Below are 55,416 nucleotides of genomic sequence, written 5' to 3' on the forward strand. Positions count from 1 at the left end.
GGCAGTCAGGCGTGGGGGGCCGTTGAGGCGCGGGCGACGAGTTCGGGGGTGAAGCGGATGTGCTCGGGGGTCGAGGTCGGGTCCCGGGCCGCGGCGACGAGCAGGTCCATGGCCTTCGAGCCGATGAGGTGCGCCGGCTGGTGGATGGAGCTGAGCGAGGTCGACGCGAAGGCCGCGAAGTCGATGTCGTCGTAGCCGATGAGCGCGATGCTCTCCGGCACTGTCGCGTGGCTCGTGCCCTGGAGGCTCTGCAGGAGCCCGAGCGCGAGCATGTCGTTCGCCGCGAAGACCGCGTCAGGGAGATCGGCGCCGTCGCGCTCGGCGAGGAGCAGCCCCGCCCGCCTGCCCTCTGACATGGAGAGCGCATCCGTCGCCAGCACCTCGAGCGTCGCGTCCGGGACCTCGCGCACCGCGTCGCGGGCGCCCTCGAAGCGGTCGGTGACCTGCTGGATCTCCATCGGCCCGCCGAGGAACGCGACGCGGCGGTGCCCTGTCTCGAGGAGATGCTCGACGGCGATGCGGCCGCCGGTGCGGTCGTCCACGGCGACGGACGGGTAGCGTTCGTCGGCGCTCTCGCGGTCGACGAGCACGACGGGGGTTCCGCGCTTGTGGAGCCGCTCGAGCTGGGGCATGTTGGCGGCCATGGGGGTGACGAGCACGCCGAAGACCCGCTGCTCCTCGAAGAGGCCGAGGTGGGTGCGCTCGCGTTCCTCCTGCTCGTCGCTGTTGGCGACGAGGACGGAGAAGCCGAGCTCGGCGGCGCGCTCTTCGGCGCCTCGCGCGACCTCCGTGAAGAACGGGTTGCGGAGGTCGAGGACGATGAGGCCGACGGTGCGGCTCTCGCCGGCGCGCAGCTGCCTGGCGGCGTCGTTGCGCACGAAGCCGAGCTCCTCGATGGCCGACTGCACCTTGTCGACGGTGGCCTTCGAGACCTTCTCTGGGTGGTTCAGCACGTTCGAGACCGTGCCAACGGAGACGCCTGCGAGTGTCGCGACGTCGCGCACGCTGACTGCCATGGGCCTCCTTCGGTGTACAGCGATGCTAGGGCACGCGGGGTCTGCGGGGCGGGTGCCTCGCTCGTGGGCGGCAACTCCGAAGGCCACGGAGGCTCGCCGCTCAGGCCTCGTCGAGCAGACGGGTGATGTGTTCGGCGCGGAGCGGCGAGTCGGAGAGGAGGATGCGCCAGCGCCACGTCGCGCCCTCGCCGGGCCCCAGCCTCCACTCCTCGTGGAAGAACGGGGCCGCGCAGAGCATGGGGGTGGCGTCGTTCCGCACGAACCACGGGGTGGGGGAGACCGGGTTCGCTGGATGCGCGCCCATGACGACGGTCGCGGGTCCGCTCTCGAGACCCAGCCAGGCGGCTTCCGCGCCGTGCAGGGTGGCGTCCGGGTCGGCGGGCAGCAGCGGCGACAGCGGGCGCGCGCCCGAGAAGCTGGGGTGCAGTCGCAGGAACAGTCCGCCGTAGCCGGCGTCCGGGCGGCCGGCGGTCGTAGGCGAGCCGAACGCGAGCTCGGCGTCGCGGAGGTTCGTCCAGCGGCTGCTGACATCGAGGACGCCGACGCTGCGCCCGTCGTCGTCGCGGATGCTCGCGTCGAGCATCCGCTCTTCCCGCAGGAACGCGGAGCCGTCGGCCTCGCGCCACGTGAGCCGCGTGCCGTCGACCGGCTGCGTCTCGTCGACCGTCTGCGAGCCGTTGTTGTCGAGCTGCACGTAGCCTCGACCAGCCACCCAGGTCACGCCGCCCCACAGGTTGACGTCGTGATCGGCGTCGCCGATGCGGATGTTCGCGACGGTCACGGAGAGGCCCCAGTGCCAGGTGTGGTCGGCGGGCCGGAAGTCGCTCACGACGGCGCCCGCGGGGGTGCGCAGCGGATGCACGTAGGGGCGGGGCGACTCGATCGGCAGCGCGCTCGGGTCGCGGTGCACGACCGTGCCGAGGCCGAAGGGCAGCTCTTCGCGGGAGGGGGAGCTCATGACCGGCGCTCGTCGCGCACCTGCGCGGACATCTGTCCGCGCAGCTCGCCTGACTCCCTGACCTCACGGAGGGTGACGGCGGCCGAGCGCTCGCTCGACGCGTAGAGGGCGGCCACGATCTCCATGGACCTGGCGGGCGCGGAGGCGACGTCCGGCAGCGCGGCACCTGCCGCGAGGGAGGGGTAGACGGCGTCGATGTACGCGTCGTGCCCGCTCGGCCGTTCGGCCGCGGGGAACGCCCAGCTGCTCGGCGCATCCGCCCCCGGGCGTGGGGTGATGCGCCAGTTGGCGTGCCCGTGCCCGTAGAGGTGCTCGAGCTCGACCGTCGCGAGTTCGGTGTCGATGCGGATGGAGCTCACCTGCCTGGGCGAGACGGCGCTGGTCATCGCCGTCGCGACGACGCCGGACTCGAAGCGCAGCACCGCCGTCGAGACGTCCTCCGTCTCGATGTCGCGCGCAAGGCGCCAGGTCTGGCCCTGCACCTCATCCACCTCGCCGAGGAGGTAGGCGAGCAGATCGAGCTGGTGGATGCCGTGGCCGAGGGTCGTCCCGCCGCCTTCGTTCGCCCACGTGCCTCGCCACGGCGCGGCGAAGTACGTGTCGTCCCTGAACCAGAAGGTGTCGCAGCGGGCGAGGAGCGGGCGCCCGAGGTGGCCGTCGTCGAGGAGGCGCTTGACGTGCGCCGTCGCGGTGCCGGTGCGCTGCTGGAAGACCACGGCGAGGTTCCTGCCCGCGGCCTCGCCGGCTGCGACCATCCGGTCGACGTCGTGGAGGGTGAGCGCCGGCGGCTTCTCGACGACGACGTGAGCCCCGCGCGCGAAGGCGTCTTCTGCCTGGGCCGCGTGCCCTGCCGGCGGAGTGCAGAGGTGCACGACGTCGAGGTGCCCGTCTGGCAGCGAGGTCGCGGAGCGCGGGATGCCGTACTTCTGGGCGAAGGCGGCTGCCCGGTCCGCGTCGACGTCCACGGCGACCACCACCTCCGCGTCGTCCCTGGCGGCGATCGCCTCGGCGTGCAGTCGAGCGACGTCGCCGGTGCCCACGATGGCTGCGTGCATTCTCGTCATGGTGTCCTCGTCCCGTCGTGATGCAGTCTCGCCGATGTCGGCGCGTGCGGTGTCCTCGATGCCGGTCGAGGCCGCCCCCGCGCGGGGACGGCCTCGGTCAGCGCTCCTTCGGGTCGCTTCAGTCGTGGTTCTCGATGTCCTTGCCGCGCGTCTCCGGGGTGAGGAGGGTCGCGAGGGCTGAGACGGTGGCGATTGCGAGAGTGAGCCCGCCGACGACGAGCGGCACGTTGTCCGAGCCCGGAGGGGCCACGAACGTGAAGATCGAGGGCAGGAAGGCGACGATCATGAGGCCGACGTTCTGCGAGATCGCGAAGCCGGTCACTCGGGTCTGCGTCGGGAACAGCTCCTGGAAGAACGTCGCGAAGGTGGCGTTCCACATCTGGAAGAGCACGCCCATCATGAGGATCGCGAGCACGATCGTGAGCACGAGGTTGCCGGACTGGATGGCGGTGAGGTAGCCGATCGCGACGAGCCCGGAGCCGAAGGAGCCGACGATCATGAGCGTGCGGCGTCCGATCTTGTCGGAGAGCATGCCGAAGACGGGGATGACGATGACGGCCGCCACGTTGGCGATGAGCGGCACCCACAGGAACGTGGAGGCAGGCATCGCGACGCCGTAGGCCTCCTGCGTCGCGAAGCTCGTTCCGAAGACCAGCGTCGTGACGCCGGCGACGTTGGCGAGGGTCATGAGGATGGCGCGGAAGACCGTCCAGCCGTTGTTCTTGAAGAGCTCGACGACGGGCGCCTGGCGGTTCTGGGCCTGCTGGACCGCGAGCGAGCGGGTGTAGGCAGGCGGCTCTTCGACGTGCTTGCGGATGAGGAAGCCGGCGAGGACGACGACGGCGCTCAGCATGAACGGGATGCGCCAGCCCCACTCGATGAAGGCTTCGTCCGTGAGGACCGCGGTGAGGGGGATGAACACGGCGGTCGCGATGATCGAGCCGGCCTGGGTGCCCTGCAGGCCGAAGCTCGCGAAGAACCCTCGTCTGCCGGCTGGGGCGTGCTCGACGATCATGGCGCTCGCACCGCCGAGCTCGCCGGCGACGGCGAAGCCCTGGATGAGGCGCAGGAACACGAGGATCAGGGGCGCCCAGAGGCCGATCTGGTCGTAGGTGGGGAGGAACCCGACGGCGAGCGTCGAGAGGCCCATGAGGAGCATCGCGATGACGAGCACGTTCTTGCGGCCGTGCTTGTCTCCCCAGTTGCCGAGCACGATGGCTCCGATGGGGCGCGCGACGTAGCCGACGGCGTAGGTCGCGAGCGAGGAGATGAGGGCGACGGTGGGGTCGCCGGTCGGGAAGAAGACGACGGGGAAGACCAGGGCCGCCGCCTGCGAGTAGAGCGTGAAGTCGTAGTACTCGAGGACGCTGCCGATCCATCCGCTGAGCGCGGCCTTGCGGGGCGTCTTGCCCTCGTTCTCCTGTGACACCGCACCAGTGTCACTCTGTGTTCTCGTCATTGAAAATCCTCGTCATCTTTGACCATGTTCGATATCCCACTCGGAGTGGGTAAGCGCTTTCCACTTTGCCACTCGCTCTGAAACGTGTCAAGTGCGATCGCGACGAAGGTCTCAACCCGCCGCCTGCGCCCGTGAGCGCTCCGCCCAGCGCCAGGCCAGGGCGGTCACGATCACGACTGCGACGCCGATGGCCGTCTCCAGGACCCTGGCCAAGAGCAGGGTGAGATCGGGCTGCGGGTGCGCGAAGTCGAGCATGACCAGCGCCAGCGGGGTGACGAAGACGAGGGCGAGTCCGTAGTTGCGCACGACGAACAGCTCCGCGCACATCTGCAGCACGCAGATGACCGCGATCGTCACGAGCGGAGGCAGGTCGACGGCCATGATCAGCCATGCGACCCCGACGCCCGCGATGGTCCCCGTGAGGCGGTGGCCGGCCCGCACCAGCTGCTCGTCGGGGCCGGAGGTCGCGAGCGCGGCGGCGGCCGCGACCATGGCCCAGTAGGGGTAGTCGAGCCCGAGAGACGTGGGGATGAGTCCCGCGACGCCGACGACGAGGCCAGCGCCCACTGCCGCGCTGGCGTCCAGCCTCTCGGGTCGAGTCGGGGTGGCGGATGCTCGTGCCCGGCGCTCGAAGTCGCGGGCGGCTGGCCGGGTCAGGCCCGCGATGCCGACGATCAGGGCGAACGCGGCCGACGCGGCGGCCGTGCCGGCCGCGAGGAGCGCATCCGCCTCGCCTCCCGGGATGGACGCCGTCGCGGAGAGCGCGAAGACGGGGAAGAGCGCGCCAGTCGGCTTCCATCCGAACCTCTGGGCGGCACCCGTGATGACCGCCGCGTAGACGGCGGTCGCCGGGAGGACGAGCCACTCGCGCTGCTCGGAGAGGCTCACCGCGGCGCCGACGCTGACGGCGCCGACCATGCCGATGGCGACGCCGCTCTGCAGGCGAGCGCGGATCACGTGCGAGTGGCTGCGCCCGTAGAACGAGACGAAGGCGCCGAAGGTCGAGTAGAGCGCGAGCTCGACGTGCCCGATGCTCCACAGGATCAGAAGTGGGACACCCACGGAGATGCCGGCGCGGATCGCGACGCGGTGGGCGCCGTTGTGGGGGCCGAGGTCGAAGAGGCGGCGGGGGTGTGGCAGCTCGGCCATCGGGTGGGTTCGTGTCATGTGCGTGCGATGGTCCCTGCTCGTGCTCTGTCCTGGAATGCGCTTTCCGAGGGTAGTGGATGCGGGTTTCGCCCGTGTTCACGCGGATCTTCCGCCGGGCTCGCCACGGCGAGCCTGCGTGAACCGCCGCGCGTGCTTGACACGATTCACTCCGGCTCGTAATCTGAGATCACTGAAACGATTCAATACGGTTCGGCGCGAACAGGCATCCGCCCTCGCCCGCACACCGTGAATCGAGTTCCCGAAGCCGTGGACGACGTCGTTCGGCCCGGGAGCGCATCCGCAACCGACCAACGAAGGCGACGAACCGTGAGCATCCTCTCCGCAGACCAGCTTGCAGCGCTCGAAGGACAGGGCATCGAGCTCCCGTCCTGGGCGTTCGGCAACTCAGGCACCCGATTCAAGGTGTTCCAGACGGCAGGCACGCCGCGCGACCCGTTCGAGAAGATCTCCGACGCAGCCCAGGTCAACACGTACACCGCGCTCGCCCCGAGCGTGGCCCTCCACATCCCGTGGGACGTCGTCGACGACTTCGGCGCGCTCCGCAAGCACGCCGAAGACCTCGGCGTCGAGCTGGGCACGATCAACTCCAACACGTTCCAGGACGACGACTACAAGTTCGGCGCCCTCACGCACGAGGACGCAGCGGTGCGCCGTAAGGCCATCGACCACCACCTCCGCTGCATCGACGTCATGGACGAGACCGGATCGCGCGACCTGAAGATCTGGCTCGCCGAGGGCTCCAACTACCCCGGCCAGGCCGACCTGCGCGGCCGTCAGGACCGCCTGCACGACTCGCTGCAGGAGATCTACGCCCGAATCGGCGACGACCAGCGCCTCGTGCTCGAGTACAAGTTCTTCGAGCCGGCGTTCTACCACACCGACGTTCCGGACTGGGGCACGAGCTACGTGCAGGTCGCGGCCCTCGGCGACAAGGCCATGGTCTGCCTCGACACCGGCCACCACGCGCCCGGCACGAACATCGAATTCATCGTCATGCAGCTGCTGCGCCTCGGCCGCCTCGGCTCCTTCGACTTCAACTCGCGCTTCTACGCCGACGACGACCTCATCGTCGGCTCGGCTGACCCGTTCCAGCTGTTCCGCATCCTCGCCGAGGTCATCCGCGGCGGTGGGCTCAACAACCCCGACGTGGCCTTCATGCTCGACCAGTGCCACAACGTGGAGTCGAAGATCCAGGGCCAGATGCGCTCCGTCCTCAACGTGCAGGAGATGACGGCCCGCGCGTTGCTCATCGACAAGGACGCCCTCACGGCGGCGCAGAAGTCCGGCGACGTGCTCGTCGCACACGAGATCTACATGGACGCGTTCTCGACCGACGTGCGCCCCGCCCTCGCCGAGTGGCGCGAGTCCCGCGGCCTGCCCGCGAACCCGCTCGCCGCGTTCCGTGCATCCGGGTACGAGCAGCAGGTCGCCGAGGAGCGCGTCGGCGGCGTCCAGGCCAGCTGGGGCGCGTAAGCGTCACCCCTCACCGACCTCACGAGCTTCGAAGGAACTGACATGACGAACCCAGCAGCAGCCGATCTCATCTCGCGCAGCAACCGCCTCGGCGAAGACCCGAAGAACACGAACTACGCGGGTGGGAACACCTCCGCGAAGGGCACCGAGACCGACCCGGTGACGGGCGAGCCCGTCGAGCTGCTCTGGGTGAAGGGCTCCGGGGGAGACCTCGGAACGCTCACCGAGCAGGGCCTCGCCGTGCTCCGCCTCGACCGCTTCCGCGCGCTCACGAACGTCTACCCGGGCGTCGAGCGCGAGGACGAGATGGTCGCGGCCTTCGACTTCTGCCTGCACGGCAAGGGAGGCGCGGCCCCGTCGATCGACACGGCCATGCACGGCCTCGTGGACGCGGCGCACGTCGACCACCTGCACCCCGACTCGGGCATCGCGATCGCGACAGCGGCCGACGGCGAGGAGCTGACGGCGAAGATCTTCGGCGACAAGGTCGTCTGGGTGCCCTGGCGCCGCCCCGGCTTCCAGCTCGGCCTCGACATCGCCAACATCAAGGACGAGAACCCGCAGGCCATCGGCTGCATCCTCGGCGGGCACGGCATCACCGCGTGGGGCGACACCTCCGAGGAGTCGGAGCGCAACTCGCTCTGGATCATCGAGACCGCCTCGGCGTACATCGATGCACACGGCAAAGCGGACCCCTTCGGCGGCGTCGTGAGCGGCTTCGAGGCGCTCCCCGCCGACGAGCGCCGTGCACGCGCGGCGGCCCTCGCGCCGTCGATCCGCGCCGTCGCCTCGCACGACGCCCCCATGATCGGGCACTTCACCGACGATGAGCGCGTGCTCGACTTCCTCGCGAGCGAGAAGCTCACCGAGCTCGCCGCCCTCGGCACGAGCTGCCCCGACCATTTCCTGCGCACCAAGGTCAAGCCGCTCGTGCTCGACCTGCCGACCACGGCATCCGTCGAGGAGCAGCGCGCTCGCCTCGAGGAGCTGCACGCGGCGTACCGCGCCGACTACAAGGCCTACTACGACAAGTTCGCGACGGCCGAGTCGCCCGCCATCCGTGGCGCCGACCCGCTCATCGTGCTCGTCCCCGGCGTCGGCATGTTCTCCTACGGCAAGAACAAGCAGACCGCCCGCGTCGCCGGTGAGTTCTACTTGAACGCGATCAACGTGATGCGCGGCGCCGAGGCGCTCTCGAGCTACTCCCCGATCTCCGACGAGGAGAAGTTCCGCATCGAGTACTGGGCGCTCGAGGAGGCCAAGCTGCAGCGCATGCCGAAGCCCAAGACGCACCAGGGCCGCATCGCCTTCGTCACGGGTGCCGCATCCGGTATCGGCAAGGCCATCGCGACCCGCCTCGCAGCCGAAGGCGCGTGCGTCGTCGTCGCCGACCTCGACCTCGAGAAGGCGCAGGCCGCCGCCGCCGAGCTCGGCGGCACCGACGTCGCGATCGGCGTCGCAGCGAACGTCGCGGACGCCGCAGGCGTGCAGGCTGCCATCGACGCGACCCTCCTCGCGTTCGGCGGCATCGACCTCGTCGTCAACAACGCGGGCCTCTCCCTCTCGAAGCCGCTCCTCGAGACGACCGAGAAGGACTGGGACCTGCAGCACGACGTCATGGCGAAGGGCTCCTTCCTCGTGTCGAAGGCCGCCGCCAAGGCGCTCATCGAGCAGAAGCTCGGCGGCGACGTCATCTACATCTCCTCGAAGAACTCCGTCTTCGCTGGCCCGAACAACATCGCGTACTCGGCGACGAAGGCCGACCAGGCCCACCAGGTCCGCCTCCTCGCGGTCGAGCTCGGCGAGCACGGCATCCGCGTCAACGGCATCAACCCCGACGGCGTCGTGCGCGGCTCCGGCATCTTCGCGGCAGGCTGGGGCGCCAACCGCGCCGCGACCTACGGCGTCAAGGAAGAGGACCTCGGCCAGTACTACGCGAACCGCACCATCCTCAAGCGCGAGGTCGTGCCGGAGAACGTCGCCGACGCGGTGTACGTGCTCACAGGCCCCGAGCTCACACGCACGACCGGCCTGCACATCCCCGTCGACTCGGGCGTCGCGGCGGCCTTCCTGCGATGACCGAGTCTGCTGCGCAGGGATCGAGCGCCGCGGGCCGGGGCGGGGCGGATGCGCCTCGCACGGTCGCGGCGGTCGATCTCGGAGCCACGAGCGGTCGCGTCATCACGGGCACGATCACGGACGGCGTGCTCACGATGCGCCACGAGGCGCGCTTCCCGAACAACCCCGTCCGCACACGCGACGGGCTGCACTGGAACCTCCTCGGCCTCTACCAGCATGTCCTCGACGGGCTGGCCGCTGCCGAGCGGGACGCGCCCGGCCAGATCGCGAGCATCGGCATCGACTCGTGGGCGGTCGACTACGCGCTGCTGCGCGAGGGTCGTGTCCTCGGGGTCCCGTACGCGTACCGCGACGAGCGGACCGCCCGGGGCGTCGAAGCCGTGCACGCCATCGCCTCAGCCGAAGAGCTCTACCGCCGCAACGGCCTCCAGCACCTGCCCTTCAACACGGTCTTCCAGCTTGCGACCGACGGTGAGCTGCTGGGCCTCGCCGACCAGCTGCTGCTCCTGCCCGACCTGCTCGCCTACTGGCTGACGGGTGCGCAGGTCGCCGAGCGCACCAACGCCTCGACGACGGGTCTGCTTCGCGCCGACACGCGTGAGTGGGATGCGGAGCTCGCCGAGCGCGTGGGGGTTCCCGCCAGCATCCTGCCGCACCTCGTCGACCCTGGTGCCGTGCTCGGCTCGCTCGAGGGCGAGGCGGCACGCGTCGTCGGGCGTGACATCGACGTCGTCGCGGTCGGCTCCCACGACACGGCCTCCGCGATCGTCGCCATCCCCAACGAGGGGCGCGACTTCGCGTACATCTCGTGCGGCACGTGGGGCCTCGTCGGCCTCGAGCTCGACGAGGCGGTCGTCACCGACGCCGCCCGCGAGGCGAACTTCACGAACGAGGGCGGCGTCGACGGCCGCGTGCGCTTCCTGCACAACGTCATGGGCCTCTGGCTGCTGTCGGAATCGCAGCGGCACTGGGAGCCGGCGGCGACGGACGCGCAGCGCTCGAGCACCCTCCAGCAGCTGCTCGCCGACGCCGCCCAGGTAGGCGGCGACGTGCCGATCTTCGACGTCAACGACCCCGTCTTCATGGCGCCAGGCGACATCCCAGGGCGCATCGCCGAGTGGCTCACCCAGCGTGGCCTCGAGGCACCGACGACGCCAGCCGGCATCGTCCGCTCGATCGTGGAGAGCCTCGCGCAGGCGTTCGCCGAGGCCGTCACGACAGCCTCGACCCTCGCCGAGCATCCGGTGAGCGTCATCCACATCGTCGGCGGCGGATCGCAGAACGCGCTCCTCTGCCAGGCGACGGCCGACCGATCTGGGATGCCCGTGCTCGCGGGCCCCGTCGAGGCGACCGCGATGGGTAACCTGCTTGTGCAGGCGCGCGCGCACGGCTGGATCCCCGACAGTCTCTCTGAGATCCGCTCCATCGTCGCCAGATCGACGCAGATCACCCGCTACGACCCGAAGATCACCCGATAGAAGCAAAGGCAGCTGCCCCATGGTGAAACGTCAAGCCCCCAAGCCCCTCGAGCTGCTCGAGCTCATGCAGTTCAAGAAGCCCGACCTCAACGGCCGTCGCCGCCGCCTCAACTCGGCGCTCACGATCGAGGACCTGCGACGCATCGCGAAGCGGCGCACCCCGAAGGCGGCGTTCGACTACACCGACGGCGCCGCCGAGGGCGAGCTGTCGCTGCGCCGGGCGCGCACCGCGTTCCGGGATGTGGAGTTCAACCCGTCCGTGCTGCGCGACGTCGCGAACGTCGACACGTCGAGCACCGTGCTCGGCGGGCCGATGGCGATGCCGTTCGCGATCGCTCCGACCGGGTTCACGCGCCTCATGCAGACCGAGGGCGAGACCGCCGGTGCCGGTGCCGCCGCCGCCGCGGGCATCCCCTTCACCCTGTCGACGCTCGGAACGACGACGATCGAAGAGGTCGCGAAGGTCAACCCGAACGGCCGCAACTGGTTCCAGCTGTACGTCATGAAGGACCGCTCGATCTCCTACGGCCTCGTCGAGCGCGCCGCGAAGGCTGGCTTCGACACGCTGCACTTCACGGTCGACACCCCCGTCGCCGGCGCCCGCCTGCGCGACAAGCGCAACGGCTTCTCGATCCCGCCGCAGCTGACCGTCGGCACGATCATCAACGCCATCCCGCGCCCCTGGTGGTGGATCGACTTCCTCACCACTCCGAAGCTCGAGTTCGCGTCGCTCGCGACGACGGGCGGCACGGTCGGCGAGCTGCTCGACTCGGCGATGGACCCGACGATCAACTTCGAGGACCTCAAGGTCATCCGCGAGATGTGGCCGGGCAAGATCGTCATCAAGGGCGTCCAGAACCTGGAGGACTCGAAGACGTTCGCCGACCTCGGCGTCGACGGCATCGTCCTCTCCAACCACGGCGGGCGGCAGCTGGATCGGGCTCCGATCCCCTTCCACCTGCTCCCCGCCGTTGCACGCGAGGTCGGCAAGGACCTCGAAATCGGCGTCGACACCGGCATCATGAACGGCGCCGACATCGTCGCGTCCGTCGCACTCGGCGCGAACTTCACGATGATCGGCCGCGCCTACCTGTACGGCCTCATGGCCGGCGGGCGCGAGGGCGTCGACCGCACCATCGCGATCCTCTCCGACGAGATCATCCGCACCATGAAGCTGCTCGGTGCGCACTCCCTCGAGGAGCTGAACCCGTCGCACGTCACGCAGCTGAAGCGCTACGTGCCGACGACGTTCATCGAAGCGGCCCCCGACCGCGTGTAGCCCGTGCGGTCTGCCCCGCCGAAGCTAAGCCGCGCGCATCAACGCGGCAGAGTTGTGGCCTGGTGCCGTTCCCTCTCCGGGGAACTGCACCAGGCCACAACTGTGCGCTCGGCCTGAACAGGGTGGGCTAGGCCCAGCCCCAGGCGCCATCAGGCCGGACGTTCAAGGCGCGGTGCCAGACGGTGGTGTCCGACGCTCGCAGGGCCTCTTCATCGACGGTGACGCCCCAGCCTGGCCGGTCGTCGCGCAGGTCCAGATAGCCATCCCGCGGGAGATAGGGATCCGGGCACCAGGTGGTGTCGTCGAACTTGTACTCGAGTGTCAGGAAGTTGCTGCAAGCGGCCGCGAAGTGCACATTGTGCGCGGTGGCCAACGGTCCCATGGGGTTGTGCGGGGCAAGCATGATGTTGTGCAGCTCGGCGACGGTCGCGATACGGCGCATCTGCGACAGCCCACCGACCACCGCGATGTCGGGCTGTGCGATGTCCACTCCGCCGGCGTTGAAGAGCGAGAGGAACTCGTGGGCCGAATAGAGGCTCTCGCCGGTTGCAAGCGGAACCCTGAGCTGACTCCGGAGGTGCCCCCAGGACGCGAAGTGCTCGGGTCTGAGCGGTTCCTCGAGGAACATCGGCTGGTAAGGGGCGAGCGCGTTGCCCAGCTCGATCGCCTTGTACGGTTCGAAGATCTGGGCGTGGGCGTCGAAGCCGAAATCCCAGCGTGGATCCGCGTGCTCTCGGATGTCGCCGAAGTACGAGGCCACCTCGTTCACGACAAGGCCCCATCTGCGCTCGTGGATGTCAGAACGCCACGGGCTCAGCTTGAAGGACGTGAACCCGTAGCGCTCGTTGAGCTCTGCGGTGCGGTCTCGAACGTCTTCCGGGTCTGGGGCCGCGTAGAGGCCGCAGTAGACGCTGACCCGGTCTCGCACGCGACCTCCGAGGAGGCGGTAGACCGGCACCCCGAGCGAGCGGGCCGCGATGTCCCACAGGGCGTGGTCGATCGCGGCGATGGCCGCCAGGCCGAGCGCGCCCGGTGGGAAGCGCGCCAGGCGCAGCATCTTCTGCGTGACGTGCTCGACTCGAGTCGGATCCTCGTTCTCGATCTGCTCGAGCAGGTACTGGAAGATCGGGAAGAGCGCCCCATCCGGCCCGTGGTTGTAGGCCTCTCCCCAGCCGGACACACCCTCATCGGTGTCGAGGCGAACGAGCACGCGGGGGCGGTCGCCGACGCGCGCGAGGAACGCCTCGAGGCCGACGATCTTCACGCGTTCGCCGCGAGGTCGACGCTCGGCTGCAGCTCGTGCTCGACCGACCATTCGGCGAGGATCCTCGAGACCCGCGCCGCGGTCGCCTCGTCGACCTCATGGCTGGGCGGACGCACGGCCTTCGAGCCGATCCCGAGCTGGAAGAGTGCCTCCTTGATGACGCTGACGTTGTTGGCGTTCGAGTCGAGTGCTCTGAGCTCCTCGAACTCGCTGATCGACTCCGTCAGGCGTCGTGCTGCGCTGAGATCGCCGGCTTGCAGCGTGCGGAGGAGTTCGAGGGAGAGTCGCGGGTTGACGCAGACGAGACCCGAGGTGAAACCGGTCGCACCGTGCGCGAAGTACGAGAGGGCGTACGGTTCGGCGAGCCCCGCGATCCAGACGAGGTGCGGAGCCGCGCCTTTCACTCGCGCGAACATGACGGGGTCGGCGACCGCGTACTTCACTCCGACCACATTCGGGCAGCGCGCCGAGAGCTGGGCGATCATGTCACCGGTCACCCAGGGGTTGCGGATGTAGAGCACGACGCCCAGCTCTGGGAGCGCATCCGCGATCGTCGCGTGGTAGTCGATCCAGCCTGCACGGGAGATATACGGATGCACCGGCTGATGGATCATCACCATCTCGGCGCCAGCGGCGGCGGCTGCGAGTCCGTCGGCGATGGCCGTCTCGGTGTCGAAGCCGACGCCGGCGACGATCAACGCGCGGCCGGCGGCGTGCGCGGCAACGGACTGAAGCACCTGCAGCCGCTCGTCGGGGCGAAGAGCGTAGAACTCACCCGTGTTGCCGTTGGGTGTCAGGACTCGCACGCCTGCTTCGAGCATCCGGTCGAGGACGACGCGGAGGTCGTCGAAGTCGACAGCCCCGTCGGTGAAAGGCGTCACGGGGATCGCGACGACGTCAGCGAGGCGGGCAGCGTTCTCATGCATCGTGTTCCTCCAGGAGGGAGAGGGCGTGTTCCGTGAAGCGTCGGATGTGGAGGTCGACGAGATGCTTGGCTTCGGCTGCGTCTCCTCGTTCGGCAGCTTCGAGGATCGCCACGTGCTCGTGAGCCTCATGGACCCAGGTGATGCCGTTTCGCCAGGCGGTCACGCTGATGAGAGCGGTCTGGTCGCGGAGGTCGTCGAGCATCGAGAGCAGAAGCGGGTTGCCGCAGCTTGCGTAGGTGAGGCGGTGGAAGTCGCGATTGGCGATGCTTCGCTCGGCGCTGTCGGCCGCCGCCTCCGAGCGCTCGAGCGCGACTCGTGCCGCCGCGAGGTCGATGCCGTTGGTTACGGCGAGTCTCACGGCCTCGGGTTCGAGGAGGCAGCGAACTTCGAAGACGGATCGTGCCATCTCGAAGTCGACAGACCTCACGACGGCTCCGCGGTACTCCATCATCGAGACCAGGCCGAGGCCCGCCAGCGTCTTGAGCGCTTCTCGCACGGGGGTCTTGGAGACCCCGAAGCTCGCCGCGAGCTCTGATTCGACCAGGGGCTGCCCAGCTCGAAGTGCTCCGGAGAGGATCGACTTCCTCAGTGATTCAACAACATGCCCCGTACGCGACAACGGCGTCGCCATCGGGGCCAAGGGTTCAAAGCTCATGTGGCCCTCCTTCGAGATGGACACTAGCACGATCTAATCGAGCATGTATGGTGTCTAGTATATGATCGACCGCATCGCCGATTGGCGCTGTTGAGGCAACGACGCCACGAAAGGAATCGCAATGACGCGTTCTCACCCCCGGAGACGGAAGCTCACGACCATCGCGCTCGCAGGTGCGCTCACAACGACCCTCGCACTCACGGCGTGCGCCGGCGGAGGTGACGCCAGCGAAGACGGTGTCGTCACGCTCCAGCTCTGGGATACGGACACGCGCCCTGAGCGGACCGAGAGCCTGCAGGAGCTGATCTCGATGTTCGAGGCCGAGAACCCGGACATCAAAGTCGAATACCTCGGGTTGCCGACCGACTCCTACATGCAGAAGATCGGCACCGCGATCGCCACGAACTCGACCCCGGACCTCGTCACCCCGAAGGCCTCGGACCTGTCCGCGCTTGTCGCGCAGGGTGCGCTTGCCCCGATCGATGACCTCATCGCGGACGGCAACTGGGAGGACCAGCTTGATCCCGGCCTCGTCGACAGCACCAGAAAGGCAGTGCCGGACGGTGCCCTCTACATGACCCCGGCGACCGCCATCGCCGACACCTTGTACTCCCGTGCCGATTGGCTCGCCGATGCGGGTCTCGAGGCCCCCACGACCTGGGAGGAGTTCGACGCGGCCGCCGTCGCCCTCACTGATCAGTCCACCGGGCAGTTCGGGTACACGATCCGCGGAGGAAACGGCTTCTTCCCGCAGTTCATGGAGATGGTCTACACCCGCGCTGGCATCTCGGAGATCTTCGACGAGAGCGGAAAGGCCACGCTCGACGACCCCGCCATCGTCGAGGCGACCGAGAAGTACGCAGAGCTCTACAAGGCCACGACGGCCGAAAGCGACCTGACGGCCGACTTCAAGGTGATGATCGCCCAGTTCACCGGCGGGGGAGCGGGGATGCTGAGCCACTCCATCGGCTCGTACCCGACCATGCTCCAAACGCTCGAGCCCGAGCAGATCGCCGTGCATGCACCGTTCCCAGCAGAGAACGGAGTCGAGGTCATCGGGCGTGTCACAGCCGGATTCGCCATGTTCGAGCAGAGCGAGAAGAAGGAAGCTGCGGCGAAGTTCCTCGAGTTCACCATGAGCCAGGAGGGCAACAGCTTCTGGGCAGAGGCCTCCGGGTACATCCCGGGCAACACCGCGGTCTTCGAAGACCAGTGGGTGCAGGACAACCCGGCCATCTCGACCGCCATCGCAGCGAGCCAGAGCCCGAACGCCGTCTCCATGAACGTGCCCTACTACCTGCCCGAGTGGACCTCCATCACGGGAACCGACATGCTCCCGGACTGGCAGCGGGTCCTGCAGGGCCAGATGACCGCCTCCGAGTTCTGCTCCAAGTGGGCGGATTCGCTCACAGAGGCCAACGAACGGTTCCTGGAACTCACCTCGTGATCCTACGACCGAGCTTCACCGTGGCGGGAGCTCTCTCTCCCGCCACGGTGGAAAGGAAATGATGACGAAAACGGTCCCTCTTCAGAAGCCTCCCCGACGGCGGATGAACCGCACCAAGTGGTATCCGTACGCGCTGATCGCGCCCGCCGCCGCACTGGTGCTGATCTTCCTGGTCTACCCGGTCGGCAGCGTCTTCTACTACAGCCTGCAGCAGTACAACCCGACGTTCCCCATCTACAACGGCTTCGTCGGCCTGGGCAACTTCGCCGACATCGCCGCAGACGAGAAGTTCTGGCGCAGCCTCGGCTTCACCTTCCAATGGGTGGTTGTCGAGGTCGGACTCCAGTTCGTGTTCGGCATGGTCTTGGCGCTCCTCATCAACCAGGCGTTCAAGGGCCGCGGCATCGTCCGCTCGCTGGTCTTCACGCCGTGGGCTGTTGCCGGGATCCTGACGACCACGATCTGGCTGCTCATCTACAACCCGACCACGGGCCTCGGCCGGTACCTCGCCGACATGGGCCTCGTGCAGTACGGAACCTCGCTGCTGTCCGGTGAGGGAACCGCCTTCTGGGCCGCAGTGCTCGCGGAGCTCTGGAAGGGCGCCCCGTTCTTCGCGATCCTCATCCTCGCGGACCTGCAGTCGGTGCCGCAGGACCTCTACGAGTCCGCCGAGATGGACGGCGCGGGCCGCATCCGCAAGTTCGTGTCGATCACCTGGCCCCACGTGCGGCAGGCCGTTGTCATCGCGACCCTGCTCAGGGCGGTGTGGGAGTTCAACAACGTCGATCTCCTCTTCACCCTGACGGGCGGTGGGCCCGCCGGATCGACGACGACGCTTCCGCTCTACGTCGCTCAGACCGCGATCTTCGACCGCGAGTTCGGCTACGGCTCAGCCCTCACCGTCATCGCCTTCATCATCCTCATCGTGTTCACCGTGATCTATCTCCGAGCCAACCGCTTCGGACGGGAGAACTGACATGTCCCTCACCACACTCGCGCAACCGCAGGGGCTCCCGGCGCCCACCGAACCCGAGGTGCCGCGGAGCAAGACGCAGGCGCCGCTCAACAAGCCGCGACCGAAGCCGCTGCTCGACCGGCTCCTGCTCGCCGTGCCGCTGACCATCGCGCTCATCTTCACGCTCGTCCCGTTCTACTGGATGCTGCTCTTCGCGTTCCGCCCCGCCGGGTCGACCTCGCTCGTCCCGTGGCCGATCACGTTCGACCACTTCATCAAGGTGTGGAACGGCAACGGCTTCGGCGTCTTCTTCCTCAACAGCCTGTACGTCGCCGGCGTCAGCCTCATCATCTCGACGGTGATCGGACTCCTCGGCGGCTACGCGCTCGCCCGCTTCGCGTTCCGCGGCAAGTCGGCATTCGTGCTGATCATGCTGTGCACGCAGTTCATCCCGGGCGCCATGCTCCTGATCCCGCTCTTCCAGGTATTCAACGGGCTCGGGCTGACGAACTCGCTCTGGGCGCTCATCATCTCCGACACCGTCTTCCAACTGCCGCTGTCGCTTGTCTTGATGGCCGGCTTCATACGCAACGTGCCGATCGATCTGGAGGAGCAGGCGTGGGTGGATGGGTGCTCCCGGTTCCGGGCCTTCATCACCGTCGTGCTGCCCCTCCTGAAGCCGGGCATCGTCGCTGTCGGCTCGTTCGCGTTCATCAGTGCATGGAACAACTTCCTGTTCGCGATCATGTTCATCACGTCGCAGGATCAGTTCACGATCCCGGTCGGCCTCAGCTACCTGCTCGGCGAGTTCGGCACCGACTTCGGGGCGCTCGCGGCGGGCGGCGTGGTCGCGGTGGTTCCTGTCGTCGCGGTCTTCGCCTACGTGCAGAAGTACCTCGTCCAGGGGCTGAGCGCGGGCGCGGTCAAGGGGTGAGCGTCGCTACAGCTGAGCCGAGTGTCGCCGAAGTGGTCGTGGCCAGTTCGCACGCGGCCTTGGGGCATCGGGCCCTGGGGCGAATCGGACGAGCTCGGGCGCTCCGCGCTGTTGCTGCGGCGCTGGGAGGAGACCACGATCTGGTCGCGATCGCGGCAGCTGAGACTCACCTCGACGAGGTTCGCCTCCGTGGTGAGATCGAACGGACTGCGGCACAGGCCGAGCTGTTCGCGGATGTCATCGTCGAGGGGAGCTACCTCGACGCCGCCGTTGACCACGCTTCAGCGAATGGGCCGGAACTGCGCCGAAGTCGACAGAGTCCTGCCTTGGGTCACCTCGTCTCTGCGTAAAAGCTCCTCGCCCTCTGCCTGCGCGCCGAGCAGCGTGGTCGCGACGGTGACGACGCCCTGTTCCTGGTCCGAGGGACCGACACGGCAGAGTTGTGGCTTGATGTCGTTCCCCTTCCGGGGAACAGCGCCAGGCCACAACTTTGCTCGATGGTGCCCGGCCACAACTGTCCGCGGTGACGGCCTTGTCTGCGAGGGGGCGGACGCCAGCCGTGGGCATTCAGCTGGGAGCACGAGCAGTCGTGATGGGTTTCGGTGACCGTGATGGGAAAGAACCCATCACCAGTCGCGAAAACCCATCACGAGCCCGAGCGAAAACCCATCACGGTCGCCGAAACCCATCACGGTCGCATCCCGGGGCGCGGAAACAACTGGTCTGGAGCGCTACGCCTGCGCGTCGAGGAGCGCGCTCACGACGGTGACGACGCCCTGCTCCTCGTTGGAGGGGGCGAAGTACTTCGCGAGCTTCTTGACCTCGGGATGCGCGCCCGCCATCGCGTAGGAGCGCTCCGCTTCCGCGAACATCTCGACGTCGTTGAAGAAGTCGCCGAAGACCGCTGTCTGCGCCGCGGTCACGCCGAGGCGCTCCTGCAGCTGACGCACCGCGAGGCCCTTGTTGGCCTCCGGCGGCATGATGTCCATCCAGTGGTGGCCCGACACGACGACCCGGTGGGACTCGCGCAGCTCGTCCACCTCTGCGGCCGCCCCGGTCTCGACCTCGGCGAAGTCGTAGACGGCGATCTTCACGTACTCGTCATCGGTGTCGAGCATGTCGTCGACGACCGTGAGCGCCTCGTAGTAGTTGCGGGCCTCGGCGATGAACACGTCGTCGCCGCGCTCGATGTACGCCGACTTCTTGCCGCACAGCACGACCCCGAGGTCGTGGCCTCTCTCGATGAGCCCACGCAGCAGCGCGATCGCCTGCCGGATGAACGACTCATCGAGCGTCAGCGAGCTGACCTCCTGGCCGTCGCGAACCACGAACGTGCCGTTCTCGGCGATGAACGACATGCCGTCTGAGTCGCGTTCGAAGAGCTTCGCGAGGGTCGCGTACTGTCGGCCGCTCGCGGGGGTGAACTCGACCCCGGCCTCGCGCATCCGCTGCAGGAGAGCCCAGAACGCGTCGGGAACCGTGTGGTCGTCGAGCAGCAGCGTGCCGTCCATGTCGGCGACGACGAGGCGCACGTCGTCGCCCTCGAGCGATGACTCGTAGTGGCGGTCGGCGGTCTCGAGAACGGTATCTGCCATGCGCTCCAGCCTACGAGAGCCTGCGCAGCGCTGATCCCTTGTGCGCGGCCCTCGCCCCAGACTTCTCCGACTCGATGATGTACGCAGGCTCGTCCTCGGACGCGGTGAACTTCTGCTTGTCGAACTGGAAGTCCTTCGTCTTCTTCTCGACGACCTCGCCCTGCGTGCGGCCCTGCGGGGTGTTCCAGCTCACGCGGTCGCCCCTGCTCAGATCTGCGGTCACGGTTTCTCCTCCGGCTCGGTGGTCTCGGGGTGAGGCTCGGCCTTCGGCCTCCGGAAGGCGATGATCGTGAACACCATGCCGAGGGCGAACCAGACGATCCAGATGCTGCCGTCGTTCGCGAGATCGGTGAGGGCGACGACGTAGAAGGCGACCGCCAGCCACAGGTACGTGTTCAGCATCAGCTTCCTCATGCGCAGAGCATGCCCGGCCGTCCTGGGCGGAGGGTGGAGGTGCGACGCGCATGCCGCACCTCCACCCGGTCAGTCCCGCTCGTCGTGCGGATGAGGGATGGTCGGGATCGGGGCGGTCAGCGGACGGCCCTCCCGCTTTAGCTTCCGCTTCCGCAGCTGCCACAGGACGGTGAGGATGATGAACCAGACCGGGGCGGCGAGGAACGGCAGCCGGGTGTCGTCGCCGTACAGCAGCGTGCCGGCGATGAAGACGAAGAATGCGAGCACGAGCCAGGGCGCGACACGCGCCATCGGCATCTTGAACTTCGACGCGCGGTGCTTCTCGGGGAAGCGGCGCAGGTACACGATGTAGCTGACCACGATGGAGCCCCAGGTGAAGAGGATGAGGGTCGCGCACATCGAGGAGACGAACGTGAAGGCAGCGATGACCTCGTCGCCCGCGAAGAGCAGCGGGATGGCGGAGAACAGGAAGACGCAGGTGAAGAAGACGGCCTTCGTCGGCACGCCCTGGCTGCTGGTCATCGCGAACGCCTTCGGGGCGTGACCGTCCTTCGAGAGCCCGAACAGCATCCGCGTGCCCGAGTACAGGCCGGAGTTGGCGCTCGACGCGGCCGAGCTGAGCACCACCAGCTGGATCGCGAACGCGGCGAGGCCGAATCCGGCGATCGCGAGGGTCGACACGAACGGGCTCTTGCCCGGCTCGATCTTGTCCCACGGCGTGACGCTCATGATGACGATGAGGGCGCCCACGTAGAAGATGAGGATGCGAGCGACGATCGAGTTGATGGCCTTCGGCAGCGTCTTGCGCGGGTTCTCGGTCTCTGCGGCGGCCGTGCCGACGAGCTCGACGCCGATGAACGAGAAGATGCCCATCTGGAAGCCGAGCACGAACCCGCTCGCGCCCATGGGGAACATCCCGCCGTGCTCCCAGAGGTTCGCGAGCGTGGCGGTGTCACCGTCTGGGCTCTGGAACCGGGTGAGGATCAGCACGATGCCCACGGCGATGAGGCCGAGGATGGCGACGATCTTGATGATCGCGAACCAGAACTCGGTCTCCCCGAACCACTTCACGGGCTGGAGGTTCAGGACGGTGAGCACGACGACGGCGATGAGCGCGGGCAGCCAGTTCGGGATGTCGGCGTTGAACCACTGCACGTAGGCGGTGATGGCGACGATGTCGGCGACGCACGCGATCACCCACGAGAACCAGTAGTTCCAGGAGACGAAGAAGCCCGCCCACGGGCCGAGCATGTCCTTCGCGATGTCGCCGAAGGTCTTGTAGTGCAGGTTCGAGAGCAGCAGCTCGCCGAGGGCGCGCATGATGAAGAAGACGAAGAAGCCGATCACCATGTAGACGAAGATGATCGACGGCCCGGAGACGCTGATGAGCTTGCCGGAGCCGAGGAACAGCCCCGTTCCGATGGCGCCGCCGATGGCGATGAGCTGCAGGTGGCGGTTCTTGAGGCCGCGCTGCATCTCGCCTTGGGGCGGATGTGCGGTGGTTGTCGTGGACATGACACTCCCTTGTGCTGATGTCGTCGTGCTGAGGTTGGGCGCCGCGTGCGCGCTGGTGGTCGTGGGCTGGATCGAGGGTCAGGCGACGACGCGGAACGCGGAGAGCTCCGGGTCGTTCGCGCCGCGCACGTAGCCGGATGGTGCCGCGCCCGTGTGCCGGAGGAAGTCGACGACCTCCTGGCTGAGCACCTCGCCTGGCAGCACGTTGGGCACACCCGGCGGGTAGGCGGCGAGCGAGTCGGCGGAGATGCGGCCGACCGCTTCCGTGTGCGGCACCGTCTCGACGGGGCTGAAGAACGCGTCCGAGAGGCCCATCGCGCGCTCGCAGCTCGCGGGGAGCGAGACGGGGCGAATCGGCTCGACCTCCGCCTCGGGCAGCGTCTGCAGTGCGCCCCACAGGCGTTCGACGTCGACCCGAGCGGTCGCGCCGACGAGCACCAGCAGCGCGGAGGGGGTCGACAGCTCGCAGTAGACACGGTGGTCGCGGAGCAGCTGGAAGTGCGCATCCGTGCCCGTGATGCCGGCGCCTCGAGTGTCGATGGCGATCTTGAAGGGGTCGTTCGCGATGGCATCGGGGCTGGCGAGGATGTCGGGAGTCGCGTCGCGGTACCTGCGGTCGTCGTGCACGAGTCGGCGGATGCGCTCTGCGGATGCGAGAGCATTGTCGACCGCGTCTGGCCGCGTCACGAGGTGCCTCCTCGCCTCGTCGAGCGAGGCCAGCAGCAGGGCGCTGCAGCTCGTCGACTGGTAGGAGCGGACGACCCGGTCGACGAGCGACTCGAGGTGCTTGGCGTGAGGCCCGTGGCCGAGCTGCAGCATGGCCGACTGCGTGAGCGAGCCCGCGCCCTTGTGGGTGCTGGAGATGACGAGGTCTGCGCCGAGGCGTGCCGCGTTCGTGGGGAGCGCCGGGTGCATCCCGAAATGCGAGCCCCACGCCTCGTCGACGATGAGCGGCACCCCGTGCCCGTGGGCGACTGCCGCGATCGCCGCGACATCGGCCACCGCCCCGAAGTAGCTCGGCGAGACGATGTAGACGGCCGCTGATCGGGGATGCTCGGCGAGGGTCGCCGCGACCTGCGACGCCGTCACGCCGTGCGCGGCACCCAGCCCGGAGTCGACGGCGCCGTGCACGAAGTGCGGGGTCAGGTTGGCGTGCGTGATGCCGTCGATGACGCTCGAGTGCACGCTGCGCTGCACCGCGAACTCGGTGCCGAGGCCACGCACGACGGTCGTCGCGACGTGGTTGCCGCCGGAGGCTCCGTTGGTCGTGAACCAGACGCGGCTCGCTCCCCACGCGTCGGCGGCGAGATCCTGCGCCCGCATGAGCGGGGTGACTCGGCCCGGCGTCGTGAGGCGCCACGTCTCCTGGTCGACGCCGCTGAACAGCATCGGGAAGTCGAGGCTCAGCGCGTCGGCGCCGACGATGCTCGCGACGCCGGGCGCATTCACCGCCTTCGCGTGATGTGCCGGCACGTGCATCCGCTGCCAGTCGTGGGTGGCGAGGGAGCGGAGGGCGTCGGCGTACGGGGTCTCGAACTGCGCTCGCGGGATGCGGTGCCCGGCGGGGGTCGTGATGCCGTCGACCTGAGCGGCGCTGCTCGGGACGGGTGCGTGGAGGATGGACATGCGTTCAGGTTAGGAACGAAGTGACGACGGCGATATAGCAGGATCCTGCCGTCAGTGACATACAGTCTAGGGGTGATGAACCTCCAGCAGTTCCGTGTGCTCCTCGCCGTCCAGGAGCACGGGAGCCTCACGGGGGCTGCGAAGGCGCTGCAGTACGGAGTGCCGACGGTGACGCACCACCTGCGCAGCCTCGAGTCGCACCTCGGCGCCCGCCTCGTCGACCGTGGGCGGCGGGGCACGTCGCTGACCCCGCTCGGAGAGTCGTTCGCCGCCGAGATCGAGCAGGCGATCGCGCGTATCGACCGGGCCGAGCAGCTGGTCGCCGATCAGCGCGACGCGGGCGTCGCCACCCTGCGCGTGGGCACGTTCGCCTCGATGGGCTCACGCCTGCTTCCCTCGGCGATCGCCAGCCTGCAGAAGCGCACGTCGGTGCGGGTCGAGGTGGTCGAGGGGGAGCCGACCGAGATCGTGCGGATGCTCAGGAGCGGCGAGGTGCACGCGGGACTCATCTTCGACGTGTCCGTGGAGCCCGCCTTCGCCGTCCCGGACCTCATGCTGCAACGGCTCCTCACCGAGCCATACGGCGTGATGGTCGCGCGGGACAGCGAATGGGCGAGCCGCGACAGCATCGACTTCGCCGACCTGCGGGAGGTGCCGTGGGTCTTCAGCCGCAGCAACGACGAGGCCTCAGACCGCGTGCTGCGCCGCGTCGGCCAATCGCTCGGCTACCCGGTGCGCGAGCTCATGCGCACGGACGACCTCTACATGATCCACGGCCTCGTCGCCGAGGGGCTCGGCTTCGCCCTCTCGACGGATGCCGCCATCGACCACGACTTCGACGTCGTGCTTCGGCCCGCCGTGCAGGACCTGGGGGAGCGGCACGTGTCGTATGTCACCCGACGGGGAGCCGCACCACCGGCCGCCGCCTGGCTCGGCGAGATCCTGCTCAGCCGCCCAGCGCCTGCAGCGGATCGCCCGTGAGCCGGTACGTGTCCCACTCGTCCATGGGGAACGCGCCGAGGCTCCTGTAGAAGCCGATGGACGGCTCGTTCCATTTGAGGACCGACCACTCGAGGCGCCGGTACCCCTTCGCGGTGCACTCCTGCGCGAGCGAGCGGAGGAGTGCCGTCCCGAGGCCGCTGCCGCGCGCATCCTCTCGCACGTAGAGATCCTCGAGCCAGATGCCGTGCTCGCCCTCCCACGTCGAGTAGCTCAGGAACCACAGCGCCATGCCGTCGAGGCGAGGGGCGCCGGACTCGCTCGTCGACGCTCCCGCGGCCTCGGCGACGGTCGCGAACACCGCCGGCCGCTCGCCGAAGAAGCTCCTGTGCAGCTGCGCCTCGGTCGTCTTCACCGCGTCCGGTTCGCGCTCGTACACGGCGAGGCCGCGGATGAGGTCGAGGATCTGCGGGACATCGGCGGGAACGGCGGGGCGGATGGTCGGCTCGGTCACGGCACGACGCTAGCAGCCGGGCCGGGCCTCAGGCCCAGCGCACCCAGTTCGCGCCGGCGCCGGTCTCGACCTGCTGCAGCTCGGCGAGGTGGTCGCCGCGCACTTCGTAGAGCGACACCTGCGCCCCGCCCTCGCCTGCGGCGACGAGGAAGCGGCCGTCGGGGCTGAGCGCGAACCCGCGGGGGTGCTGCTGGGTGACGGTGAACGACCGCGCATCCTCGAGGGAGCCGTCCTCGGCGACCTCGAGCGGCGCGAGCGTGCTCGTCGTACGCTCCGAGGTCCACAGGAACCGCTCGTCGGCTCCCCAGTGCACGTCGGCTCCCCAGATCGAGCGGGGCTCCAGCGGATTCGCGCCGAGGGTTCCGCGCTGCAGGCCCTGCAACGCGTCCGCGTAGCTCGCCGAGTCGAGGAACGAGAGCGCGCCGGTGCTGGAGTCGCGTTCAAAGCGCAGCACCTCGCCGCTGAACTCGGTGATCACGTAGGCCTGCGTCTGGGCACCGTTGAGCACGATGTGGCGCGGGCCGCTCCCGGTCGGCGCGTTCGCGCCCACCGGGTGGAGCGCCTCGAGCTCGAGGTCATCGGTGATGGCGTACTGCCCGACGAGATCGTCGCCGAGCGACACGAAGTACGCGAAACGGCCGTCCTTGCTTGCCACGACGGAGTGCAGGTGCAGGTGCTCCACGATCGTCGTCGGCTCGCCGACCGTGCCCTCGTCGATCGGGGCGATGAGGCCGTAGCTGGCGGAGTAGGCCGCGCCGAGCAGCGCCGATCCATCCCGAGTGAGCGCGACGTAGTTCAGTCCGCCGCGGGGCGTCTCGCGACGCGAGATCGGGGTGAGCTCGCCCGCCTCACGGTCGAGGCGCAACGTGACGATCGCCGCAGGGCTGCCCTTCACCGCGGCATAGACGAGGTCGCGGCTGGCGTCGACGACGAAGTTCGAGCATCCCTTCAGGTCCGCTGCGACCGAGGTCCGCTCGAGGGAGGCGCCGTCGAAGCGGAAGACCGAGATCGAGCCTTCGCCTGCGTTCGCGACGAGGATCAGTGGTGTGGTCATGCGAGCCCCTCTCGGGCGATGGTCAGGACGGAGAGCACGTCGGCGCTGTGGTCGAGGCGCCGGTCGCGCTCCTTGGTGTCGTGTTCGCGGATGATGCGCTCGAACTCGCGGAACTCCTCCACCATGCGGTGCGGGTACTTCGTGAGGTCGATCTGCTCGGCCTCGCCGCCGCGGGTCGCGTAGCTCAGCGATGGCAGGACGTTCGGGGAGCCGTCGGCGACGATCCACCCGTCCTCGCCCTGGATCTTGCTGCGGATGGGGCCGTCAGAGTCCTTCGCGCACACGCAGACCGCCGTGGTCTCGCCGTAGTCGAGGACCAGCACGCCGGACGTGTCGACGCCGCGCTGCACGTTCGCGGTGTAGCTGACCCGCTTCGGCCGGCCGAGCAGCCCCACGACGAAGTGGATGGCGTAGATGCCGAGGTCCATGAGCGCCCCGCCGCCCTGCGCCGGGTCGAATGCCGGCAGCACCGTGCCCTCACGGAAGGCGTCGTAGCGGGAAGAGTACTGGGAGTAGTCCGACTGGATGACTTTGATCCTGCCGACGAGGTCGAGATGCTCCTTGATCCACCGGTAGTTCGCGAGGTACTGGGTCGTGATCGCCTCGACGAGGATCAGCTCACGCGCCTTCGCCAGTCTCCGCAGCTCCAGCAGCTCCTGTTCTTCGAGCACGAACGGCTTCTCGCAGATGACGTGCTTCCCCGCCTCGAGCGCCTTGCGGGACACCTCGAAGTGCAGCGAGTTCGGGACGGCGACCCAGACCGTGTCGACGCTCGGGTCGGCGAGGCACTCGTCGAGGTCGGTGAAGACGCGCTCGATGCCGAACCGCTCCTGGAGCTCCTCCAGGTGCTGGAGGCGCGGCGGACGACCGTAGATCGCCGCCAGCTCCAGCCCGGGCACGTTCGCGACGTGCGGCAGGAAGTCTGCGACGATCTGGCCGGCACCGATGACGGCGAGCCTCATCGGATCGACCTCGCCTGTGTTACCGCGTCTGCCTGCTTGGGGGAGCTCGAGAAATGCACGCGATCGATCGTAGTCGGAGCTCGACGGACCCGGCAGGTAGCCCTCGACCGGCGCGACGCTGCTAGGCGTCAGCGCGGTCAGCCTGCGCGATGCTCCGCGCCGCTCCTTCGCGGGCGATGGCCGCGATGTTCTCCGTGGCGGCCCAGGACGAGAGCAGACGCAGGCCTTCCTCGGAAGAGCTGCCTGGCACGGCGGTGTAGACCGTCATGGTGTGGCCGGGGTCGTCTTCGAGGTCCAGTGCGTGGTACACCAGCTCGAGCGCGCCGACCGCCGAGTGTCGGAAATGCTTCGCGCCGGAGTAATGTCGGCGGACATCGTGGGCTGCCCATCGGATGCGGAACTCGTCGCTGCGCACAGACAGCTCTCCGACCAGGTCCGTGAGCTGCCTGTCGAACGGCGAACGGCCGGCCTCCCGCCGGAGGATCTCGACGTTGACGTTGGCTGCCCGCTCCCAGTCAGGGTAGAAGTCGCGCGCACGAGGGTCGAGGAAGATGAATCGGGAGTGGTTCGCGGGCCCCGCAGTGCCCCGGTACATCTCCGAATAGAGCGCGAAGCCGAGCTCGTTCGCGGCCACGATATCCATGCGGCTGTTCCCGATGATCGCGGCACCGCCCGTGATCGAGTCGAGCAGATGTTGCGCGGTCGGGCGCAGCCCGGACGCCCGCGGCTTGGGAGAGCGGACCTTCGCGCCCAGGTTTGCCGTCCGAGCGAGATCCCTCAGATGGTCGTGCTCCGCCTGGGTGAGCTGCAGTGCCCGAGCCACAGCATCGAGCACGTTCTCAGAGACACCCGTCAGGTTGCCCCGGTCCACGCGGGTGTAGTACTCCACGCTCACCCCCGCGAGCCGTGCCACCTCATCCCGTCGGAGGCCGGTCACACGCCGTCGGGTCGTGCCCGGATCGATCCCCGCCTGCTCTGGGGTCAGCCTGCCTCTGCGGGAGCTGATGAATGCTCGCACTTCGCCCCGGTTGTCCATGGATCCACGGTACGACCAGTGCCCGCCTTCTGGGGTGCCTCTGCTGGAACCCCTTTAGCGGGACTCTCCCTCCTACCTCACGTGAGGCGTTGACTGCTGGACGACACAGGGACGACGACCGCTCCCTCGGAGAGGACAACATGAGCACCATCGCAATCGTCTGCGCAGGCAAGACCCGCGCCGCCGCCGCGAGCCTGCTCGCGGCAGGACTCCTGCTGGCGGGCTGCACGGGTGTGGATGCCCCCGGAGAGAGCGCGAGCGAGGCGGCATCGCACGGTACTGGCGCCACGAGCTCGACACCACCATCCGCGGCGAGCGCAACGGAAGGCGAAGACCTGATGCCCACCACGACGAACATCACGATCAGCATGGGGGACGTCACCGTCCGCGGCGTGCTGAACGAGTCCGCGACCTCCGCCGATCTCCTCACGCAGCTGCCCCTTGAGCTGTCGTTCGAGGACTTCGGCGGTCAGGAGAAGATCGCCACCCTCCCCAGGGCGCTCTCCCTCGAGGGCATGCCGTCCGGAAGCGCCGCCGAAGCGGGGACGATCGGCTACTACGCGCCCAATGAGGGGCTTGTCCTCTACTACGACTCCGTCGGTCACTTCCCCGGGATCATCCCGATCGGCACGTTCGAAGACGTCGCGGCAGTGCGTGCTGCTGTGCCTGCGACTGGAACGGTGTCCGCCGAATGACCTCACCCTCATCGCGCACATCCGAAGCGCCGGCGTCCACTGGAGACGCGAGGGCTCCGCAGTTGCGCCTCGCACCGCTCATCGTCCTCGCACTCATGGGATTCATCCTGGTCGCGATGGAGACCATGCCCGCCGGTCTTCTGCCGGAGATCGCCGACGGGCTGAAAGCCGCGGAGGGCACCGTGGGGCTCTTCGTCAGCGCCTATGCACTTGGCACGGTCATCGTCACGATTCCCGCCATCTCGCTGACGCGCCGCCTCCGTCGAAAGCCCCTGCTGCTCGTCAGCATCGCGGGGCTGGTTGCGGCCAACACCGTGACCGCGTTCTCGTCTGACATCGCGCTGTCACTCGTCACGAGGTTCATCGCCGGGGCGTTCTCTGGAGTGATCTGGGGAATGCTCGCGCCCTACGCCGTGCGAATCAGTCCGCCCTCGCGGCTGGGGGCCGCGATCGCGATCGTCGCGATCGGCGCTCCCCTCGGATTCGCGTTCGGGACGCCACTTGGGGCCTGGATCGGAGCCGTGTCCGACTGGAGGTGGTCGTTCGCCGGTCTCTCCGCGCTCGCAGCGCTGGTCGCCATAGCGGTTGTCCTCGTCGTCCCGGACGCGCCAGGCCGTCCGGCGCTCGCGGGCCTGCCCATGGCGCGGGTGCTCCGCCTGCGAGGGGTCCCCGTCGTGCTCGCGGTGATCTTCGTCTGGATGCTCGCACACAGCACGATCTACACGTACGTCGCGCCCTACCTCCGTGAGACGGGCACCGCGATAACTCCGGACCTGATGCTGCTCGCCTACGGGATCGCGTCTCTCCTCGGGGTGGCGGTGACCGGCCTGCTCCTCGATAGGTATCCGAGCCTGCTGCTCCACCTCAGCGTGCTGGCCTTCGTCGTCGCTGCGGTCGTGCTGCTGGCAGGGCAGGGCTCGCCCGTCGCGCTCCTGGCGGCGGCGGCGCTGTGGGGTGTGAGCTTCGGAGGGGCTTCGCCGCAGTTGCAGAACGCGCTCACGCGAGCCGGGGGCGAGAATTCGGACGTCGCGAACTCATTCCTTCCGGTCGCGTTCAATCTCGCGATCTTCGGCGCCGGCATTCTCGGCGCAGGGCTCCTCGAAGTCTTCGATGGCCTTGTCCTGCCCGCCGCCATGATGCTGCTCGGGGCGGTGGCGTTGCTGCTGACCTTCGTCGGCCGGCGGTCGGCCTTCCGGCGGAGGGAGACGGGATCAGGTGATGGGGAAGCATGAGCTTCCGTGCATTCCTGAGGGAGAGCGTTGGGCGACTCCGGGGGAAAGGCATCGGCGAAGCGGTCTCCGCTCCGACGCTCGAGACTCGACGTCTCCTTCTGCGCGCCCACACTCTGGCGAGCGCTGAGGAGTGGTTCCTCCTCCACGAGGAAGCTCGAGTTCGCGAGTTCCTGAACTGGCCACCGCGGAGTCGCGGCCAGGCGCTGCGCCACCTCCGTGTCCGCACGCAGTCCACGAGGCTCTGCAGGGCCGAGGACTTCATGGCGCTGGCCGTCGAACTCGAGGGGCGGCTCATCGGCGATATCTCCCTGCAGTTGCGGGCCGTTGCCAGCGAAGTGCGCAGCGTCGAGATCGGGTGGGTGCTGCACCCCGATGCTCAGGGCAATGGATACGCGCGGGAGGCGGCCGAGGCCGTCATCCAGTTCGCGTTCGAGGCTGTGCATGCCCGGATGGTCCTCGCGGTCGTGCATCCGCGCAACACCGGATCGCTCAGGCTCGCGGAGGGTCTGGGATTCCACGAGCTGAGCCGACGCGAGAGCGAACGGCTGCTCGTCTTGACCCGAGATGACTTCGCCTTGGCCGACCGCGGTGCCGAGCGGGATCCGAACCATGGCGCTTCCTCGACCGGCAAATGGAGGCGGGCCCTGCTGAGCTGCTCACATCGTCCGGCTGATCCTGTCTCTCGTCGAGGCAATTAGCACTCTCTGCTCCGAGACCCGGCGAGATCGCCAAGGAAACGCCCAGCTCGGCGCCGCTTCGCCCGCTGATTCGGGGGAGGGGAGTTCTCCCCGTCCCATCTCGGAGCGCGAATCCACCAGCCCGCCCCAATCCGCGGGACTACGCTCGCCGACACCCCGGACCAGCCGGGCCTGTCGAAGGAGTCAACATGCGTCGCATCGTCTCGACCGTCACCGCAGCCCTCTTCGCCGTCGGCATCGCCGTCTCAGCACCCGCGATAGCAAGCGCCGGCACCACGCAGTCGTACTGGACCGGCGGATCGCTCGCCGACTGCCAGGCCGTGCAGCGCACCTACATCAGCTCGTGGACCAAGATCACCGAGGCCTGCCACCGCAACGGCAACGGCTACTCGTTCACCTGGACTTCGCTCTAGGGCGTCTCCGGCGAGGTCCCGGATGCTCCGTTCGACCTGATTGGTTTGCCCTGATCGCTCTGTCCTGGATGGTTTGCCCTGGTCAGCCTGTCCTGACCGCGCCTTCTACGCGCGTCGCCTGCGCACCTCCGGGCAACGCATCTGCGGCAAGAAGGTCACTTTCGCCCCACCCGGGCTCCCGGAGCGGGCAGAAAGTGGCCGACTTGGCGGCGGCCGCGGCGACGGATGCGCGGCGCTGCGTCGCGCGGTTCAAGCGGGCTCATGCGGGTCAGGTGGGAACATCCGGTCCAGATGGGTCACTTTCGCCCCACCTGGGCCCCCGGGATGGGCTGAAAGTGGCCTACTTGGCGGCGGGAGCAGCGCTGCGCGGGTCAGGCAGGACACTTTCGCCCCACCTGGGCCCCCGCGACGGGCTGAAGGCGCCCTACTTGGCGGCGAGGGCGGCGGCGGATGCGCGGTTCAGATGGGTCACTTTCGCCCCACTTGGGCTCTCGGGATGGGCAGAAGTGGCCTACTTGGCGGCGCGAGGGGCGGCGCCGCGGCGTTGCGCAGGTGAGGCGGGCTCACGCGGTTGAGATGGGTCACTTTCACCCCACTCGAGGTCCCGGGATGGGCTGAAAGTGGCCTACTTGGCGGCGCGAGGGGCGTCGGCGCGGTTCAGGCGGGAGCGCAAGGCTCAGGCGGGAGCGCGCAGATCAGGTGGGAACATCCGGTCCAGATGGGTCACTTTCGCCCCACTTGGGCTCTCGGGATGGGCTGAAAGTGGCCCACTTGGCGGCGGGAGCAGCGCTGCGCGGGTCAGGCAGGACACTTTCGCCCCACCTGGGCCCCCGCGACGGGCTGAAAGCGCCCTACTCGGAGGCAACGGCGGCTCACGCGACGCTCAGCGTGACGGCGCGCTTCTCCGGATCGGCCGAGTCGACACGGACGCGCACGGCGGCGCCCAGCTCCAGGGCTGCGGCGCCGCCGACGACCCTCGCCCGCACTGCGGGCTCGCGCAGCAGAACGGTCGCCTTCGCCTGAGCTGCATCGGCGGCCCCGGTGCGCGACGAATCGACGACGATCCCGTCGAGCTCCTCGCCGACACGGGGTGCGAGCAGCACCGCCTCGAGCAGATCCACCGCCGCCCGCTCGTACGCGTTCGCCCGACTCGAACCCTCTGCCATCTCGCCGGGCAGCGCCTCGAGCGCATCCACGACCCACGACGGCACGGGTTCCCCGGCGCAGAATGCCAGCGCGATCTCGGTGCCGTAGCGGTCGACGAGGCGCCGAAGCGGGGCGGTGACGTGCGCGTACTCGGCGGCGATGGCGCTGTGGGACGCGGCCCTCGGCACGTCCGGATGCTCGGGCGTGCCGAAGGCCGCGTACCCGGCTCCGCGGAACAGGCGGGTGGCTTCGGTCGCGAACGCCGCGTACTCGGGGCGGGCCACGTCGATGGTCCTGACGAACTGGGCGTACGAATCTTCCGGTGCCCAGTCGAAGCCGAGGGAATCGGCGACGCGACGCAGGCGTTCGACGTCCTCGTCGCGGGCGGGATCCAGGGTGCGCCAGATGCCCACGCCCGCCCGTCGCTGCAGGATCGCGGCTGCGATCCCGGTGAGCAGCGACAGCTGCGCGTTGAACTCCTCGCAGGCGAGCGGCTCACGCAGCTCGAGCCGGTAGCGCTTGTCGTCGTCGCTGCGCTGAATCTCCTGGTCGGGCACCTCCAGCGTCGCACCGCCGCGCGCGAACTGGGCGTCGATACGCAGCTGCCCGATCTCCGCCAGCAGTCTGAGCAGCTCGTCGGCGGTTCCGGCGTCGAGCCGTGCCTGAACCGAGGGGTAGTCGAGCTGCGCCCTGGAACGCACGATGGATCGACGCACCTCGATGTCTTCGAGCAGTGAACCCGAGCTGTCGAGACGCATCCGCCACACGACGGCGGGTCGATCGATCTCGGGGAGCAGGCTCGCGGCGCCCTCGCTGAGCACTGCCGGGTGTAGGCCGAATCGGCCGTCCGGCCCGTAGACGGTGAGGCCGCGGCGGTGCGTCTCCGCGTCCAGTGCCCCACCGGGCTCGACAAACGAGGCGACGTCGGCGATCGCGTAGAACACCTCGAAGCCGCCAGCATCGTCGCCAGAGGCCTCGACGCGGCGGAGGAAGAACGCCTGGTCGAGGTCACGCGAGCCGACAGGGTCGAGGGTCACGAACGGCAGCTCGCGGAGATCGTGCCGCCCGGAGTCCGCGCCGAACCCGTGAGCTGCGGCGACCTCCGCCTCGGCTCGCGCGTCGGCTGGGTACTCGGCCGGGATCTCGAGCTCGGTGCGGAGCCGCTCCAGATGCGGGCCGAGCACGTCCGCGGCCGCACCGGCCTGCACAGCGCGCGTGCTCATCGGCGGGGGATGGATGCAGGTTCGACGGTGAACTTCATGGCGTCACGCTACCCGCACCAGATCAGGGGGGGGGGGGGCCGATGCCGGGCGTGCCGTAGGTCGCTCACGGCGTCTGCGCGTCGTCGGCGACGGCGTTCGCCGACTCGACCTCGATGGTGTGGCTGGTTGTCAGCGAGCAGGTACTGTCCGCCGGTGTCGATGGAGATGAAGCCGTCCTTGATGGTGGAGAGGGGGCGGATGTCTCGGACGGGCACAGTCGGTCCTGCTGTCGAAGACGCTCTGAGCGGACGCGCATGCGCTCCATACGTTCTCCATAGATCGATAGGTGACGATAAGCGCATGGTTGACTTCAACAAGATCCTCGGCGCGGCCTCGAAGGCCCTCGGCAACTCCGGCAACTCCGGCAACTCCGGGGGCAACCGGGGCGGCAAGAGCGGCTCCGGGGACTGGAAGGACATGGTGCGCAAGGTCGCCGATCAGGTGACGGGGGATGCGCAGCAGCAGCGCGGACAGCAGGGCTACCCCGCCCGGGACGCCGCGCAGCAGCGCGACCAGTACCCGCAGCGCGACCAGTACGCCGGCCAGTACGCCGGCCGGGGCTCCGGCCCGCGCTACGGGCAGCAGCCGCCGAGCGCTCCGAGCTACGGCTCGCGCCCGGGCTCGAATCCGCGCTCAGGGTCTGCCGCGGACAAGGCGGCCATCGCGAAGTACGACTACCTTCTCAAGACGGCGGCGCCTGACCAGCTCGAGCAGGCCCACCGTGAGGCTTTCCAGCGACTCACGCCGGAGCAGCGCGACCAGGTGCGCGAGCGCCTGAGCGCCGAGTCCGGCCCGTACGACCGCCCGCAGTCGAGCTCCCCTGACGACCTGGCACGGGCGGCGACGCGCGGCGAGGTGCAGCGACCCGGTTTCATGGCCAAGGTGCTCGGGGCGGGCAAGCGCATCGCGGGCTCCCGCGGCGGCTCCAACTTCACGCCCGGCTCGAGTCGTGGCGGGTCCGCTCGCTTCGGCCGTGGCGCGGGCGTCGCCGGCGCAGCTGCGGCGGGTGTCGGGGCGGGCGCCCTCGGCGGCATCGCGCTCGGCGTCGTCGGCGGTGCCGTCGCCAGCTCCGTCGCGCTTCCGCTGATCGGCGACGCGATGGCCTCAGGAATCGACTTCGACGGCATCGCCGCATCCGGGATCGAGGGCTTCGAGGGGCTCACGGCTGACCTCGGCGAGTTCGGCGGAATCGGCGAGGCCGTCTCGGGGTTCGGCGACCAGGTCGGCGGATTCGGCGACCAGCTCACGGGCGCCGGCGAGCAGCTCACGGGCGCGGGCGACCAGTTCCTCGGTGGCGTCGAGGAGCAGGCAGGCAATTTCGGCTTCGACATCCCCGGCCTCGGAGACCTGTTCGGCAAGTGATGCACGGCTTGGCGTCGACCGGCCTCCGTGCTGGATGACCGTGCGCGCGGAAGAGAACCGGGTCGATCTCGACGCCCGCACACCGGATCGCCGCGCGCGATCTCGGCGTGCGGGCGTCTCCCGTTAGGCTCGCGTGATGGCGAACCGCAGCTATCTCTACGTTGTCGACGAGGTTCCGGGGCAGGGGGCTCCGCTCACTCGTGTCTCCGGCCTGTCGGAGTGGAACTGGGATGTGCCGCTCGTGCACGAGCTGCTCGTCTCGGGGTCTGGTCGGCTGGTGCCGTCGACGATCTGGGATGCGCCTGCCGCAGCGATCCTCGGCGACTACGACCAGGGCGTCGCCAACCTCGAGCGCCTCTTCGCTCGGCTCCCGCAGGACCGGGAGACGCAGCGGCAGATCGCCGAGGCCCGCAGCGTGCTGGGCGACCCCGAGAACCGTGGACGCTACCTGCTGCTCGAGGTCGCGGAGATCCACGTGCTCAGCGCCACGGACGACGAGAACCCGCACCCCGAGATGCTCCGCGAGGCGCAGGGGATGGTCCACGACACCGAGCAGCACGTGGATGCGCTCATCCGCGCAGCGCTCGAGTTGCCGCCGGAGAAGCTGCAGGAGCTGACGGGGTCCGGGGCGTGGGCCAGCAACCTCTACTTCGAGCCGTCCGGAGAGCCGCAGCAGCCGACCCAGGCCGCGCCGACGCAGGCCGCGCCGGTCGCCCCTGCGATGAGCTCGCCATCTCAGAGCGCCCCGCCGACGAGCACGAACGCACCGCAGTTCGCCCCGCCCGCCGGGGCGCCGGCTTCGCCGGTCTTCCTGACGCGGCCGCTGGCCAACGGCGCGACGCAGTGGAGCCTCGGGCTGATCGCGGTCATCCCGTTCCCGTTCGTGACCGCCATCACGGCGGGCATCGTGATGATCGCGGCTGGCCGGTCGCGCGCACCGGCCACGGAGGCAGGCGAGCGCAACCGCACCAACGCCGCCAACTGGGGCCTCACCTACCTGCTCTCCTCGATCATCCTCATCGCCCTGCACATCGCGTTCATCTTCGTCCTCGACGACACCTACTCGGGATCGTTCTTCCCCATCGGCATCCCCATCACGCTCTGGTTCGCCGTCTCCGTGACGCACATCGTGTTCTCGATCGTGGGCAGCGTGAAGGCCTCGCGCGGCGTGGTGTTCGCCCCCATCGCGCTCCCGTTCTTCAGCCCGCGCCTGCGGGGCTGACCTCGAAGCGGCGCTGACCATCTTCAGTGCAGATTCGTCGCTTCCGAACGTCACTGGTGCCTCAGAGGCCGAATCTGCACTCACGTTGGACAGGCGCCGCCGCGCCCGCCGCGTCTGAACTGCACCCTGTCAGCACCGGGGCGGATGCGCCACAATGGCGAGGTGCCAACGCTCCCGCAGACAGAACCAGAAGCCGGGGTGCCGTCGCGCCTGCGCAACGCCGTCTTCCAGTCTGTCGCCGAAGAGGGCAAGGCGGCCCTCGTCGAGCGCCGCCTGCGCGTCGCCATCAACCGCGGTGTTCTGCAGGCCGGGGAACGGCTGCCCCCGGAGAGCGAGCTCGCCAAGTCGCTCAGGGTCTCGCCGGTCACCGTCCGCGAAGCGCTGGTCCTCCTGCGGCAGAGCGGCCTCGTCACGACGAAACGAGGACGCGGAGGCGGCAGCTTCGTCACCGCGGGCGCCGACCCCGCCTCCCATGCCGCCGCCGAGCTCGCATCCATCTCCCGCACGGCGCTGCGCGACCTCGCCGCCCACTACTTCGCCGTCACCGCTGGCTGCCTCGAACTCGCAGCCTCCAGGGCTGCACCGAGCGAGGTCGACGCGATTCGCGCCCGGCTCACGGCGTTCGGCGACGCCGCGCCCGCTGGGCGGCGGGCTCAGTCGACGCCCGCGCAGTGGCGGCACGTCGCCGACGACATCGTCGTCGAACTGTGCGCACTCGGGCAGTCGGTTCGGCTCACCAAGGAGCAGATGCGCGTGCAGTCCGAGCTCTCGCCGCTGCTCGGGTTGCTCGCTGTGGACGACGCCGAGCGGGAGGCGCAGCGAGACGAGATACTTGGACTCGTCGATGAAGTCGCTCTGGGGGACACAGCTGGCGCGCGCGAGGCCTTGCGCGCGACCGTGAGCGACATCGTCGAACGGCTCGAGGCGAAGCGCAGGTCGCTGCTCGAGCGGTAGGCGCGCCGGCGCCGCGACGGTGCCGGGTGCCGGGGGAACGACTATGGCTGGGGGGCCAACGCATGCCGATCAACGACAACGAGGTGAGGATCGTCGCGCTTGCGGGGCTGCCGAACTGGTCCTGGGGCGACTTCACGCAGCACCCGATGCAGACCACCAATCTCATGAGGCTGGAGCCGAACGGGTGGCTGGCGCTCATCGCCTACCTCGCCGGACCAAGCTGGGTGTACCAGGAGCCGGCGCGGTACGACCCGGTCGTCGAGACGGACGGCGGCGGCCAGCGCGTCGGCGGGCCAGCCGACGGCACCTGCTCAAGTGAGGAGGGCATCAGCGAGATTCACGACGACATGGTCCAGTACCTCGCAGATGCCGGGGTTCCGGCGCCTCCGCCCGCGGTGCAGTGGATGCTGTGCCTCCCCGACGGGGTCACCGAACGAGACCTGGAGGGCGTGTGTCTCCGTGCCGCGCGCGACGTCGCACCCGAAGACCATCGAAGGAACGCGCTCGAGGTGCACGCGGCGCTGCGCGTGCTGTTGAATGGGCGCATGTCACCGCTCGCCTGGTGACCGCGGAACGGGTTGCCGATCTTCGCTGATCGACCCCAGTGAGAGCGGCCCTCCGCTGTGTACCATCGGCCAACACCGAGGCAGAGGAGCCGCCCCATGACGATCGACGCCACCGCGGTGCGACGCGGCCCAGCTGCCCTCCTCGACGACTACTTCCGATCGGCACTCGACGTGCTCGAAACGCTGAGCCGTGACCTGGGGGCCGTGCTCGGCGACCTCGAGTCGCGTGGCGAGCTCAGCGACCGTCGCCTCGACGAGCTGGTCGAGCCGCTCGCGCTCGCGGTCTTCACCCGCACCTGGCCGGCCGCGTTCGGGGCCGGATTCGTCGCATCCCTCGACCTTCGCGGCCCGTCCCGCGGACACCTGTCCTGGTGGCAGGGACCGATGCGCTCGCAGCTGCGGCTCGCAGCGCAGACGCCCAGCCGAGAGCACATCGACTACAGCGGATTCGAATGGTTCCGCGTGCCCCGCGAGACCGGCGAAGGTCATGTCGCGGGCCCGCACGTCGACTACCTGTGCAGCGACGAGTACACGCTCACCGTCAGCATGCCCGTCTGGAACGGCCGGCGATTCCTCGGCGTCGTCGCCATGGACCTCCTCGTCGACGACGTCGAACGAGAGCTGCTCCCGGCGCTGCGTGAGTTCGGCGACGTGAGCGTCGTGAACGCAGCCCAGCGCGTGCTCGCGTCCACCGAATCGCGGCTCGCACCGGGAGACTCGGTGCGAGACCTCGACGGCTACGGGAGCACCGACTGCGCGATCGCCGGGCTCCGCGTGCTCACTCGGGCGTAGGCCTCGACGCGCGGGGCCTCGGGGCCTCGGGGCGCGTCGAAGTCCCGAGTCCGGGTTCAGCCGATCTCAGGCGGAGCTGGCTGCTGCAGTCGCTGCGGCTGCGGTGCATCCGGGGTGCGCAGGTACTTGCGGAGGGCCTTGATGGCGAGGATCAGCGCCCAGATGGTGAGTGCCGCGACGACGACGCCGACTGCCAGCGGGACGATGGTGATGAGCACGTGCATGAAGTTCAGGTTCGGCATCCGCCGACGCTAGATCGCGAGACTGGGCGTCGGGTCAGTAAAAGCGGGCCGCGGATGCGGGGCACGCCGTAGCTCGGCGACACGACGGGAGCAGGGCTGCATCGACGTGCGACGATGCGGACATGAGTGCTCTCGCCGCATCCGAAGATCTGCCCGACCTCGTTCCCGAGCTGCTTGTCGCCGACGTCCGCAGCAGCCTTGCGTTCTGGGTCGGTGGATGCGGTTTCGAGGTGAAGTATGACCGGCCGGAGGAGGGGTTCGCGTATCTGACTCGCGGCAGCGCTCATCTCATGCTGGAACAGCGCGGCATCGGCCGGAACTGGGTGACCGGCCCGCTCGAGCGTCCGCTCGGGAGGGGCGTCAACTTCCAGATCGCCGTGGCCGATGCTGACGAGGTCGCGGCGGCTGTCCTCGCGACCGGTCGGGAGCTCTTCATGCCGCCAGAGACGAAGTGGTACCGGGTGGGTGGGAACGAAGTCGGGGTCCGCCAATTCCTTGTGACGGACCCCGACGGGTACTTGATCCGCTTCCAGGCGAGCCTGGGGCGGAGAGCTGCCGCTAGCTCGTGACGGCTGACGTCTGACGGCTGCGGCGGGCGGCGATGAACGAGCGCACGCCGGCCGTGATGAGGGCGACGAGCAGGATCAGCATGACGGTGCTGCTGATGACCGCGCCGGGGCGCTCGGCGGTGCCGGCGAACAGGTCTCCCAGCTGGGCGACGTTCATGAGTGACCCGAGCGCGCCGAGGAGCGCGACGGCGAGCGCACCGTGGATGGCGTGCTTGCGGAGCTTCGGGTTGCGGGCGATGAGGCCGGCGATCACGAGCAGGAGGCCGACGGCGGCCGGGATGAGGGCCGTGAGGCTGCCGGTGTCGCTGACGAAGTAGGCGACCGCGCCCGTCACGACGAGGGCGGCACCGATGAGGATGGTGAGGAGAGGCATGCGGGATGGGATCCAATCTCGCGGTAGGCCAGCAGCGTCCTCGGCGGACCGCTTCGCGCGGGCTCAGCCCTGGCGCGCGACGGCCGGCGACGGAAGCGTCGCTGGTCGTTGGTGTCTGGTGGACCCAACTTTACCAGCTGGTCGGTTCCGGCTTCCGGTCGCTTGGCGCGACGGTTCAGCTGCGGACTGCGCCCTCGATGGCGTCGCGCCCGGCCTCGCGCGTCGCGAAGGCGCCGAGGAAGGTGCCCTGCCCGTCGTGTGCGCGGAACTCCCCTTGCACGAGCTCCACGAACCCGGCGAAGTCGTCGCCGGAGGCCGTCTCCCGCATCGCGACCCAGAGTCCGTTCGCGGGGGAGAGCCAGCGGAGCTGTCGAGGAGCGGAGTCGACGACCGCTCGGGTCGTGGACTCGCGGGGGATCTCGAGCAGGCTCATGGGGTTCCTCGGTTCAAGAGTGGATGATCGGATAGTTAGGTTAGCTAGCTAATCCTGAGAGTAGCCATAGGGTTCGCTGGATGAGATAGTGCTCGGCATTCAGCCCAGCGCATCCGGAGACTCGGGGAGCGTCTGCCCGCCGTCGACGACGATCGTCTGACCCGTGATGTAGCCCGCCTCGCGGCTCGCGAGGAACGCCGCGGCGTAGCCGATCTCCTCGGCACGGCCCAATCTGCGCAGCGGGACTGCGGAGGTCATCGACGCGAGGTAGTCCTCGCCCATCTCGTCGAGTCCAGCGGATTCGACATTGCCCGGCAGCACCGCGTTCACGGTGATGGCGTGCCTCGCGAGCTCGATCGCGGCGGTGCGCATGAAGCCCAGCTGCGCGGCCTTGGAGGCCCCGTAGTGCGACCAGCCCGGGTAGCCGGTCGTCGGGCCCGTGATGGATGAGGTCAGCACGACTCGGCCGCGGCCTGATTCCCGCAGGGCGGGCAGGCAGGCCTGCACGGCGTAGATGGTGCCCTTCACGTTCGTGTCGAGCACCTCGTCGAGCTGCGCCGGCGTCATCGTCGCGAGGTCCGCCTGCGGGAAGATCCCCGCGTTGGCGCACAGCACGTCGATGCCGCCGAACGCCGCCGCGGTCGACGCCGCAAGCGCGCGGCACGACTCGGGATCGGTGACGTCAACCGTGAACCCCGAGATCTGCGCTCGAGTGCCGGTGCCGGCGTCGGCGATGAGCGAGAGTGCAGCGACGGCCGTATCCACCCCCGCCTGCGAGCGGCCCGCGACGGCGACTCGCGCGCCCGCCTGTGCGAACACGCTGGCGATGCCGAAGCCGATGCCCTTCGTGCCGCCGGTGACGACGACGCGAGTGTCGGAGAGATCGAACAGGGGAGCAGCTGGCATGGTGCGCCTTTCGCGAATGGATGGGTGCGCCCATTCCATCGCCCGGGCGGGCAGGATGCCCCTCTGGAAACCTGCCTGCGACCGCTCTTAACGCAGTGTTTACGCCCGCCGGCGGATCACCGCCGGCGCCTTCGGGTCACCACCAGAACGGAGGCTGGGTCACGTACGGCGCCTCGAGTCGTGCGACCTCGTCGTCGGTGAGCGTCAGCTCGAGGGCTGAGGCGGCATCATCGAGGTGCTTCGCCTTGGTCGCCCCGACGATTGGGGCTGTGACCGTCGGGTTGCGCAGCACCCACGCGAGTGCGACTCGTGCCATCGGGACCCCGCGCTCGGCCGCGATCTGCTCGACGACGTCGATGATGGGGCCGTCGGCATCGGCATCGAACGCCTTCGCGACCGAGTCGAGTTCGGCGCGTGCCGTCGATTCGCCGCGCGGCCGGGTCAGGCGCCCCTTGCCGTTCGGCGAGTACGGGACGAGGCCGACGCCCATGTCGGCGCACATGGGGATCATCTCCCGCTCCTCCTCGCGCTTCAGCAGGTTGTACTGGTCCTGCATGGCGACGAACGGGGTCCATCCGCCTACCGCCGCGGCCTGCTGCAGCTTCGCGAACTGCCAGGCGTACATCGACGATGCGCCGAGATAGCGCACCTTGCCAGAGCGCACGAGGTCGTCGAGTGCCTGCATGGTCTCCTCGACGGGGGTGCTGTCGTCGAAGCGGTGGATGTAGAGCACGTCGATGTGGTCGGTGCCGAGTCGCTCGAGGGACGCGTTCGCCTGTTCGAGGATCGCCGTGCGGGACAGCCCGGAGCCGCCGGGGCCGTCGTGCATCTTGCCGGAGAGCTTCGTCGCGAGCACGATCTCCTCCCGGCGGCTGAAGCGACGCATCGCGCGCCCGATGATCTCCTCGCTTGTGCCCTGCTGGTACACGTTTGCCGTGTCCCAGAAGGTGATGCCGAGCTCGACCGCCTGGCGGAGCAGTGGTGCCGCCGCGTCGTCGTCGAGGGTCCAGCTGTGCAGGCCGCGCTTCGGGTCGCCGAAGCTCATGCAGCCGAGTGCGAGGCGGCTGACGCGGAGGCCGGTGCGGCCGAGGTTCGTGTACTCCATGCCAGGAGCGTATGTCGCACCACCGACACCAGGGAGGCCCTGGCAGTGCCCCCTGCACCGCGTCTGCTCTGCGCTGCGTCCGCCGTCCGCCGTGCCCAGCCCAGCCCGCACCAGTCCGGCTGCAGGCCTGGGGCTAAGGCGCCAGAAGGCGCCAGCTGAGGTGCGGATGCGCGAGGTCTGCGGGTGCAGACCTGCGAGACGTGGGGGTTGTGCACGCCTGTTGGCGCGCTGGGGTGCGGATGCGCGAGGTCTGCGGATGCGCTGGGTCTGCGGGTGCAGACTTGCGAGACCTGGGGGTTGTGCACGCCTGTGCGCGCGTAGGGGTGCGGATGCGCGAGGTCTGCGGATGCGCGGGGTCTGCGGGTGCGGACTTGCGAGACGTGGGGGTTGTGCACGCCTGTTGGCGCGTAGGGGTGCGGATGCGCGAGGTCTGCGGATGCGCTGGGTCTGCGGGTGCGGACTTGCGAGACGTGGGGGTTGTGCACGCCTGTTGGTGCGCTGGGGTGCGGATGTGCGAGGTCTGCGGATGGGGCTTCGCCAGACCTGGGGGTTGTGCACGCTTGCAGGTGCGCAGGTGCGCAGGTGCGCAGGTGCGCAGGGGTGCGGATGCGCGAGGTCTGCGGGTGGGGCTTTGCGAGACCTGGGGGTTGTGCATGCCTGTTGGTGCGCAGGGGTGCGGATGTGCGAGGTCTGCGGATGCGCGGGGTCTGCGGGTGCGGATGCGTCCTCACCCGCACCCCGCTTCCCGCCTGCCGCACCCCGCTTCCCGTAACCCAGTGTTTACAGGGGCGAACGCTGTGGAAACATCCGTCTGTCTACTATTGGCGAACAAGGTTTCATGTCAGGTAACATCAACACCATGCGGGAGACGACCATGACACAACTAGCCCCCAAGCTGGTCGAAGGAGAGCTCGCGGCAGGCGACCGCATCACGCTCCGCGACCTCGCCCAGGCGCACGGCGTGCAGTTCATCCTCGCCACGTTCGTCGATCTCAACGGCAAGCCGTGCGCGAAGCTCGTGCCGACCTCGGCCGCCGACGAGCTCGAGGCGGGCGCCCTCGGCTTCGCGGGCTTCGCCGCCGGCCTCATCGGCCAGGAGCAGCACGACCCCGACCTCATCGCGATCCCCGACCTCGACTCGTTCACCCCGCTGCCGTTCGTCCGCGAGGGCCTCGCGCTCGTGCACTGCGACCCGCACGTCAACGGGAAGCCGTGGCCCTACGCGCCGCGCAACATCCTGAAGCGCGCCATCGCCGAGCTCGCCACGCGCGGCATGACCGCCAAGGTCGGCGCCGAGGTCGAGTACTTCCTGGTCGACCGCGCCGAAGGCGGCACCCTCGCCCCCGCCGACAAGCGCGACAACGGCCCTCGCCCCTGCTACGACGCGCGTGGCGTGACTCGCATGTACGACCACCTCGCCTCCGTCTCGACCGCCATCAACTCGCTCGGCTGGGGCAACTACGCCAACGACCACGAGGACGGTGCAGGCCAGTTCGAGCAGAACTTCGACTACGCAGACGCGCTCACGACCGCCGACCGCGTCATCACGCTCCGATACATCCTCAACGTGCTCGCCGAAGAGCGCGGCATGACGGCGACGTTCATGCCGAAGCCCTTCACGAACCGCACGGGGACGGGCCTGCACCTCCACCTGTCGCTGTGGAGCGAGCAGGACGAGCCGCTCTTCCCGGCGGGCCCAAGCGCGAGCGGCGCCGCCGCAGTCGCCGCATCCGCCGCATCCGCCGCATCCGCCGATGACGCCGCGAGCGACTCGGCAGCGGATGCGCGGGGCCTCGGCCTCTCGCCCGTCGCGTACGGCTTCGTGGCCGGGCTCCTCGAGCACGCGCCCGCCCTCCAGGCGTTCCTCGCTCCCTCGGTGAACTCGTACAAGCGGATCGGCACGGCCACGTCCAGCTCGGGCGCGACCTGGTCGCCGCGGAAGGCGTCGTACGGCGGCAACGACCGCACGCACATGGTGCGGGTTCCGGACAACAAGCGCGTCGAGCTCCGCTCGGGGGACGGCGCAGCGAACCCCTACCTGGCGGTCGCGACCTCGATCATGGCCGGCCTCGATGGCATCGACAACAGCATCGACCCAGGCAACCCCTCCGGTCCAGGCCAGGCGCCCGAAGGCGCGGCCGTGCTGCCCGCGACGCTCCTCCACGCCGTCGAGGCGCTGCGCCGCGACCCCGTGATCCTCGCCAGCCTCAGCGGCGACGAGGCCACCGGCCGCTACTTCGCCGACGCGAAGGAGACCGAGTTCCTCACCTGGCACGCGCAGGTCAGCGACTGGGAGCTCGACACCTACCTCACCGCCTTCTGACCCGCCCGCATCCAGAGACCAGACAAGACCACCCCGAAAGGACCACGCCCGTGTGTGGAATCGCCGCGCTGCAGTTGCGCAACCCCCAGCTCAGGCCGCAGATGGGCGACCTGCTCCAGACCATGCTCTGCGAGATGGTCGACCGCGGACCCGACTCCGCGGGCCTCGCCGTGTACGACAACCCCGACCTCACGGGCGGCGCCGCGTCGACGCTCAGCCTCCTCGGCCGCACGCAGCTGCTCACCGTGGAAGAGCTCACCGCCGAACTCGAGCGCACCCTCCCAGCCGGGGCGGCACCGAAGGTGTCCGTCGTGGGCGACACGACCCTCGTGAGCGGCGAGCTGTCGACGAGCATCCTCGCGGATGCGGTCAGCGCGGCCCTCCCCACCGCCACGATCATCGGCCGCGGCGGCCACCTCGCCGTCATGAAGAGCGTCGGCAATCCCATGGATGTCGCCTCCAACCACGGCCTCGAGTCCATGTCGGGGAGCCAGGGCGTCTCGCACACCCGCATGGCCACCGAATCGGCCGTGACCGCGGGCGGCACGCACCCCTTCGCTGTCGCCGACGACCTCTGCCTCGTGCACAACGGATCCTTCTCGAATCACGCCTCCATCCGTCGCGAGCTGAAGCGCACGGGCGTGCAGTTCGACTCCGAGAACGACACAGAGGTCGGCGCGCGCTACATCGCCTCCCGTCTCGAGCAGGGCGACACCCTCGAGGAGGCGCTCATCAACCTCGGCGACGTCTTCGACGGCTTCTACACGCTTGTCGTCACGACCGCCGACAGCATGGCCATCGTGCGCGACCCCATCGCCTGCAAGCCCGCCATCGTGGCCGTCACCGACGACTACGTGGCCATGGCCTCCGAGTACCGCGCCCTCGCGCAGCTCCCCGGCATCGAGTCCGCCGACATCTTCGAACCAGTCCCCGGAAAGGTCTACACGTGGTCACTCTAGACAGCACCCAGTACGCGGCAGCCCCAGCGGCCGCACCCGCAGCTCCTCGCGCGGCGGCTTCCTCGCCGGCCCCCTCGTCGTCGTCCGCCGCGGCTGCGGTCAGCCCCACCACGATCGACCTCGCCGGCCAGGATGTTCGAGTCGTGAACGCAGCCGTCCAGGCGGCGGAAGACGTAACCAGGTGGAGCATCCAGCACCCCGCCGGCAAGCACAACGTGGCCGTCGGCATCAGCTCGGCCATCGACGTCACGATCGACGGGCACGTCGGCTACTACGCCGCCGGAATGCACCAGCGGGGCGCCGTCACCATCAACGGCAACGCCGGAGTCGGGCTCGCCGAGAACATCATGAGCGGCCGCGTGCACGTCACGGGCGACGCCTCCCAGTCGGCCGCCGCGACCGGCCACGGCGGCCTCGTCGTCATCGACGGCAACGCCGGAGCCCGCTGCGGCATCTCCATGAAGGGCGTCGACATCGTCGTGGGGGGCAGCATCGGGCACATGTCTGCGTTCATGGCGCAGGCCGGCCGCCTCGTCGTGTGCGGCGACGCCGGGGAAGCGCTCGGCGACTCCATCTACGAGACCCGCATCTACGTGCAGGGCACCGTCGAATCGCTCGGCGCCGACTGCATCGAGAAGCCCATGCGCGAGGAGCACCTCGCGGAGCTCGCCGAGCTGCTCGTCGCAGCCGGCCGCGACGACGACCCGGCCGCGTTCAAGCGCTACGGCTCGGCCCGCAAGCTCTACCACTTCAACGTCGACAACGCCTACTAGGCCGAGCAGGAAGCGCCACTCATGACTCTCATCGACCAGCCCACGTCCACCGTCGGCGCACCGCAGTCACCCGCTCGCCTCGCCGAGCTCGGCCTGCGCGAGTCCGCGACCTTCGACCGCGCGACGATCTCCGACATCCAGCGCGCCGCCCGCACGGGCATCTACGACATCCGCGGGTGGGGTGCGAAGCGGCAGCTGCCGCACTTCGACGACCTGCTGTTCCTCGGCGCATCCATGTCGCGCTACCCGCTCGAGGGGTACCGCGAGCGCTGCGGCACCGACGTCGTGCTCGGCGACCGCTTCGCCTCGAAGCCCCTGCACCTCGACATTCCGGTCACGATCGCCGGGATGAGCTTCGGCGCTCTCTCCGCGAATGCCAAGGAGGCCCTCGGGCGCGGTGCGTCCGAGGTCGGCACGTCGACGACGACCGGCGATGGCGGCATGACGCCGGAGGAGCGTGGCCAGTCGAAGCACCTCGTCTACCAGTACCTGCCCTCCCGGTACGGCATGAACCCCGACGATCTGCGCAAGGCGGATGCGATCGAGATCGTCCTCGGCCAGGGCGCGAAGCCTGGCGGCGGCGGCATGCTGCTCGGGCAGAAGATCACCGAGCGCGTCGCCGGGATGCGAACCCTGCCGATCGGCATCGACCAGCGATCCGCGAGCCGCCACCCCGACTGGACGGGCCCGGACGACCTGACCATCAAGATCGCCGAGCTTCGCGAGATCACCGGCTGGGAGAAGCCGATCTACGTGAAGATCGGGGCATCCCGCCCCTACTACGACACGGCGCTCGCGGTGAAGGCCGGCGCCGACGTGGTGGTGCTCGACGGCATGCAGGGAGGCACGGCGGCGACGCAGCAGGTGTTCATCGAGAACGTCGGCATCCCGACGCTCGCCGCGATCCCGCAGGCCGTCGCGGCGCTCCAGGAACTCGGCATGCACCGCAAGGTGCAGCTCATCGTGTCCGGCGGTATCCGCACGGGGGCCGACGTCGCGAAGGCGATGGCGCTCGGCGCCGATGCGGTCGCGATCGGCACGGCCGCGCTCATCGCGCTCGGCGACAACGACCCCCGCTACCAGCAGGAATACGCCGACATCGGCTCGGCCGCCGGCTTCTACGACGACTTCCAGGACGGGCGCGACCCGGCCGGCATCTCGACGCAGGACCCGGAGCTCGCCTCCCGCCTCAACCCCGTCGAGGGAGGGCGACGCCTCGCGAACTACCTGCGCGTGCTCACCATGGAGGCGCAGACCATCGCCCGCGCGTGCGGCAAGTCGCACATCCGCAACCTCGAGCCGGAGGACCTGGTCGCGCTGACCGTCGAGTCGGCCGCGATGGCGAACGTGCCGCTCGCCGGCACGAGCTGGATCCCCGGCAAGCAGTACTAGGGCGGAGGGGCTACGGCCCACCGACGCCGCCTGGCCGACTTCCGTGACGAGCCCCCCCCACCTCCCGGCTTTGAAGCCCCGGAGCTGGGGGGGGGGCTCGTCACGGAGGCTGGTCAGCGCTCCAGGCAGGCCGCCTCGAGCTCCGCGAGGCGCTCGGCTGGGTCGCCCGTGAGCTCCACGACGCGTGGGCCGCTGAGCTCCGGCTCGGCGGCGAGGTCCAGGAGCGCGTCGTTCATGGCATCGCGGAGTTCGAGGTCCTCGTCATCGCCGACCGAGATCTGGTCGCGGTAGGCGAGGGGGAGCAGCACCAGGACATCCACCCGCTCGGCCGCGTGCCGGGTGAGCGCTGCACCGCGCCGGATCGCCGCGCGCGAGCGCCCGGGTCTGCCGAGGGCCTCCAGCGCGTGCAGGTAGGCGAGGAAATCGAGCGGCCCGCGCTCCGCGACGACGTCGGAGCCTTCCGGCAGCTCGGCAAGCCGGTGGGCGGCGATCTCGAGCTGGCGGCTGAACAGGCCCGCGTCGAGGTCGTCGAAGCGGTCATCGAGGAGCTCCTCGAACGGGTCGGGGAGGACACGGTATCTCGGATGCGCGGCCACGAAGTCGCCGATGAGCGTGCTCTTGCCGCTTGCGTGGGTTCCCGACACGACGATCCGCATGGCAGGCGAGCCTAGGTGGTGCGCGGCTTCACCGCCACGGGGCGGGCCTGGGAGCTCGCGCTCGGCTGACCGACATCAGTGCGAAAACAGCGCGTTCTTGGTCTGCAGCAGCGATTCGGCACGAAATCGCACTCATGCTGGTCAGGCGGTCGCCTGCCACCGCCGACCGGCTTGCCGACCTTCGTGCCCGTCCGTGCCCGCCACGCCGCCGTGCCCGTCGCGCCCGCGGTGCACGGCCAGCGCGCCATCTGCAACGTTGTAGAGTGACGCGCACGAGCATCCCTGCAACGGCGCGCCGTGCTCGAAATCGCTGCGCCTGCCAGAAGAGAGACGACCAGACCCATGGCTGCGACCCTCCACGATGTTGCCCGAGTGGCGGGTGTGTCGATCAAGACGGTGTCGAACGTCATCCACAACTACCCGCACATTCGAGCGAACACGAAGCAGCGAGTGCTGGATGCGATCAACGAGGTCGGCTACCGCCCGAACCTGTCGGCTCGCGGTCTGCGCCTCGGGCGCACCGGGGTGATCAGCCTGGTCATCCCGGACCTGCGGAACGCGTACTTCTCGGAGCTGGCGGAGGCGGTCATGCGTGCGGCGGCCGAGCACGAGCTGTCGGTGCTGATCGAGCAGTCGGGCGGGTCGCGGGAGAGCGAGATCGCGGCGCTCAAGGGTCCGCGCGCCGAGTTCGTCGACGGCATCCTGTTCAGCGTCCTGGAGCTGGGAGCGGCTGACGCGTCGGTGCTCGCCGACGTGCGGGTGCCGATGGTCCTGCTGGGGGAGCGGATCTTCAACGGGCCGACCGACCATGTGACGATGCGCAACACGGAGGGCACGCGCGCTGCGACGGAGCATCTCATCGAGGTCGGATGCACGCGCATCATCGCGCTCGGCTCGCATCCTGGCGAGGAGGTCGGCTCTGCTGCGCTGCGCACCCTCGGGTATCGCCAGGCGCTGGAGGCTGCGGGTCTGCCCTTCCGGGAGGAGCTCGTCAGGCCGGTCGGCACGTGGCATCGGTTCGACGGGGCAGCGGCGATGCGGGAGGTGCTGGCGGATGGCGTCGAGTTCGATGGCATCGTCGGGTTCAACGACTCGCTGGCGCTCGGCGCGATGCGGGTGCTGAGCGAGCGGGGCATCCGCATGCCTGAGGATGTCGCAGTGGTCGGCTTCGATGACATCGACGAGACGCGGTACTCGCTGCCGACGCTGACGACGATCGCGCCCGGGCGTGAGGAGGTCGCCAAGCGCGCGGTGGAGATGCTCGTCGAGCGCATGGGCAATCGGGATGCGGCGCTCGAGCCGCGTGAGCTGCTGACGGAGTTCACGCTGGTGCGCCGGGAGTCGACCGCGCGCTGAGCCGGTCTCGGATCGGGCCTTGACAGCTCCGATCCGATTGGGCAGGATCGCATTTACAACGTTTACCTACAACGTTGTAAATCGCGGAGGCGATGACAATGACGTTTCATCCTCGAGAGGTTTAGCCCCCACATGAACAAGAGAACCCTGACGGCCATCAGCGCCGCAGCGCTCACCGCCGTCGCCCTCAGCGCGTGCTCCTCCGGCTCGGCCGGCGGCAGCACCGCGGCAGACGCCACGTGCACCAACACGATCGTGAACGAGGACGCCCCGCAAGTGCTCGTCTGGGCCTGGTACCCCGCGTTCGAGCAGGTCGTCGACCTGTACAACCAGACGCACGACGACGTTCAGGTCTGCTGGACGAACGCCGGCCAGGGCAACGACGAGTACACGAAGTTCTCCACGGCGATCGAGGCGGGCTCCGGCGCCCCCGACGTGATCATGCTCGAGAGCGAGGTGCTCTCGAGCTTCACGATCCGGGATGCGCTCGTCGACATCAGCGAGTTCGGCGCGGGGGACCTCTCGGACAGCTACACGGAGGGCGCGTGGAGCGATGTGACGAGCGGCGACGCCGTCTACGCCATCCCCGTCGACAGCGGACCCATGGGCATGCTCTACCGTCAGGACCTCTTCGACGCCGCCGGCATCTCGGTGCCGACGACCTGGGAGGAGTTCGCCACCGCCTCCCAGCAGCTGAAGGACTCGGGCTCCGGGGGAGTGCTCGCCAACTTCCCGACCAACGGGCGAGCCTTCAACCAGGCGCTCTTCGCGCAGGCCGGCTCCGAGCCCTTCGTGTACGACAAGACCAACCCGACCGAGGTCGGCATCAACGTCAACGACGCGAACGCCAAAGAGGTGCTCGCCTACTGGGATGACCTGGTCCAGAAGGATCTCGTGACCACGGACGATGCCTTCACCGCCGACTACAACACGAGCCTCGTCGATGGCACCTACGCCGTGTACCTCGCCGCAGCGTGGGGTCCCGGCTACCTGCAGGGCCTGTCCGATGCCGATGGCACCGCCGAGTGGCGTGCGGCTCCGCTCCCGCAGTGGGATGCCGCAAACCCCGTCGACGTGAACTGGGGCGGATCGACGTTCGCGGTGACCGAGCAGGCCGACGACAAGGCGCTCGCTGCCCGCGTGGCGATGGAGATCTTCGGCACGGAGGAGGCATGGAAGATCGGCATCGAGGAGGGGGCGCTGTTCCCGACCTACACGCCGGTCCTCGAATCGGAGTACTTCACCGAGCTCGAAGCCGAGTTCTTCGGCGGGCAGCAGGTGAACAAGGAGGTCTTCCTCCCCGCGGCTGCCGGCTACTCCGGCTTCACGTTCAGTCCCTTCCAGAACTACGCGTTCGATCAGCTCACGGAGCAGCAGTACGCGATGGTCCAGGGCCAGAAGTCCTCGGACCAGGCGCTCGACGACCTGCAGGCCTCCCTGGTGCAGTACGCCACGGAGCAGGGCTTCACCGTCACCGAATAGTCGGTCCGGCCGACTCCCGCCCGGGCATCGGCGTCGCTCGCCGCAGAACGCGATCGACCCGATGCCCGGACGCCTCCTCCTGCGCGCCCCGCGCGCTGACGGACTTGTGATGACAGACAGAAGGACTCGAAATGGCTACTCCGAACGCCGTGATCGTGCCGAGCGCACGTGAGACGGAACCGGGCGAGCAGGCAAGCGCTCCGCCTCCTCGCAAGCAACGCAAGCCGCGGGCGGTCGTCGGCCCGATCGAGCGTCGACGGCAGCGCATCGGGTGGCTGTTCGTCGCCCCGTTCGCCGTCGTGTTCGTGACGTTCCTCATCGTGCCGCTCTTCTACGCGTTCTGGATGAGCCTGCAGACGTCGACGCTGGCCATGGGCACGTCGTTCACGTGGTTCGACAACTACGCGAAGGCATTCACCGACCCGATCTTCCTCGACGGCCTGCTCCGCGTCGGCCAGTTCGCGTTGGTCATGATCCCGCTGCAGATGCTCGTGGCGCTCATCGCCGCACTCGTGCTCGACAGCCTCACGACGTGGGCATCGAAGTTCTCGCGGCTCATGATCTTCCTGCCGTATGCCATCCCGGTGGTCATCGGCGCCCTCATGTGGGGCTTCCTCTACAGTCCGCGCTTCGGTCCGGCCAGCGACCTGTTCGAGCTCTTCGGGCTCGCCGCTCCCGACTTCCTCGCGCAGAGCGCGATCTTCGGCAGCCTCGTGAACATCGTCACCTGGCAGTGGGCGGGCTACTACATGATCATCATCTACGCGGCGCTCCAGGGCATCGACCGCTCGATCTACGAGGCGGCCCGCATCGACGGCGTCACGTCGCTGCAGATGGCGCTGCGCATCAAGGTGCCCATGATCTCGTCATCCATGGTGATGGTGCTCATCTTCGCGATGATCGGCACGCTGCAGTTCTTCACGGAGCCGCAGGTGCTGCGCGGTATCGCGCAAGGCGCGATCCCCGTGTCGTACACACCGAACATGTACGCCTACTCGCTGGCCTTCTCCTACAGCCAGTTCAACTACGCGTCGGCGATCTCGTTCGCGCTCGGAGTCGTCGTCTTCATCGGCTCCTACTTCTTCCTCTTCCTCACACGCAAGCAGAGCGGGCTGAAATGACCACGGAGACCGCGGCGAGTTCCACGCTCACCCCACGACAGCAGCGCAGCTTCGCGCGAGCCCAACGCAGCGCGGACCTCCGCCGGGGTGGGTCGAAGGCGAAGCGCACCTTCTCGCACATCCTGCTGCTCGCGTTCGTCATCTACTTCGTCATGCCGCTCTGGTGGCTCATCGTGGCGTCGACGAAGGACACAGCCGGGCTCTTCACCGGCAGCGGCGGGCCGCTCTGGTTCGACGACAGCTTCAACCTGTTCGACAACATCGCGCAGCTCGGCACGCACCAGGGCGGCATCTACTGGCGCTGGCTCGGCAACTCGTTCCTCTACGCCTTCACGGGAGGCATCGGTGCGACGATCCTCGCGGTGTTCGCCGGCTACGGCTTCGCGAAGTACCGCTTCCGGGGTCGCACGGTCTTCTTCAACGTGCTGCTCGGCGCGGTCATGGTGCCCCTGACGGCGCTGGTCATCCCGACGTTCGTGCTCCTCAGCGAGGCGGGCCTCGTCAACACGATCTGGGCCGTCATCCTGCCGTCGCTGCTGAATCCGTTCGGCGTCTACCTCATGCGCATCTACGCCCAGGATGCGGTGCCCGACGAGATCCTGGATGCGGCGCGAGTCGACGGCGCTGGCGAGCTGCGCATCTTCTTCCAGGTCGCGCTGCCGCTCCTCCGGCCCGCGATCGTGACGGTGCTGCTGCTCAGCGTCGTCGGCACGTGGAACAACTTCTTCCTCCCGCTCGCCGTGTTGAGCGACCCGAACCTCCTCCCGGTCACGGTCGGGCTCAACAGCTGGACGGCGCTCTCCAACGCAGGAGCCGGCGGCGAGCAGGTCTGGAACCTCATCGTGACGGGCGCCTTCCTCTCCATCGTCCCCCTGGTCGTCGCCTTCCTCTCCCTGCAGAAGTACTGGCAGGGCGGCCTCTCGCTCGGCGCAGTCAAGTAGGCGACGCGCATCCGCTCGCCCTCACCCCTCGACAGAAAGACAGCAGAACACCCCATGGTCACTGCACGACTCACCATCGACCCACACTTCGCGGTCGGCGCCATCAACCGCCGAGTCTTCGGCTCGTTCATCGAGCACCTCGGCCGCGCCGTCTACGACGGCATCTACGAGCCGGGCCATCCGACGGCAGACGAGAACGGCTTCCGCCGCGACGTCATCGACCTCGTCAGGGAGCTCGGCGTCTCGGCTATCCGCTACCCCGGTGGCAACTTCGTGTCCGGCTTCCGCTGGGAGGACAGCGTCGGCCCCAAGGCCGAGCGCCCGCGCCGCCTCGATCTGGCTTGGCACTCCACTGAGACCAACGAGGTCGGCCTGCACGAATTCGCGACCTGGCTCGACAAGGTCGACAGCGAGCTCATGCTCGCCGTGAACCTCGGCACGCGCGGCACCCTGGAAGCCCTCGACCTGCTCGAGTACTCCAACATCCCGTCCGGCACGCAGCTCAGCGACCAGCGCATCGCCAACGGCAGGACCGACGCGTTCGGCGTGAAGATGTGGTGCCTCGGCAACGAGATGGATGGGCCGTGGCAGCTCGGCCACCGGTCAGCGGACGACTACGGCAAGATCGCCTCCCAGACCGCGAAGGCCATGCGTCAGATCGATCCGACGCTCGAGCTCGTCGCCTGCGGGTCGTCGAGCGCGCAGATGCCGACGTTCGGCGAGTGGGAGCGCGTGGTGCTCACGCACACCTACGACGACGTCGACTACATCTCCTGCCACGCCTACTACGAGGAGAAGAACGGCGACCTCGACAGCTTCCTCGCGTCTGCCGTCAACATGGACGGATTCATCGAATCCGTCATCGCCACCGCCGACCACGTGAAGGCGGTCAAGGGCAGCGACAAGACCATAGATATCTCGTTCGACGAGTGGAACGTCTGGTACCTCGACCGGTACCACGACGTCGACAAGGTCGAGGGCGTCGACAACTGGCCCATCGCCCCGCGCATCCTCGAGGACGTCTACTCGGTGGCCGACGCGGTCGTCTTCGGGAACCTCATGATCTCGCTGCTCAAGCGCGCCGACCGCGTGACCAGTGCCTCGCTCGCGCAGCTCGTCAACGTCATCGCCCCCATCATGACCGAGCCGGGCGGGCCAGCTTGGAAGCAGACGACCTACTTCCCGTTCGCGCTCACCTCGCGTCTCGCCAAGGGGCAGGCCCTCGAGGTGCGGCTCGAGAGCCCGAGCCACACGACGGAGGTCTACGGCACGGTCTCGACGCTCGATGCCGTCGCGACGCACGACGCGGAGACCGGGTCGACGGCGCTGTTCCTCGTCAACCGCAGCCGCAGCGAGGAAGCCACCGTGACGATCGACATCGCCGCGCTCGGCGCCGTGAGGGTCATCGAGGCGCAGACCCTCGCCGACGACGACGTGTACGCGAAGAACACGCTCGAGGACCCCGAGCGGGTCGGGCTCACCGCCAACGAATCCGCCCGAGTGGAGGGTGGAGTGCTGACGATCACCCTGCCCCCCGTATCGTGGTCGGCGGTGGAGCTTCGGGCCTGACGGTCTGGCTCGGCTCCGCCGGGTGCATCCACTTCGCAACGTCGCAGAAAGCAGGACCGCAGTGACCTCCAACTGGGCCGGGAACATCACCTTCGAGGCGGAGCAGATCGCCACCCCCACGAGCACGGCCGAGGTCAGCGAGGTGGTGCGGGCCGCGGTGGCAGGCGGGCACTCGGTGCGCGCGCTCGGCAGCGGGCACTCGTTCAACCGGATAGCGGATACGGGCGGCGTGCAGGTCTCGACGCGGGGCCTGCGCAGTCCGCTCCGCATCGACGAGGACCGGCGGTGGGTGTCCATCGGCGCGGGCACCCGCTACGGCGAGCTCGCGATCGACCTCGCCGAGCACGGCCTGGCGCTCGCGAACCTCGCCTCCCTCCCGCACATCTCCATCGCCGGCGCGGTCGCCACGGGAACGCACGGCTCCGGCAACACCAACCGGAGCCTCGCGGCAGCCGTCGCCGCCATCGAGTTCGTCGCCGGCGATGGGGATATCGTCGTGCTCGAGCGGGGAGACGAGGGGTTCGACGGGGCCGTCGTGTCGCTTGGCGCTCTCGGCGTCGTCACGCGCATCCGCCTCGACGTCGTGCCCCACTTCGAGGTGCGGCAGCGCGTCTTCGAGAACCTGCCGTTCGCGGCGCTGCTCGAGAACTTCGACGAGATCACGGGCGCCGGGTACAGCGTGAGCGCCTTCACGACGTGGGCGGAGCCCGAGCTCGTCGACCAGGTGTGGGTGAAGCAGCTCGCGAGCGAGGTGGCGCCAGGCGACTTCTTCGGAGCAACACCCGCCACCGAGGCGATGCACCCCATCCGCGGCGTCTCGGCCGTGGCCTGCAGCGAGCAGTTCGGCGTCGCCGGCCCCTGGTACGAGCGCCTGCCGCACTTCAAGCTCGAGTTCCAGCCCTCGAACGGCGCCGAGCTGCAGAGCGAGTACCTCATCCCACGGCTTCGGGCGCAGGATGCGCTGCTCGCGCTCGCGGGCATCGCCGACCGCATCCGCCCCCACCTGCTGGTCAACGAGGTGCGGACGGTCGCGCGCGATTCGCTGTGGCTGAGCCCCATGCA

52 protein-coding genes (1 of these 52 only partly in view) are annotated in these 55,416 nt (G+C 68.8%); 28 read left to right on the forward strand and 24 right to left on the reverse strand.

Annotated features, from left to right (window positions below; all coding sequences use genetic code 11):
• Window positions 1-5 precede the first annotated feature (5 nt).
• From C5E10_RS12870 to C5E10_RS12890, 5 genes are all read right to left on the reverse strand, one after another.
• Entirely contained in the window at window positions 6-1,016 is a 1,011-nt protein-coding gene (locus tag C5E10_RS12870) for a LacI family DNA-binding transcriptional regulator (RefSeq protein WP_104331972.1), read from the reverse strand.
• A gap of 100 nt (window positions 1,017-1,116) precedes the next feature.
• Window positions 1,117-1,974 (reverse strand): DUF6807 family protein, encoded by an 858-nt coding sequence (locus tag C5E10_RS12875; protein WP_104331973.1) that lies wholly within the window; start codon window positions 1,972-1,974, stop codon window positions 1,117-1,119.
• Window positions 1,971-3,038: a Gfo/Idh/MocA family protein gene (locus C5E10_RS12880; protein WP_104331974.1), complete on the reverse strand. Its 1,068-nt coding sequence runs from the start codon at window positions 3,036-3,038 to the stop codon at window positions 1,971-1,973. The genes C5E10_RS12875 and C5E10_RS12880 overlap by 4 nt, the downstream gene beginning before the upstream one ends.
• Window positions 3,039-3,156: 118 nt before the next feature.
• On the reverse strand, window positions 3,157-4,497 hold the full coding sequence (locus C5E10_RS12885) for an MFS transporter (protein WP_104331975.1): 1,341 nt from the start codon (window positions 4,495-4,497) through the stop codon (window positions 3,157-3,159).
• Window positions 4,498-4,608: 111 nt separating this feature from the next.
• Window positions 4,609-5,664, reverse strand: coding sequence for an FUSC family protein (locus tag C5E10_RS12890; protein WP_146080273.1), 1,056 nt, complete (start codon window positions 5,662-5,664; stop codon window positions 4,609-4,611).
• Window positions 5,665-5,973: 309 nt separating this feature from the next.
• Between C5E10_RS12890 and rhaI the strand changes: the two genes are divergently transcribed.
• The 4 genes from rhaI to C5E10_RS12910 are packed head-to-tail and all read left to right on the forward strand — an operon-like array spanning window position 5,974 to window position 11,976.
• The gene (rhaI, locus tag C5E10_RS12895; RefSeq protein ID WP_104244858.1) at window positions 5,974-7,140 is read left to right on the forward strand and encodes an L-rhamnose isomerase; all 1,167 of its coding nucleotides are present in this window, start codon (window positions 5,974-5,976) and stop codon (window positions 7,138-7,140) included.
• Between the two features lie 42 nt (window positions 7,141-7,182).
• On the forward strand, window positions 7,183-9,219 hold the full coding sequence (locus C5E10_RS12900) for a bifunctional aldolase/short-chain dehydrogenase (RefSeq protein WP_104301566.1): 2,037 nt from the start codon (window positions 7,183-7,185) through the stop codon (window positions 9,217-9,219).
• A complete protein-coding gene (locus C5E10_RS12905) occupies window positions 9,216-10,697 on the forward strand; it encodes a rhamnulokinase family protein (protein ID WP_104331977.1) in 1,482 nt (493 codons plus the stop codon). Before C5E10_RS12900 ends, C5E10_RS12905 begins: the two co-directional genes overlap by 4 nt.
• Before the next feature lie 19 nt (window positions 10,698-10,716).
• Complete coding sequence (locus C5E10_RS12910) at window positions 10,717-11,976, forward strand: alpha-hydroxy acid oxidase (RefSeq protein ID WP_104244852.1); 1,260 nt, start codon at window positions 10,717-10,719, stop codon at window positions 11,974-11,976.
• Window positions 11,977-12,103: 127 nt separating this feature from the next.
• Here the strand turns inward: C5E10_RS12910 and C5E10_RS12915 are convergent, their stop codons facing one another.
• Genes C5E10_RS12915 through C5E10_RS12925 form a run of 3 tightly spaced genes read right to left on the reverse strand, consistent with a single transcriptional unit; the run spans window position 12,104 to window position 14,821 of the window.
• A complete protein-coding gene (locus tag C5E10_RS12915) occupies window positions 12,104-13,291 on the reverse strand; it encodes a mandelate racemase/muconate lactonizing enzyme family protein (protein WP_308471717.1) in 1,188 nt (395 codons plus the stop codon).
• On the reverse strand, window positions 13,237-14,166 hold the full coding sequence (locus C5E10_RS12920; protein ID WP_104331978.1) for a dihydrodipicolinate synthase family protein: 930 nt from the start codon (window positions 14,164-14,166) through the stop codon (window positions 13,237-13,239). Before C5E10_RS12920 ends, C5E10_RS12915 begins: the two co-directional genes overlap by 55 nt.
• Window positions 14,159-14,821, reverse strand: a complete 663-nt coding sequence (locus C5E10_RS12925; RefSeq protein WP_104331979.1) for a GntR family transcriptional regulator — start codon at window positions 14,819-14,821, stop codon at window positions 14,159-14,161. The genes C5E10_RS12920 and C5E10_RS12925 overlap by 8 nt, the downstream gene beginning before the upstream one ends.
• A gap of 121 nt (window positions 14,822-14,942) precedes the next feature.
• Between C5E10_RS12925 and C5E10_RS12930 the strand changes: the two genes are divergently transcribed.
• From C5E10_RS12930 to C5E10_RS12940, 3 genes are all read left to right on the forward strand, one after another.
• Window positions 14,943-16,268 (forward strand): sugar ABC transporter substrate-binding protein, encoded by a 1,326-nt coding sequence (locus tag C5E10_RS12930; RefSeq protein ID WP_104331980.1) that lies wholly within the window; start codon window positions 14,943-14,945, stop codon window positions 16,266-16,268.
• A 103-nt stretch (window positions 16,269-16,371) separates the two neighbouring features.
• Window positions 16,372-17,244, forward strand: a complete 873-nt coding sequence (locus tag C5E10_RS12935; RefSeq protein WP_219820362.1) for a carbohydrate ABC transporter permease — start codon at window positions 16,372-16,374, stop codon at window positions 17,242-17,244.
• A gap of 1 nt (window position 17,245) precedes the next feature.
• Window positions 17,246-18,157, forward strand: a complete 912-nt coding sequence (locus C5E10_RS12940) for a carbohydrate ABC transporter permease (protein WP_104331981.1) — start codon at window positions 17,246-17,248, stop codon at window positions 18,155-18,157.
• A gap of 731 nt (window positions 18,158-18,888) precedes the next feature.
• Here C5E10_RS12940 and C5E10_RS12950 read toward each other — a convergent pair.
• The 5 genes from C5E10_RS12950 to C5E10_RS12970 all read right to left on the reverse strand — a co-directional run bounded on the left by C5E10_RS12950 (window position 18,889) and on the right by C5E10_RS12970 (window position 23,307).
• Window positions 18,889-19,752, reverse strand: a complete 864-nt coding sequence (locus tag C5E10_RS12950; protein ID WP_104331983.1) for a Cof-type HAD-IIB family hydrolase — start codon at window positions 19,750-19,752, stop codon at window positions 18,889-18,891.
• A 10-nt stretch (window positions 19,753-19,762) separates the two neighbouring features.
• On the reverse strand, window positions 19,763-19,975 hold the full coding sequence (locus C5E10_RS12955) for a DUF2945 domain-containing protein (protein WP_104331984.1): 213 nt from the start codon (window positions 19,973-19,975) through the stop codon (window positions 19,763-19,765).
• Window positions 19,972-20,166: a hypothetical protein gene (locus tag C5E10_RS12960; RefSeq protein WP_146080274.1), complete on the reverse strand. Its 195-nt coding sequence runs from the start codon at window positions 20,164-20,166 to the stop codon at window positions 19,972-19,974. The genes C5E10_RS12955 and C5E10_RS12960 overlap by 4 nt, the downstream gene beginning before the upstream one ends.
• Before the next feature lie 69 nt (window positions 20,167-20,235).
• A complete protein-coding gene (locus tag C5E10_RS12965) occupies window positions 20,236-21,681 on the reverse strand; it encodes an amino acid permease (RefSeq protein WP_104331986.1) in 1,446 nt (481 codons plus the stop codon).
• A gap of 78 nt (window positions 21,682-21,759) precedes the next feature.
• Entirely contained in the window at window positions 21,760-23,307 is a 1,548-nt protein-coding gene (locus C5E10_RS12970) for an aminotransferase class I/II-fold pyridoxal phosphate-dependent enzyme (RefSeq protein ID WP_104331987.1), read from the reverse strand.
• A 75-nt stretch (window positions 23,308-23,382) separates the two neighbouring features.
• On the opposite strand from C5E10_RS12970, the gene C5E10_RS12975 reads away from it, so the two are divergent.
• Entirely contained in the window at window positions 23,383-24,288 is a 906-nt protein-coding gene (locus C5E10_RS12975) for a LysR family transcriptional regulator (RefSeq protein ID WP_104331988.1), read from the forward strand.
• Here the strand turns inward: C5E10_RS12975 and C5E10_RS12980 are convergent.
• The 4 genes from C5E10_RS12980 to C5E10_RS12995 form a co-directional block, all read right to left on the reverse strand.
• A complete protein-coding gene (locus tag C5E10_RS12980; protein ID WP_104331989.1) occupies window positions 24,254-24,760 on the reverse strand; it encodes a GNAT family N-acetyltransferase in 507 nt (168 codons plus the stop codon). The genes C5E10_RS12975 and C5E10_RS12980 overlap by 35 nt on opposite strands.
• Window positions 24,761-24,788: 28 nt before the next feature.
• Window positions 24,789-25,814 carry a beta-propeller fold lactonase family protein gene (locus C5E10_RS12985; RefSeq protein WP_104331990.1) on the reverse strand — a complete coding sequence of 342 codons (1,026 nt, stop codon included), beginning with the start codon at window positions 25,812-25,814 and terminating at the stop codon, window positions 24,789-24,791.
• Complete coding sequence (locus tag C5E10_RS12990; RefSeq protein WP_104331991.1) at window positions 25,811-26,776, reverse strand: Gfo/Idh/MocA family protein; 966 nt, start codon at window positions 26,774-26,776, stop codon at window positions 25,811-25,813. Before C5E10_RS12990 ends, C5E10_RS12985 begins: the two co-directional genes overlap by 4 nt.
• 121 nt (window positions 26,777-26,897) lie before the next feature.
• The gene (locus C5E10_RS12995; RefSeq protein ID WP_104331992.1) at window positions 26,898-27,812 is read right to left on the reverse strand and encodes a helix-turn-helix transcriptional regulator; all 915 of its coding nucleotides are present in this window, start codon (window positions 27,810-27,812) and stop codon (window positions 26,898-26,900) included.
• Window positions 27,813-27,952: 140 nt separating this feature from the next.
• On the opposite strand from C5E10_RS12995, the gene C5E10_RS13000 reads away from it, so the two are divergent.
• The 4 genes from C5E10_RS13000 to C5E10_RS13015 all read left to right on the forward strand — a co-directional run bounded on the left by C5E10_RS13000 (window position 27,953) and on the right by C5E10_RS13015 (window position 30,850).
• Complete coding sequence (locus C5E10_RS13000) at window positions 27,953-28,507, forward strand: cyclophilin-like fold protein (protein WP_104331993.1); 555 nt, start codon at window positions 27,953-27,955, stop codon at window positions 28,505-28,507.
• Complete coding sequence (locus C5E10_RS13005) at window positions 28,504-29,739, forward strand: MFS transporter (protein WP_181062760.1); 1,236 nt, start codon at window positions 28,504-28,506, stop codon at window positions 29,737-29,739. The genes C5E10_RS13000 and C5E10_RS13005 overlap by 4 nt, the downstream gene beginning before the upstream one ends.
• Window positions 29,736-30,437, forward strand: coding sequence for a GNAT family N-acetyltransferase (locus C5E10_RS13010; RefSeq protein ID WP_104331994.1), 702 nt, complete (start codon window positions 29,736-29,738; stop codon window positions 30,435-30,437). Before C5E10_RS13005 ends, C5E10_RS13010 begins: the two co-directional genes overlap by 4 nt.
• Before the next feature lie 188 nt (window positions 30,438-30,625).
• Window positions 30,626-30,850 carry a hypothetical protein gene (locus C5E10_RS13015; RefSeq protein WP_104244826.1) on the forward strand — a complete coding sequence of 75 codons (225 nt, stop codon included), beginning with the start codon at window positions 30,626-30,628 and terminating at the stop codon, window positions 30,848-30,850.
• An 872-nt stretch (window positions 30,851-31,722) separates the two neighbouring features.
• On the opposite strand, the gene C5E10_RS13020 is transcribed toward C5E10_RS13015, so the two are convergent.
• Window positions 31,723-33,219, reverse strand: a complete 1,497-nt coding sequence (locus C5E10_RS13020) for an RNB domain-containing ribonuclease (protein ID WP_104331995.1) — start codon at window positions 33,217-33,219, stop codon at window positions 31,723-31,725.
• A 339-nt stretch (window positions 33,220-33,558) separates the two neighbouring features.
• Between C5E10_RS13020 and C5E10_RS13025 the strand changes: the two genes are divergently transcribed.
• From C5E10_RS13025 to C5E10_RS13045, 5 genes are all read left to right on the forward strand, one after another.
• Window positions 33,559-34,620 carry a hypothetical protein gene (locus tag C5E10_RS13025; RefSeq protein ID WP_181062761.1) on the forward strand — a complete coding sequence of 354 codons (1,062 nt, stop codon included), beginning with the start codon at window positions 33,559-33,561 and terminating at the stop codon, window positions 34,618-34,620.
• A 136-nt stretch (window positions 34,621-34,756) separates the two neighbouring features.
• Window positions 34,757-35,842 carry a DUF4870 domain-containing protein gene (locus tag C5E10_RS13030; protein WP_104331996.1) on the forward strand — a complete coding sequence of 362 codons (1,086 nt, stop codon included), beginning with the start codon at window positions 34,757-34,759 and terminating at the stop codon, window positions 35,840-35,842.
• A 162-nt stretch (window positions 35,843-36,004) separates the two neighbouring features.
• On the forward strand, window positions 36,005-36,796 hold the full coding sequence (locus tag C5E10_RS13035) for a FadR/GntR family transcriptional regulator (RefSeq protein ID WP_258071123.1): 792 nt from the start codon (window positions 36,005-36,007) through the stop codon (window positions 36,794-36,796).
• A gap of 62 nt (window positions 36,797-36,858) precedes the next feature.
• On the forward strand, window positions 36,859-37,362 hold the full coding sequence (locus C5E10_RS13040) for a DUF5956 family protein (RefSeq protein WP_104331998.1): 504 nt from the start codon (window positions 36,859-36,861) through the stop codon (window positions 37,360-37,362).
• A 96-nt stretch (window positions 37,363-37,458) separates the two neighbouring features.
• Window positions 37,459-38,154, forward strand: a complete 696-nt coding sequence (locus tag C5E10_RS13045; RefSeq protein WP_104331999.1) for a cache domain-containing protein — start codon at window positions 37,459-37,461, stop codon at window positions 38,152-38,154.
• Between the two features lie 56 nt (window positions 38,155-38,210).
• On the opposite strand, the gene C5E10_RS13050 is transcribed toward C5E10_RS13045, so the two are convergent.
• Window positions 38,211-38,396, reverse strand: a complete 186-nt coding sequence (locus C5E10_RS13050) for a DUF6479 family protein (protein WP_104332000.1) — start codon at window positions 38,394-38,396, stop codon at window positions 38,211-38,213.
• 122 nt (window positions 38,397-38,518) lie between these two features.
• Between C5E10_RS13050 and C5E10_RS13055 the strand changes: the two genes are divergently transcribed.
• The gene (locus tag C5E10_RS13055) at window positions 38,519-38,965 is read left to right on the forward strand and encodes a VOC family protein (RefSeq protein ID WP_104332001.1); all 447 of its coding nucleotides are present in this window, start codon (window positions 38,519-38,521) and stop codon (window positions 38,963-38,965) included.
• On the opposite strand, the gene C5E10_RS13060 is transcribed toward C5E10_RS13055, so the two are convergent.
• From C5E10_RS13060 to C5E10_RS13075, 4 genes are all read right to left on the reverse strand, one after another.
• The gene (locus C5E10_RS13060; protein ID WP_104332002.1) at window positions 38,955-39,338 is read right to left on the reverse strand and encodes a hypothetical protein; all 384 of its coding nucleotides are present in this window, start codon (window positions 39,336-39,338) and stop codon (window positions 38,955-38,957) included. The genes C5E10_RS13055 and C5E10_RS13060 overlap by 11 nt on opposite strands.
• A gap of 175 nt (window positions 39,339-39,513) precedes the next feature.
• A complete protein-coding gene (locus tag C5E10_RS13065) occupies window positions 39,514-39,771 on the reverse strand; it encodes a hypothetical protein (RefSeq protein ID WP_104332003.1) in 258 nt (85 codons plus the stop codon).
• A 99-nt stretch (window positions 39,772-39,870) separates the two neighbouring features.
• A complete protein-coding gene (gene fabG, locus C5E10_RS13070) occupies window positions 39,871-40,677 on the reverse strand; it encodes a 3-oxoacyl-ACP reductase FabG (RefSeq protein WP_219820363.1) in 807 nt (268 codons plus the stop codon).
• 136 nt (window positions 40,678-40,813) lie between these two features.
• Entirely contained in the window at window positions 40,814-41,782 is a 969-nt protein-coding gene (locus tag C5E10_RS13075; RefSeq protein WP_104332004.1) for an aldo/keto reductase, read from the reverse strand.
• An 838-nt stretch (window positions 41,783-42,620) separates the two neighbouring features.
• Here C5E10_RS13075 and C5E10_RS13080 point away from each other — a divergent pair.
• The 4 genes from C5E10_RS13080 to C5E10_RS13095 are packed head-to-tail and all read left to right on the forward strand — an operon-like array spanning window position 42,621 to window position 47,229.
• On the forward strand, window positions 42,621-44,105 hold the full coding sequence (locus tag C5E10_RS13080) for a type III glutamate--ammonia ligase (RefSeq protein ID WP_258071124.1): 1,485 nt from the start codon (window positions 42,621-42,623) through the stop codon (window positions 44,103-44,105).
• Between the two features lie 50 nt (window positions 44,106-44,155).
• Window positions 44,156-45,064 (forward strand): glutamine amidotransferase, encoded by a 909-nt coding sequence (locus tag C5E10_RS13085; RefSeq protein WP_104332005.1) that lies wholly within the window; start codon window positions 44,156-44,158, stop codon window positions 45,062-45,064.
• The gene (locus C5E10_RS13090) at window positions 45,052-45,837 is read left to right on the forward strand and encodes a protein glxC (protein ID WP_104332006.1); all 786 of its coding nucleotides are present in this window, start codon (window positions 45,052-45,054) and stop codon (window positions 45,835-45,837) included. The genes C5E10_RS13085 and C5E10_RS13090 overlap by 13 nt, the downstream gene beginning before the upstream one ends.
• A gap of 21 nt (window positions 45,838-45,858) precedes the next feature.
• Window positions 45,859-47,229 carry an FMN-binding glutamate synthase family protein gene (locus C5E10_RS13095; protein WP_201297698.1) on the forward strand — a complete coding sequence of 457 codons (1,371 nt, stop codon included), beginning with the start codon at window positions 45,859-45,861 and terminating at the stop codon, window positions 47,227-47,229.
• Between the two features lie 113 nt (window positions 47,230-47,342).
• Here C5E10_RS13095 and C5E10_RS13100 read toward each other — a convergent pair whose 3' ends face one another.
• On the reverse strand, window positions 47,343-47,885 hold the full coding sequence (locus C5E10_RS13100; protein ID WP_104332007.1) for an AAA family ATPase: 543 nt from the start codon (window positions 47,883-47,885) through the stop codon (window positions 47,343-47,345).
• 342 nt (window positions 47,886-48,227) lie between these two features.
• On the opposite strand from C5E10_RS13100, the gene C5E10_RS13105 reads away from it, so the two are divergent.
• The 6 genes from C5E10_RS13105 to C5E10_RS13130 form a co-directional block, all read left to right on the forward strand.
• Window positions 48,228-49,241: a LacI family DNA-binding transcriptional regulator gene (locus tag C5E10_RS13105; RefSeq protein WP_104332008.1), complete on the forward strand. Its 1,014-nt coding sequence runs from the start codon at window positions 48,228-48,230 to the stop codon at window positions 49,239-49,241.
• A 132-nt stretch (window positions 49,242-49,373) separates the two neighbouring features.
• Complete coding sequence (locus C5E10_RS13110) at window positions 49,374-50,723, forward strand: ABC transporter substrate-binding protein (protein WP_104332009.1); 1,350 nt, start codon at window positions 49,374-49,376, stop codon at window positions 50,721-50,723.
• A gap of 131 nt (window positions 50,724-50,854) precedes the next feature.
• On the forward strand, window positions 50,855-51,844 hold the full coding sequence (locus C5E10_RS13115) for a carbohydrate ABC transporter permease (RefSeq protein WP_104332010.1): 990 nt from the start codon (window positions 50,855-50,857) through the stop codon (window positions 51,842-51,844).
• Window positions 51,841-52,785 (forward strand): carbohydrate ABC transporter permease, encoded by a 945-nt coding sequence (locus tag C5E10_RS13120; protein WP_104332011.1) that lies wholly within the window; start codon window positions 51,841-51,843, stop codon window positions 52,783-52,785. Before C5E10_RS13115 ends, C5E10_RS13120 begins: the two co-directional genes overlap by 4 nt.
• A 54-nt stretch (window positions 52,786-52,839) precedes the next feature.
• Window positions 52,840-54,354: an alpha-N-arabinofuranosidase gene (locus C5E10_RS13125; RefSeq protein ID WP_104332012.1), complete on the forward strand. Its 1,515-nt coding sequence runs from the start codon at window positions 52,840-52,842 to the stop codon at window positions 54,352-54,354.
• A 61-nt stretch (window positions 54,355-54,415) separates the two neighbouring features.
• On the forward strand, window positions 54,416-55,416 hold the 5' portion of the coding sequence (locus C5E10_RS13130) for an FAD-binding protein (RefSeq protein ID WP_219820364.1). The gene runs 244 nt beyond the window's last position; the window shows 1,001 of its 1,245 coding nt (coding positions 1-1,001); its start codon is at window positions 54,416-54,418; the stop codon falls past the right edge of the window.

This window comes from Pseudoclavibacter sp. RFBG4 (assembly GCF_002931515.1).
Classification (GTDB): Bacteria; Actinomycetota; Actinomycetes; order Actinomycetales; family Microbacteriaceae; genus Pseudoclavibacter.

Bases quoted from the DNA above. Each gene is read 5' to 3' on its own strand.
- C5E10_RS13125 (WP_104332012.1), top strand. From the start codon at position 52,840: ATGGTCACTGCACGACTCACCATCGACCCACACTTCGCGGTCGGCGCC.
- C5E10_RS12965 (WP_104331986.1), bottom strand. From the start codon at position 21,681: ATGTCCACGACAACCACCGCACATCCGCCCCAAGGCGAGATGCAGCGC.
- C5E10_RS12890 (WP_146080273.1), bottom strand. From the start codon at position 5,664: ATGACACGAACCCACCCGATGGCCGAGCTGCCACACCCCCGCCGCCTC.
- C5E10_RS13095 (WP_201297698.1), top strand. From the start codon at position 45,859: ATGACTCTCATCGACCAGCCCACGTCCACCGTCGGCGCACCGCAGTCA.
- C5E10_RS12975 (WP_104331988.1), top strand. From the start codon at position 23,383: ATGAACCTCCAGCAGTTCCGTGTGCTCCTCGCCGTCCAGGAGCACGGG.
- C5E10_RS12900 (WP_104301566.1), top strand. From the start codon at position 7,183: ATGACGAACCCAGCAGCAGCCGATCTCATCTCGCGCAGCAACCGCCTC.
- C5E10_RS12920 (WP_104331978.1), bottom strand. From the start codon at position 14,166: ATGCATGAGAACGCTGCCCGCCTCGCTGACGTCGTCGCGATCCCCGTG.
- C5E10_RS13015 (WP_104244826.1), top strand. From the start codon at position 30,626: ATGCGTCGCATCGTCTCGACCGTCACCGCAGCCCTCTTCGCCGTCGGC.
- C5E10_RS13030 (WP_104331996.1), top strand. From the start codon at position 34,757: ATGGCGAACCGCAGCTATCTCTACGTTGTCGACGAGGTTCCGGGGCAG.
- C5E10_RS12875 (WP_104331973.1), bottom strand. From the start codon at position 1,974: ATGAGCTCCCCCTCCCGCGAAGAGCTGCCCTTCGGCCTCGGCACGGTC.
- C5E10_RS12995 (WP_104331992.1), bottom strand. From the start codon at position 27,812: ATGGACAACCGGGGCGAAGTGCGAGCATTCATCAGCTCCCGCAGAGGC.
- C5E10_RS13005 (WP_181062760.1), top strand. From the start codon at position 28,504: ATGACCTCACCCTCATCGCGCACATCCGAAGCGCCGGCGTCCACTGGA.
- C5E10_RS13020 (WP_104331995.1), bottom strand. From the start codon at position 33,219: ATGAGCACGCGCGCTGTGCAGGCCGGTGCGGCCGCGGACGTGCTCGGC.
- C5E10_RS12905 (WP_104331977.1), top strand. From the start codon at position 9,216: ATGACCGAGTCTGCTGCGCAGGGATCGAGCGCCGCGGGCCGGGGCGGG.
- C5E10_RS13050 (WP_104332000.1), bottom strand. From the start codon at position 38,396: ATGCCGAACCTGAACTTCATGCACGTGCTCATCACCATCGTCCCGCTG.
- C5E10_RS13105 (WP_104332008.1), top strand. From the start codon at position 48,228: ATGGCTGCGACCCTCCACGATGTTGCCCGAGTGGCGGGTGTGTCGATC.
- C5E10_RS13055 (WP_104332001.1), top strand. From the start codon at position 38,519: ATGAGTGCTCTCGCCGCATCCGAAGATCTGCCCGACCTCGTTCCCGAG.
- C5E10_RS12935 (WP_219820362.1), top strand. From the start codon at position 16,372: ATGAACCGCACCAAGTGGTATCCGTACGCGCTGATCGCGCCCGCCGCC.
- C5E10_RS13025 (WP_181062761.1), top strand. From the start codon at position 33,559: ATGGTTGACTTCAACAAGATCCTCGGCGCGGCCTCGAAGGCCCTCGGC.
- C5E10_RS12950 (WP_104331983.1), bottom strand. From the start codon at position 19,752: ATGGCAGATACCGTTCTCGAGACCGCCGACCGCCACTACGAGTCATCG.
- C5E10_RS13115 (WP_104332010.1), top strand. From the start codon at position 50,855: ATGGCTACTCCGAACGCCGTGATCGTGCCGAGCGCACGTGAGACGGAA.
- C5E10_RS13060 (WP_104332002.1), bottom strand. From the start codon at position 39,338: ATGCCTCTCCTCACCATCCTCATCGGTGCCGCCCTCGTCGTGACGGGC.
- C5E10_RS13080 (WP_258071124.1), top strand. From the start codon at position 42,621: ATGTCAGGTAACATCAACACCATGCGGGAGACGACCATGACACAACTA.
- fabG (WP_219820363.1), bottom strand. From the start codon at position 40,677: ATGCCAGCTGCTCCCCTGTTCGATCTCTCCGACACTCGCGTCGTCGTC.
- C5E10_RS12985 (WP_104331990.1), bottom strand. From the start codon at position 25,814: ATGACCACACCACTGATCCTCGTCGCGAACGCAGGCGAAGGCTCGATC.
- C5E10_RS12925 (WP_104331979.1), bottom strand. From the start codon at position 14,821: ATGAGCTTTGAACCCTTGGCCCCGATGGCGACGCCGTTGTCGCGTACG.
- C5E10_RS12885 (WP_104331975.1), bottom strand. From the start codon at position 4,497: ATGACGAGAACACAGAGTGACACTGGTGCGGTGTCACAGGAGAACGAG.
- C5E10_RS13010 (WP_104331994.1), top strand. From the start codon at position 29,736: ATGAGCTTCCGTGCATTCCTGAGGGAGAGCGTTGGGCGACTCCGGGGG.
- C5E10_RS12940 (WP_104331981.1), top strand. From the start codon at position 17,246: ATGTCCCTCACCACACTCGCGCAACCGCAGGGGCTCCCGGCGCCCACC.
- C5E10_RS12970 (WP_104331987.1), bottom strand. From the start codon at position 23,307: ATGTCCATCCTCCACGCACCCGTCCCGAGCAGCGCCGCTCAGGTCGAC.
- C5E10_RS12960 (WP_146080274.1), bottom strand. From the start codon at position 20,166: ATGAGGAAGCTGATGCTGAACACGTACCTGTGGCTGGCGGTCGCCTTC.
- C5E10_RS13045 (WP_104331999.1), top strand. From the start codon at position 37,459: ATGACGATCGACGCCACCGCGGTGCGACGCGGCCCAGCTGCCCTCCTC.
- C5E10_RS12870 (WP_104331972.1), bottom strand. From the start codon at position 1,016: ATGGCAGTCAGCGTGCGCGACGTCGCGACACTCGCAGGCGTCTCCGTT.
- C5E10_RS12880 (WP_104331974.1), bottom strand. From the start codon at position 3,038: ATGACGAGAATGCACGCAGCCATCGTGGGCACCGGCGACGTCGCTCGA.
- C5E10_RS13065 (WP_104332003.1), bottom strand. From the start codon at position 39,771: ATGAGCCTGCTCGAGATCCCCCGCGAGTCCACGACCCGAGCGGTCGTC.
- C5E10_RS13100 (WP_104332007.1), bottom strand. From the start codon at position 47,885: ATGCGGATCGTCGTGTCGGGAACCCACGCAAGCGGCAAGAGCACGCTC.
- C5E10_RS13120 (WP_104332011.1), top strand. From the start codon at position 51,841: ATGACCACGGAGACCGCGGCGAGTTCCACGCTCACCCCACGACAGCAG.
- C5E10_RS13110 (WP_104332009.1), top strand. From the start codon at position 49,374: ATGAACAAGAGAACCCTGACGGCCATCAGCGCCGCAGCGCTCACCGCC.
- C5E10_RS12910 (WP_104244852.1), top strand. From the start codon at position 10,717: ATGGTGAAACGTCAAGCCCCCAAGCCCCTCGAGCTGCTCGAGCTCATG.
- C5E10_RS12915 (WP_308471717.1), bottom strand. From the start codon at position 13,291: ATGGTCGGTCGAGCACGAGCTGCAGCCGAGCGTCGACCTCGCGGCGAA.
- C5E10_RS13040 (WP_104331998.1), top strand. From the start codon at position 36,859: ATGCCGATCAACGACAACGAGGTGAGGATCGTCGCGCTTGCGGGGCTG.
- C5E10_RS12990 (WP_104331991.1), bottom strand. From the start codon at position 26,776: ATGAGGCTCGCCGTCATCGGTGCCGGCCAGATCGTCGCAGACTTCCTG.
- C5E10_RS12930 (WP_104331980.1), top strand. From the start codon at position 14,943: ATGACGCGTTCTCACCCCCGGAGACGGAAGCTCACGACCATCGCGCTC.
- C5E10_RS13075 (WP_104332004.1), bottom strand. From the start codon at position 41,782: ATGGAGTACACGAACCTCGGCCGCACCGGCCTCCGCGTCAGCCGCCTC.
- C5E10_RS13000 (WP_104331993.1), top strand. From the start codon at position 27,953: ATGAGCACCATCGCAATCGTCTGCGCAGGCAAGACCCGCGCCGCCGCC.